General features: G+C 73.9%; 55 protein-coding genes (2 of these 55 running past the window's edge). 31 read left to right on the top strand and 24 right to left on the bottom strand.

All coding sequences use genetic code 11. The features are described 5' to 3' along the window. The 4 genes from LQ327_RS24490 to LQ327_RS24475 form a co-directional block, all read left to right on the top strand. On the top strand, positions 1-1,164 hold the 3' portion of the coding sequence (locus LQ327_RS24490) for a glutamine synthetase family protein (RefSeq protein ID WP_230738393.1). Its footprint begins 180 nt before the window's first position; the window shows 1,164 of its 1,344 coding nt (coding positions 181-1,344); its start codon lies off the left edge, out of view; the stop codon is at positions 1,162-1,164. A 55-nt stretch (positions 1,165-1,219) separates the two neighbouring features. After that, positions 1,220-4,267: a bifunctional [glutamine synthetase] adenylyltransferase/[glutamine synthetase]-adenylyl-L-tyrosine phosphorylase gene (locus tag LQ327_RS24485; RefSeq protein WP_230738392.1), complete on the top strand. Its 3,048-nt coding sequence runs from the start codon at positions 1,220-1,222 to the stop codon at positions 4,265-4,267. Positions 4,268-4,368: 101 nt separating this feature from the next. After that, positions 4,369-4,518, top strand: coding sequence for a hypothetical protein (locus LQ327_RS24480; protein ID WP_230738391.1), 150 nt, complete (start codon positions 4,369-4,371; stop codon positions 4,516-4,518). 18 nt (positions 4,519-4,536) lie between these two features. Then, positions 4,537-4,857 carry a hypothetical protein gene (locus LQ327_RS24475; RefSeq protein WP_230738390.1) on the top strand — a complete coding sequence of 107 codons (321 nt, stop codon included), beginning with the start codon at positions 4,537-4,539 and terminating at the stop codon, positions 4,855-4,857. Positions 4,858-4,954: 97 nt separating this feature from the next. On the opposite strand, the gene glnA is transcribed toward LQ327_RS24475, so the two are convergent. Then, positions 4,955-6,376: a type I glutamate--ammonia ligase gene (gene glnA, locus LQ327_RS24470; protein ID WP_230738389.1), complete on the bottom strand. Its 1,422-nt coding sequence runs from the start codon at positions 6,374-6,376 to the stop codon at positions 4,955-4,957. A gap of 372 nt (positions 6,377-6,748) precedes the next feature. Here glnA and LQ327_RS24465 point away from each other — a divergent pair, with 372 nt between their 5' ends. Next, positions 6,749-7,204 carry an RDD family protein gene (locus LQ327_RS24465; RefSeq protein WP_230738388.1) on the top strand — a complete coding sequence of 152 codons (456 nt, stop codon included), beginning with the start codon at positions 6,749-6,751 and terminating at the stop codon, positions 7,202-7,204. Positions 7,205-7,311: 107 nt separating this feature from the next. Here LQ327_RS24465 and LQ327_RS24460 read toward each other — a convergent pair whose 3' ends face one another. The 7 genes from LQ327_RS24460 to LQ327_RS24430 all read right to left on the bottom strand — a co-directional run bounded on the left by LQ327_RS24460 (position 7,312) and on the right by LQ327_RS24430 (position 16,083). Continuing rightward, on the bottom strand, positions 7,312-8,055 hold the full coding sequence (locus tag LQ327_RS24460; protein ID WP_230738387.1) for a DUF4191 domain-containing protein: 744 nt from the start codon (positions 8,053-8,055) through the stop codon (positions 7,312-7,314). A gap of 79 nt (positions 8,056-8,134) precedes the next feature. Beyond that, complete coding sequence (gene lipA, locus LQ327_RS24455; protein ID WP_230738386.1) at positions 8,135-9,160, bottom strand: lipoyl synthase; 1,026 nt, start codon at positions 9,158-9,160, stop codon at positions 8,135-8,137. A 58-nt stretch (positions 9,161-9,218) separates the two neighbouring features. Continuing rightward, a complete protein-coding gene (gene lipB, locus LQ327_RS24450) occupies positions 9,219-9,953 on the bottom strand; it encodes a lipoyl(octanoyl) transferase LipB (protein WP_230738385.1) in 735 nt (244 codons plus the stop codon). A gap of 75 nt (positions 9,954-10,028) precedes the next feature. Further along, on the bottom strand, positions 10,029-10,919 hold the full coding sequence (locus LQ327_RS24445; protein WP_230738384.1) for a TIGR01777 family oxidoreductase: 891 nt from the start codon (positions 10,917-10,919) through the stop codon (positions 10,029-10,031). A gap of 114 nt (positions 10,920-11,033) precedes the next feature. Beyond that, positions 11,034-12,962 carry a 2-oxoglutarate dehydrogenase, E2 component, dihydrolipoamide succinyltransferase gene (gene sucB / locus LQ327_RS24440; protein WP_230738383.1) on the bottom strand — a complete coding sequence of 643 codons (1,929 nt, stop codon included), beginning with the start codon at positions 12,960-12,962 and terminating at the stop codon, positions 11,034-11,036. A 45-nt stretch (positions 12,963-13,007) separates the two neighbouring features. Then, a complete protein-coding gene (gene lpdA, locus LQ327_RS24435) occupies positions 13,008-14,390 on the bottom strand; it encodes a dihydrolipoyl dehydrogenase (RefSeq protein ID WP_230738382.1) in 1,383 nt (460 codons plus the stop codon). 163 nt (positions 14,391-14,553) lie between these two features. Beyond that, positions 14,554-16,083 (bottom strand): leucyl aminopeptidase, encoded by a 1,530-nt coding sequence (locus tag LQ327_RS24430; RefSeq protein WP_230738381.1) that lies wholly within the window; start codon positions 16,081-16,083, stop codon positions 14,554-14,556. Positions 16,084-16,191: 108 nt separating this feature from the next. Here LQ327_RS24430 and gcvT point away from each other — a divergent pair, with 108 nt between their 5' ends. The 4 genes from gcvT (at position 16,192) to LQ327_RS24410 (ending at position 21,041) form a co-directional block, all read left to right on the top strand. Next, positions 16,192-17,337, top strand: a complete 1,146-nt coding sequence (gene gcvT / locus LQ327_RS24425; RefSeq protein ID WP_230738380.1) for a glycine cleavage system aminomethyltransferase GcvT — start codon at positions 16,192-16,194, stop codon at positions 17,335-17,337. A gap of 9 nt (positions 17,338-17,346) precedes the next feature. Next, complete coding sequence (locus LQ327_RS24420; RefSeq protein ID WP_230738379.1) at positions 17,347-17,841, top strand: cupin domain-containing protein; 495 nt, start codon at positions 17,347-17,349, stop codon at positions 17,839-17,841. Positions 17,842-17,920: 79 nt separating this feature from the next. Beyond that, positions 17,921-19,927 (top strand): MFS transporter, encoded by a 2,007-nt coding sequence (locus LQ327_RS34980; RefSeq protein ID WP_230738378.1) that lies wholly within the window; start codon positions 17,921-17,923, stop codon positions 19,925-19,927. Positions 19,928-19,937: 10 nt separating this feature from the next. After that, entirely contained in the window at positions 19,938-21,041 is a 1,104-nt protein-coding gene (locus tag LQ327_RS24410; protein ID WP_230738377.1) for a branched-chain amino acid aminotransferase, read from the top strand. A gap of 98 nt (positions 21,042-21,139) precedes the next feature. On the opposite strand, the gene LQ327_RS24405 is transcribed toward LQ327_RS24410, so the two are convergent. Further along, entirely contained in the window at positions 21,140-22,018 is an 879-nt protein-coding gene (locus LQ327_RS24405) for a LysR family transcriptional regulator (RefSeq protein WP_230738376.1), read from the bottom strand. Between the two features lie 101 nt (positions 22,019-22,119). Here LQ327_RS24405 and LQ327_RS24400 point away from each other — a divergent pair, with 101 nt between their 5' ends. Beyond that, complete coding sequence (locus tag LQ327_RS24400; protein ID WP_230738375.1) at positions 22,120-22,863, top strand: SDR family oxidoreductase; 744 nt, start codon at positions 22,120-22,122, stop codon at positions 22,861-22,863. Here the strand turns inward: LQ327_RS24400 and LQ327_RS24395 are convergent, their stop codons facing one another. The 4 genes from LQ327_RS24395 to LQ327_RS24380 are packed head-to-tail and all read right to left on the bottom strand — an operon-like array spanning position 22,864 to position 25,976. Continuing rightward, positions 22,864-23,757 carry an adenosylcobinamide-GDP ribazoletransferase gene (locus LQ327_RS24395; RefSeq protein ID WP_230738374.1) on the bottom strand — a complete coding sequence of 298 codons (894 nt, stop codon included), beginning with the start codon at positions 23,755-23,757 and terminating at the stop codon, positions 22,864-22,866. Beyond that, a complete protein-coding gene (locus LQ327_RS24390) occupies positions 23,754-24,710 on the bottom strand; it encodes a nicotinate-nucleotide--dimethylbenzimidazole phosphoribosyltransferase (RefSeq protein WP_230738373.1) in 957 nt (318 codons plus the stop codon). The genes LQ327_RS24395 and LQ327_RS24390 overlap by 4 nt, the downstream gene beginning before the upstream one ends. A gap of 46 nt (positions 24,711-24,756) precedes the next feature. Further along, on the bottom strand, positions 24,757-25,320 hold the full coding sequence (locus LQ327_RS24385) for a bifunctional adenosylcobinamide kinase/adenosylcobinamide-phosphate guanylyltransferase (protein WP_269070882.1): 564 nt from the start codon (positions 25,318-25,320) through the stop codon (positions 24,757-24,759). Further along, entirely contained in the window at positions 25,317-25,976 is a 660-nt protein-coding gene (locus LQ327_RS24380; protein WP_230738372.1) for a DUF3043 domain-containing protein, read from the bottom strand. The genes LQ327_RS24385 and LQ327_RS24380 overlap by 4 nt, the downstream gene beginning before the upstream one ends. 101 nt (positions 25,977-26,077) lie before the next feature. On the opposite strand from LQ327_RS24380, the gene LQ327_RS24375 reads away from it, so the two are divergent. From LQ327_RS24375 to LQ327_RS24365, 3 genes are all read left to right on the top strand, one after another. Beyond that, complete coding sequence (locus tag LQ327_RS24375) at positions 26,078-26,629, top strand: glycerate kinase (RefSeq protein WP_230738371.1); 552 nt, start codon at positions 26,078-26,080, stop codon at positions 26,627-26,629. A 63-nt stretch (positions 26,630-26,692) separates the two neighbouring features. After that, complete coding sequence (locus tag LQ327_RS24370) at positions 26,693-26,884, top strand: hypothetical protein (RefSeq protein ID WP_230738370.1); 192 nt, start codon at positions 26,693-26,695, stop codon at positions 26,882-26,884. Between the two features lie 196 nt (positions 26,885-27,080). Continuing rightward, on the top strand, positions 27,081-27,455 hold the full coding sequence (locus LQ327_RS24365; protein ID WP_230738369.1) for a HesB/IscA family protein: 375 nt from the start codon (positions 27,081-27,083) through the stop codon (positions 27,453-27,455). A 167-nt stretch (positions 27,456-27,622) separates the two neighbouring features. Here the strand turns inward: LQ327_RS24365 and LQ327_RS24360 are convergent, their stop codons facing one another. Together LQ327_RS24360 and asnB are read right to left on the bottom strand one after the other, a co-directional pair. Continuing rightward, positions 27,623-28,612 (bottom strand): adenosine kinase, encoded by a 990-nt coding sequence (locus tag LQ327_RS24360; RefSeq protein WP_230738368.1) that lies wholly within the window; start codon positions 28,610-28,612, stop codon positions 27,623-27,625. A 113-nt stretch (positions 28,613-28,725) separates the two neighbouring features. Then, on the bottom strand, positions 28,726-30,663 hold the full coding sequence (gene asnB / locus LQ327_RS24355; RefSeq protein ID WP_230738367.1) for an asparagine synthase (glutamine-hydrolyzing): 1,938 nt from the start codon (positions 30,661-30,663) through the stop codon (positions 28,726-28,728). A 327-nt stretch (positions 30,664-30,990) separates the two neighbouring features. On the opposite strand from asnB, the gene ctaC reads away from it, so the two are divergent. The 3 genes from ctaC to LQ327_RS24340 all read left to right on the top strand — a co-directional run bounded on the left by ctaC (position 30,991) and on the right by LQ327_RS24340 (position 33,017). Further along, positions 30,991-31,890: an aa3-type cytochrome oxidase subunit II gene (ctaC, locus tag LQ327_RS24350; protein ID WP_230738366.1), complete on the top strand. Its 900-nt coding sequence runs from the start codon at positions 30,991-30,993 to the stop codon at positions 31,888-31,890. 42 nt (positions 31,891-31,932) lie between these two features. Next, positions 31,933-32,331 (top strand): cytochrome c oxidase subunit 4, encoded by a 399-nt coding sequence (locus LQ327_RS24345; protein WP_230738365.1) that lies wholly within the window; start codon positions 31,933-31,935, stop codon positions 32,329-32,331. 131 nt (positions 32,332-32,462) lie between these two features. Then, complete coding sequence (locus tag LQ327_RS24340; protein WP_230738364.1) at positions 32,463-33,017, top strand: dihydrofolate reductase family protein; 555 nt, start codon at positions 32,463-32,465, stop codon at positions 33,015-33,017. 130 nt (positions 33,018-33,147) lie between these two features. Here LQ327_RS24340 and qcrB read toward each other — a convergent pair whose 3' ends face one another. From qcrB to ctaE, 4 genes are all read right to left on the bottom strand, one after another. Then, positions 33,148-34,827, bottom strand: a complete 1,680-nt coding sequence (qcrB, locus tag LQ327_RS24335; protein ID WP_308286367.1) for a cytochrome bc1 complex cytochrome b subunit — start codon at positions 34,825-34,827, stop codon at positions 33,148-33,150. Continuing rightward, entirely contained in the window at positions 34,824-36,005 is a 1,182-nt protein-coding gene (gene qcrA / locus LQ327_RS24330) for a cytochrome bc1 complex Rieske iron-sulfur subunit (protein WP_372460737.1), read from the bottom strand. The genes qcrB and qcrA overlap by 4 nt, the downstream gene beginning before the upstream one ends. After that, on the bottom strand, positions 36,002-36,829 hold the full coding sequence (qcrC, locus tag LQ327_RS24325; protein ID WP_230738363.1) for a cytochrome bc1 complex diheme cytochrome c subunit: 828 nt from the start codon (positions 36,827-36,829) through the stop codon (positions 36,002-36,004). The genes qcrA and qcrC overlap by 4 nt, the downstream gene beginning before the upstream one ends. Before the next feature lie 63 nt (positions 36,830-36,892). Continuing rightward, the gene (ctaE, locus tag LQ327_RS24320; RefSeq protein ID WP_230738759.1) at positions 36,893-37,516 is read right to left on the bottom strand and encodes an aa3-type cytochrome oxidase subunit III; all 624 of its coding nucleotides are present in this window, start codon (positions 37,514-37,516) and stop codon (positions 36,893-36,895) included. A gap of 209 nt (positions 37,517-37,725) precedes the next feature. Between ctaE and LQ327_RS24315 the strand changes: the two genes are divergently transcribed. Together LQ327_RS24315 and trpD are read left to right on the top strand one after the other, a co-directional pair. Continuing rightward, positions 37,726-38,154 (top strand): response regulator, encoded by a 429-nt coding sequence (locus LQ327_RS24315; RefSeq protein ID WP_230738362.1) that lies wholly within the window; start codon positions 37,726-37,728, stop codon positions 38,152-38,154. After that, positions 38,151-39,266: an anthranilate phosphoribosyltransferase gene (gene trpD / locus LQ327_RS24310; RefSeq protein ID WP_372460736.1), complete on the top strand. Its 1,116-nt coding sequence runs from the start codon at positions 38,151-38,153 to the stop codon at positions 39,264-39,266. Before LQ327_RS24315 ends, trpD begins: the two co-directional genes overlap by 4 nt. Positions 39,267-39,395: 129 nt before the next feature. Here trpD and LQ327_RS24305 read toward each other — a convergent pair whose 3' ends face one another. Together LQ327_RS24305 and LQ327_RS24300 are read right to left on the bottom strand one after the other, a co-directional pair. Then, positions 39,396-39,674, bottom strand: a complete 279-nt coding sequence (locus LQ327_RS24305; protein ID WP_230738361.1) for an Lrp/AsnC family transcriptional regulator — start codon at positions 39,672-39,674, stop codon at positions 39,396-39,398. Then, entirely contained in the window at positions 39,671-41,554 is a 1,884-nt protein-coding gene (locus tag LQ327_RS24300) for a DEDD exonuclease domain-containing protein (RefSeq protein ID WP_230738360.1), read from the bottom strand. Before LQ327_RS24300 ends, LQ327_RS24305 begins: the two co-directional genes overlap by 4 nt. Before the next feature lie 73 nt (positions 41,555-41,627). Here LQ327_RS24300 and LQ327_RS24295 point away from each other — a divergent pair, with 73 nt between their 5' ends. The 4 genes from LQ327_RS24295 to LQ327_RS24280 all read left to right on the top strand — a co-directional run bounded on the left by LQ327_RS24295 (position 41,628) and on the right by LQ327_RS24280 (position 45,832). Next, positions 41,628-42,989 (top strand): NYN domain-containing protein, encoded by a 1,362-nt coding sequence (locus tag LQ327_RS24295; RefSeq protein WP_230738359.1) that lies wholly within the window; start codon positions 41,628-41,630, stop codon positions 42,987-42,989. A 107-nt stretch (positions 42,990-43,096) separates the two neighbouring features. Next, positions 43,097-43,414, top strand: a complete 318-nt coding sequence (locus LQ327_RS24290; RefSeq protein ID WP_230738358.1) for a hypothetical protein — start codon at positions 43,097-43,099, stop codon at positions 43,412-43,414. Between the two features lie 165 nt (positions 43,415-43,579). Then, the gene (locus tag LQ327_RS24285; protein WP_230738357.1) at positions 43,580-44,638 is read left to right on the top strand and encodes a C40 family peptidase; all 1,059 of its coding nucleotides are present in this window, start codon (positions 43,580-43,582) and stop codon (positions 44,636-44,638) included. 15 nt (positions 44,639-44,653) lie between these two features. Further along, positions 44,654-45,832 (top strand): glycosyltransferase family 4 protein, encoded by a 1,179-nt coding sequence (locus LQ327_RS24280; RefSeq protein WP_230738356.1) that lies wholly within the window; start codon positions 44,654-44,656, stop codon positions 45,830-45,832. A 104-nt stretch (positions 45,833-45,936) separates the two neighbouring features. On the opposite strand, the gene LQ327_RS24275 is transcribed toward LQ327_RS24280, so the two are convergent. After that, a complete protein-coding gene (locus LQ327_RS24275; RefSeq protein ID WP_230738757.1) occupies positions 45,937-47,730 on the bottom strand; it encodes an AMP-dependent synthetase/ligase in 1,794 nt (597 codons plus the stop codon). Positions 47,731-47,906: 176 nt separating this feature from the next. Here LQ327_RS24275 and LQ327_RS24270 point away from each other — a divergent pair, with 176 nt between their 5' ends. The 6 genes from LQ327_RS24270 (at position 47,907) to LQ327_RS24245 (ending at position 52,784) form a co-directional block, all read left to right on the top strand. Continuing rightward, complete coding sequence (locus LQ327_RS24270) at positions 47,907-48,353, top strand: polyketide cyclase / dehydrase and lipid transport (RefSeq protein WP_230738355.1); 447 nt, start codon at positions 47,907-47,909, stop codon at positions 48,351-48,353. Positions 48,354-48,367: 14 nt separating this feature from the next. Then, positions 48,368-49,168, top strand: coding sequence for a metallophosphoesterase family protein (locus LQ327_RS24265; RefSeq protein WP_230738354.1), 801 nt, complete (start codon positions 48,368-48,370; stop codon positions 49,166-49,168). Positions 49,169-49,287: 119 nt separating this feature from the next. Then, positions 49,288-49,716 (top strand): SRPBCC family protein, encoded by a 429-nt coding sequence (locus LQ327_RS24260; RefSeq protein ID WP_230738353.1) that lies wholly within the window; start codon positions 49,288-49,290, stop codon positions 49,714-49,716. Next, complete coding sequence (locus tag LQ327_RS24255; RefSeq protein ID WP_230738352.1) at positions 49,716-50,951, top strand: ArsA family ATPase; 1,236 nt, start codon at positions 49,716-49,718, stop codon at positions 50,949-50,951. The genes LQ327_RS24260 and LQ327_RS24255 overlap by 1 nt, the downstream gene beginning before the upstream one ends. Before the next feature lies 1 nt (position 50,952). After that, positions 50,953-51,828 (top strand): hypothetical protein, encoded by an 876-nt coding sequence (locus tag LQ327_RS24250; protein ID WP_230738351.1) that lies wholly within the window; start codon positions 50,953-50,955, stop codon positions 51,826-51,828. After that, positions 51,822-52,784, top strand: a complete 963-nt coding sequence (locus tag LQ327_RS24245; RefSeq protein ID WP_230738350.1) for an ROK family protein — start codon at positions 51,822-51,824, stop codon at positions 52,782-52,784. The genes LQ327_RS24250 and LQ327_RS24245 overlap by 7 nt, the downstream gene beginning before the upstream one ends. Positions 52,785-52,835: 51 nt before the next feature. On the opposite strand, the gene LQ327_RS24240 is transcribed toward LQ327_RS24245, so the two are convergent. Further along, entirely contained in the window at positions 52,836-53,489 is a 654-nt protein-coding gene (locus LQ327_RS24240; RefSeq protein WP_230738349.1) for a hypothetical protein, read from the bottom strand. Beyond that, positions 53,486-54,298 carry an alpha/beta hydrolase gene (locus LQ327_RS24235; protein WP_230738348.1) on the bottom strand — a complete coding sequence of 271 codons (813 nt, stop codon included), beginning with the start codon at positions 54,296-54,298 and terminating at the stop codon, positions 53,486-53,488. The genes LQ327_RS24240 and LQ327_RS24235 overlap by 4 nt, the downstream gene beginning before the upstream one ends. A 217-nt stretch (positions 54,299-54,515) precedes the next feature. Between LQ327_RS24235 and LQ327_RS24230 the strand changes: the two genes are divergently transcribed. The 3 genes in view from LQ327_RS24230 to LQ327_RS24220 are tightly spaced (at most 49 nt apart) and all read left to right on the top strand, a layout consistent with a single transcriptional unit that may run on beyond the window. Then, positions 54,516-55,211: a lysophospholipid acyltransferase family protein gene (locus LQ327_RS24230; RefSeq protein ID WP_230738347.1), complete on the top strand. Its 696-nt coding sequence runs from the start codon at positions 54,516-54,518 to the stop codon at positions 55,209-55,211. 45 nt (positions 55,212-55,256) lie between these two features. Continuing rightward, positions 55,257-55,784: a polyadenylate-specific 3'-exoribonuclease AS gene (locus tag LQ327_RS24225; protein ID WP_230738346.1), complete on the top strand. Its 528-nt coding sequence runs from the start codon at positions 55,257-55,259 to the stop codon at positions 55,782-55,784. Positions 55,785-55,833: 49 nt separating this feature from the next. Then, positions 55,834-56,160, top strand: partial view of an NAD(P)-dependent oxidoreductase gene (locus tag LQ327_RS24220; protein WP_230738345.1) — the 5' end (the start) only. Its footprint extends 630 nt past the window's final position; 327 of the gene's 957 nt are visible here — the first part of the coding sequence; it begins with the start codon at positions 55,834-55,836; its stop codon lies off the right edge, out of view.

Below are 56,160 nucleotides of genomic sequence, written 5' to 3'. Positions count from 1 at the left end.
CGCGTCTACGAGTCGGACATGGTCGCGAAGCCGGACCCGTCGACGTTCCAGGTGCTGCCGTGGGAGGACACCGACGGCGACCACTACTCGGCGCGGATGCTGTGCGACATCACGATGCCGGACGGCTCGCCGTCGTGGGCCGACCCGCGGCACGTGCTGCGCCGCGCGCTCTCCCGCGCCGCCGAGGCGGGCTTCACCTGCTACGTCCACCCGGAGATCGAGTTCTACCTGCTCCGCGGACTTCCCGACGACGGGTCGCCGCCGCTCCCGGCCGACACCGGCGGCTACTTCGACCAGGCGTCGCACGACGTCGCGCCGCACTTCCGGCGCCGCTCCATCGAGGCGCTCGAGGCGATGGGGATCTCCGTCGAGTTCTCCCACCACGAGGGCGGGCCCGGCCAGCAGGAGATCGACCTGCGCTACGCCGACGCGCTGACCATGGCGGACAACATCATGACGTTCCGCTACCTCGTGAAGGAGGTGGCGATCACCCAGGGCGTGCGCGCCTCGTTCATGCCGAAGCCGTTCACGAACCACCCCGGTTCGGCGATGCACACCCACGTCAGCCTCTTCGAGGGCGACCAGAACGCCTTCCACGACGCCGCCGAGCCGTTCGAGCTCTCCAAGACCGGCAAGGCGTTCGTCGCCGGCGTGCTGCGCCACGCGCGCGAGATGTCGGCGGTGACCAACCAGTTCGTCAACTCCTACAAGCGCCTGGTGGTCGGCGGCGAGGCCCCGACCGCGGTGTGCTGGGGCCACGCGAACCGGTCCGCGCTGGTCCGGGTGCCGATGTACTCGCCGGGCAAGGCGTCGTCGCGGCGGGTGGAGGTCCGGTCGCTGGACTCGGCGGCCAACCCGTACCTGGCCTACGCGGTGATCATCGGGGCCGGCCTCAAGGGCATCTCCGAGGGCTACGAGCTGCCGCCCGCGGCCGAGGACAACGTGTGGTCGCTGACCGAGGGCGAGCGCCGGGCGATGGGGTACCAGACGCTGCCGCAGAACCTCGACGGCGCGCTGCAGTCCTTCGAGCAGTCGGACCTGATGGCCGAGATCCTCGGCGAGCACGTGTTCGACTTCTTCCTGCGCAACAAGCGGACCGAGTGGGACAACTACCGCCGCAACGTCACGCCGTACGAGCTGTCGACGTACCTGCCGATCTTGTAGATGTGAGTGGATTTGGTCGTCTGGACGACCAAATCCACTCACATACGCTGGCGTCATGAACGCTCCCCGAACGGCGCGGGACCGCCGTCCCGCGCGCGCCCCCGCGCGGTTGGGACTGACCGACCCCGACGCGGGCCGGCGCCTCGCCGACCTCGGCTGGTGGGACGGCGACGACGCGGTCCCGGCCGCGGCCCTCGTCGTGTGGGCGCTCGCTCGGGCGGCCGACCCGGATCTCGCGCTGGTCGCCGTCGAACGGCTCCGGGAGGCCCTCGACGACGAGGCGTGGGACGAGCTGGACCGCGCGCTGCGGACCGACCAGGGCCTGCGGGGCCGGCTGTTCGGCGTGCTGGGCGGGTCGACGGCACTGGGTGAGCACCTGGTCGGCCAGCCCGAGCGCTGGCGGATGCTGCGCACGACGACCGCGCCCGGGCGCGTCTTCGACCCCTCGCGGCTGCCCACCGCCGACGACCGTCGGCGCACCCACCTCGACGCGGTGGGCGCGAAGCCCGACGACGCCGTCCCGGCCGCGACCGTCACCGGGCACGCCGCCGTCGAGCTGCTGCGCCTGGCCTGGCGCGACGACGTGCTGCTGCTGGCCGCCACCGATCTGCAGGCGGTGTGCGAGCCGGAACTGCCGATCCTGCCGGTCGACGTGGTGTGCACCCAGCTCGCGGATCTCGCCGCCGCCGGGCTGGAGGCCTCGCTCGCCGTCGCCCGCGCCGAGGTCGGGCCGGAACGCGCCGGCGACCACCGCCTCGGCGTCATCGGCATGGGCAAGTGCGGCGGCCGCGAGCTCAACTACGTCTCGGACATCGACGTGATCTTCGTGGCGGAGGGGGCGGTCGACTCCGCGACCCGGGTGGCGGCCGCGATGATGCGCGTCGCCACCGAGGCGTTCCTCGAGGTCGACGCGAACCTGCGCCCCGAGGGCCGGTCCGGCCAGCTGGTGCGCACCCTCGAGGGCCACGTCTCCTACTACCGGCGCTGGGCCCGGACCTGGGAGTTCCAGGCGCTGCTCAAGGCCCGCCCGGTCGCGGGGGATCTCGACCTGGGCCGGGAGTACTGCGACGCGCTGGCCCCGATGGTGTGGAGCGCCGCCGACCGGGACGACTTCGTGGCCGACGTGCGCGCCATGCGCCGCCGCGTCGAGGACCACATCCGCCACGAGCACGCCGACCGCGAGCTCAAGCTGGGCCGCGGCGGCCTGCGCGACGTCGAGTTCGCCGTCCAGCTGCTGCAGCTCGTCCACGGGCGCGGCGACGAGTCGTTGCGGGGGCAGAACACCCTCGAGACCCTCGCCGCGCTCGCCGAGGGCGGGTACGTGGGCCGCGACGACGCCGCGAACCTCGCCGCGTCCTACCGCTTCCTGCGGATGCTCGAGCACCGGGTGCAGCTGCAGAAGCTGCGCCGCACCCACCTGTTCCCCTCCGACGACGACACGGCGGGCCTGCGCTGGCTCGCGCGCGCGGCGAAGCTGCGCGCGGACGGGCGCCGGGACGCCGTCGGGGTGCTGCAGGCCGAACGGTCGCGCACCACGGTCCGCGTCCGGCGCCTGCACGAGAAGCTCTTCTACCGCCCGCTGCTGGAGTCGGTGGCCCGCGTGCCGGGCGAGCAGCTGGTGCTCACCGAGGAGTCCGCCACCAAGCGCCTCGCCGCGCTGGGCTGGAGCTCGCCGTCGGGGGCGCTGAAGCACGTGGCGGCGCTGACCTCCGGGACCAGCCGCGCGGCGCGCATCCAGCGGGCGCTCATGCCGGTCCTGCTCGACCGGCTGGGCACCACGGCCGACCCCGACCACGGCCTGCTCGCCTACCGCAAGGTCTCCGAGGCGCTGGCCGACACCCCGTGGTTCCTGGCGCTCCTGCGCGACGAGGGGCTGGCCGCGGACCGGCTGTGCTACGTCCTCGGCACCTCGCGCTGGGTCGCCGAGATGATGCCGCGCTCGCCCGAGGTGCTGCGGATGCTCGGCGGCGACGGGCCGTCGGCCGAGCTCGTGGCGCGCGACCCGGCGGAGGTCGCGAAGTCGCTGCGCGCGGCGGTGGGCCGGCACGCCGACCCGCGCTCGGCGGGCAACGTGGCGCGGTCGTTACGACGGGTCGAGCTGCTGCGGATCGCGTGCGCCGACCTGCTGGGCCTCACCGACGTGCCGCACGTGTGCGCGGCGCTCTCGAGCGTGTGGGTGGCGGTGCTGCAGGCCGCGCTCGACGCCGCGGAGCGCGAGCGGGTCGGGGACGGGCCCCGGCCGGCGAAGATCGCGATCATCGGGATGGGCCGGCTCGGCGGCGCGGAGCTGGGGTACGGCTCGGACGCCGACGTCGTCGCGGTCTGCGAGCCCGCCGAGGGCGTCTCGGACCAGGAGGCGACGACCTACGCCCGGGGCGTCGTCGAGGCGGTCACCACGGCCCTCGGCGAGCCGAGCCCGGACCCGCCGTTGGAGGTCGACACCAAGCTGCGCCCCGAGGGGCGGACCGGCGCGCTGGTGCGCACGCTGTCGTCGTACGCCGACTACCTGCGGCGCTGGGCGGCCACGTGGGAGCGCCAGGCCCTGCTGCGGGCGCGGCCGGTCGCCGGCGACGCGGAGCTGGGGGAGCGGTTCTCGGAGATGATCGCCCCCTACCGGTACCCGTCGGAGGGGCTGCCCGAGGAGCAGGCCATGGAGATCCGCCGGATGAAGGCGCGCGTGGACGCCGAGCGCCTTCCGCGGGGTGCCGACCGGGCGCTGCACACGAAGCTCGGCATCGGCGGGCTGGCCGACGTCGAGTGGACCGTGCAGCTCCTGCAGCTCCAGCACGCCGGGCGGCTGCCCGCGCTGCGGACGACCTCGACGCTCGAGGCGTTGGACGCCCTGCGCGACGCCGAGCTGCTCTCCGCCGACGACACCGACGCGCTGGCCGCCGGGTGGACGGTCGCGACCCGGGTCCGGGGAGTGGCGACGCTCGTGCGCGGCAAGGCCACCGACCAGCTGCCGCGCTCCGGGCGGGAGCTGGCGGCCATCGCGTCGGCGCTGGGCTACCCGGAGGACGACCCGGGGGCGTGCATCGACGAGTACCGGCGGGTCACGCGGCACGCCCGCGCGGTGGTGGACGAGGCGTTCTCCGCGGTCTGAGCGGGCTCTCGTTCCGGCGTTCTGAGCGAAGGGCACCTTCGGTCGACTCTATGGGCGAGGGGCGCCCATCGCCGGTGCTGCTCCTGAGCATGATCGCCAGGATGACGAGGAGCCAGGCGCCGGCCGCCCAGATCCTCGTCATCCCGGTGATCATGGACGGCGTGGCGATCCGGGCACCGTCGTACCGCCCACCGACACTCTCGGGCCCGTCGAGTGACATCGGCGGGCCCGGTGGCGTCCGGACGGGGTGACCCGTCATCATCGAACACGTGTTCGACGAGCGAGGCCCGGCGCAGCGGAGGAACGAGCGCTCGGGCGCGCTCCAGCGCACCGAGGTCCGCCGGGTGTGGGTGGACCTCGCCGTGGCCTACCCGCGACCGTCCGGTCGGCCGCCGCGGGCGGTCCCGGACGGCGTGGACCTGCAGAGTCGCGTCCCGGGCGAGCTGCTCGGATGGCGGCGCACGACGACGGGGGAGTGGGTCGGCTGGGTCTGCGTGCCGATCAGCCAGGGCGAGGAGGTCCGCTACGTCTACCAGTACGTCGCGGCCGCGGCGCTCTCCCCGCGCGAGGACCTGCGCGACCGCCGGTGACCTGCCCACCGGAGGCCGCACCCGCCGTCGTCACCGGCCCTGCACAGCACGACGGCCCGGCCACCCCGAGCGGGGTGACCGGGCCGTCGTGGGTCGATCAGCAGTTGTAGTACAGCTCGTACTCGTACGGGTGCGGCCGCAGACGCAGGCCGGTCACGTCGTCGCGCTTGAGCTCGACCCACTTCTCGATGAGGTCGGAGGTGAACACGCCGCCCTCGAGGAGGTAGTCGTGGTCGGCCTCGAGGTTGTCGACCGCGGCGTCCAGGCTGGCCGGCACCTGCGCGATGTTGGCGGCCTCCTCCGGCGGGAGCTCGTAGAGGTCCTTGTCGACCGGCGTCGGCGGCTCGATCTTGTTCCGGATGCCGTCGAGGCCCGCCATCATCATGGCGGCGAAGGACAGGTACGGGTTGCCCGACGAGTCGGGGCAGCGGAACTCGAGGCGCTTGGCCTTCGGGTTGTTGCCCGTGATCGGGATGCGGACGCAGGCCGAACGGTTGCGGTTCGAGTAGACCAGGTTGATCGGTGCCTCGAAGCCGGGCACCAGGCGGTGGTACGAGTTCGCCGTGGCGTTGGTGAAGGCCACGAGCGACGGCGCGTGGTGCAGGATGCCGCCGATGTAGTGGCGGGCCATGTCCGAGAGGCCGGCGTAGCCGTTCTCGTCGTAGAACAGCGGCTCGCCGCCCTTGAACAGCGACTGGTGGCAGTGCATGCCCGAGCCGTTGTCGCCGGCGATCGGCTTCGGCATGAACGTGACGGTCTTGCCGGCCTGCCAGGCGGTGTTCTTGACGATGTACTTGAACAGCTGCAGGTCGTCCGCGGCGTGCAGCAGCGTGTTGAACTTGTAGTTGATCTCGGCCTGGCCGCCGGTGCCGACCTCGTGGTGCAGCTTCTCCAGCTCGAAGCCGGAGTTCATGAGGTTCGTGCCGATCGCGGCGCGCAGGTCCGAGGTCTGGTCGGTGGGCTCGACCGGGAAGTACCCGCCCTTGGCGGCGATCTTGTAGCCCTTGTTGCCGCCCGGCTCGTCACGGCCGGTGTTCCAGACACCCTCGATCGCGTCGACCTTGTACATCTGGGTGTTCATCGTCGACTCGTACTGCACCGAGTCGAAGATGTAGAACTCCGCCTCCGGCCCGAAGAAACAGGTGTCGGCGACGTCGACCGTCGACAGGAAGTTCTCCGCCTTGCGGGCGACGTTGCGGGGGTCGCGGCTGTAGGCCTCGAGCGTCAGCGGGTCGTGCACGAAGAAGTTCATGTTCAGGGTCTTCTGGGCCCGGAACGGGTCGATGCGCGCGGTCGCCACGTCGGGCAGCAGCGTCATGTCCGACTCGTTGATGGTCTGGAACCCGGTGACCGAGGAGCCGTCGAAGGCGAGGCCGTCGGTGAAGACGCCGCCGCCGAACTCCGAGGCAGGCACGGTGAAGTGCTGCATCTGGCCGGGGAGGTCACAGAACCGGACGTCGACGTACTGCACCCCCTCGTCGGAGATGTACTTGAAGACCTCGTCCTGGTTGTTGAACACCCTCGCTGGCTCCTTCTCTGGCCGGACACTGTGGTGCGGACGAGCGGGTGTCCCCCGCCCGGTCGGGGTTCGCTCACCACATCAGGTGACCCCGGACGCTAAGCGGTTGGCGTTACTCGCTCGTCGCACCGGTGTTTCGCAGCAGTTAACGGGACGGACTCACATTCCGCAGCACGTCCCATTGCCCACTGCCGAGTCGTGGACGAACCGATCGGCGACGTTGCCGTGGCGCATCCCGACGCCGCGGCACCGTAGCCTGTCAGAGTGTCGTGGATTCGTGAATGGCTCGCCGACGAGGGGCCTGATCGGGCGTCGACCGAGCGCCCGGAAGGTCCGGAAGGTCGGGCTCCGGCCTCCGCACCGACACGTCGCGTGCCGGACGCTGAGCCGAACGGGTCCGGCAGGCCGTCGCGGACGGGCGCGGCCGCCGGGCCCGACGCCGAGGGCTACCCGGGTCGTGATCTCGGCCTCCCGGAGGAGGGGCCGGGGTCCGTCGCCGCGCCGCTGCGTCGGGCGGGCCAGTTCCTGCTCGACCTGCTCATCGGCGGCCTGGTGGCCTCCGCGATCAGCTTCCCGGCGCCCGCCTACCTCAGCCTCGCCGTCTGGGCGGTGCTCGTGACGATCCCGGTCGCGGTCATCGGGCAGACCCCCGCGATGGTCCTGACGGGGCTGCGGACGGTCCGGGTGGACGGCGCGGCACGCGTCGGGGGGTGGGCGCTCGTGCGGACGGCGTCGCTCTTCTTCATCGTCCCCGCGCTGATCATGGATCGTGACGGGCGGGGGCTCCACGACCGCGTCAGCCGGACCGTCGTGATCAGGACGCGGTAGGCGGCTTTCTCGGCCTCGTTGTTGATCAGGGGCACGTGGGGCAGGTCGGCGGCGCTCAGCGGCTGCGCAGTGTGCTCATGATCATTGCGCGAGGAACCCGCTGAGGATCACCGGCGCCGGACGGTGCGCTGCATGCCCTTCATGCCCGCGCCCTTGGGCGCCGGCCCCTTGGGCATCGCCGGCCCACCGCGCCCCGCGATCGCCGTGAGGCGCTTCTCGAGCGTCTCCATCTGGTCCTTGTCGATGTTGCGGGGGAGCTTGGTCATGTGCCGCTGCAGCTTCGAGAGCGGGACGTCGCCCTCCTCGTTGCCGACCGTGAACTCGTAGATCGGCACCTGCCCGGCGACCCGGGAGACCTTCTTCTTCTCCTGGGCGAGCAGACCCTTCGTGCGGTGCGAGGCGCCCTCGGCCACGAGCACCACGCCCGGGCGGCCGATCACGCGGTGCACCACGTCGAGCTGCGTCGTCCCGGCGACCGCCTGGGTGACCCGCCACTGCCCGCGCATGTTGTCCAGCGCCCAACCGGCCGCGCCGGGCTGGCCGTCGGCCTTGGTGTAGACGTTGTTCTGCACGCGGCGCCCGAACAGCAGCATCGCCAGCGCCGCGCCGAGCAGCACGCCGATCGGCACCAGGAACCACGACTGGCCGATCAGTAGGCCGACGACCAGGAACACCAGCGCGGTGAGCACGATCGCGCCGACCATCAGCGGAACGAGGAGCTTGTCCTCCTTGCGCTGCATCTGGAAGGCCTGCCAGATCTGCGACCAGCGCTCGCGCCGCTGCGCACGCGAGGCCTGCTTGGCGGCCTTCTTCTCTTCCTTGGTCGCCTTGCCGGCCGAGTCCTTCGCCATGCCACCCATTCTGCCGTACCCGCCCGCAACGCTCCGGACGGAGATGGGGGAAAGACGCGGACGCTTCCCGACGGCGGGCTCAGGCCCGCCGGGCGAGCACCGAGCCGACCTCCTGGCGGGCCTCGCCCTCCTCGGCGAGCTCGGCCATGCCCTCCGGCAGCGCCTCGCCGCGGTGCAGCTTGGCCTGCGCGTAGAGCCGACCCGCGCGGTACGACGAGCGCACCAGCGGCCCGGCCATGACGCCCGCGAAGCCCATCTCGAGGGCGGCGTCGCGGTGCTCCACGAACTCCTCGGGCTTCACCCAGCGCTCCACCGGGTGGTGGCGCAGCGAGGGCCGCAGGTACTGGGTGAGGGTCAGCAGGTCGCACCCGGCGTCGTGCAGGTCCTGCATCGCCGCGGTGACCTCCTCAGGGGTCTCGCCCATGCCGAGGATCAGGTTGGACTTGGTGACCATCCCGGCGGCGCGCGCCTTGCGGATGACGTCGAGGGAGCGCTCGTAGCGGAACGCCGGGCGGATGCGCTTGAAGATGCGCGGCACCGTCTCGAGGTTGTGCGCGAGCACCTCCGGCGCGGCGTCGAACACCGGGCCGAGCTGGTCGTCCCGACCGTCGAAGTCGGGGATGAGCAGCTCCACCCCGGTGCCCGGATTCATCTCGTGCACCTGGCGGACGGTCTCGGCGTAGAGCCAGGACCCGCCGTCGTCGAGGTCGTCGCGCGCGACGCCGGTGATCGTCGAGTACCGCAGACCCATCTGGCGGACCGACTCGGCGACCTTGCGGGGTTCGTCACGGTCCAGCGGGGAGGGCTTGCCGGTGTCGATCTGGCAGAAGTCGCACCGGCGGGTGCACTGCTCGCCGCCGATGAGGAACGTCGCCTCCCGGTCCTCCCAGCACTCGTAGATGTTGGGGCAGCCCGCCTCCTCGCACACCGTCGCGAGGCCCGCCGAGCGCACCATGCCCTTGAGCTCGGAGAAGTTCGGGCCGGTCTGCACGCGGGTGCGGATCCAGTCGGGCTTGCGCTCGATCGGCGTCTGGGAGTTGCGGACCTCGAGGCGGAGCAGCTTGCGTCCCTCGGGAGCGGTCGCGGGTCCGGTCGTCGTGGTCACGTCGTCCAGTTTACGCGTGAGCCCGATCCATGATCGGCGGCGAACCTCACGCCCGGGGTCAGCGCCCGGCGAGCATCTCCACCGCGACGCCGCCGACGGTGGTCGTGTCGGGGCGGGCGATGGTGTGCTCGCTCACCGCCAGCTCGCCCGCGCAGGCGGCCAGGACGGCCTCGCGGACATCGGGCAGGACCTCGTCGACGGTGACCCGACGGCCGAGCTCGGCGGTCAGGCTCGTCACGCCGGCGTCCGCGATCCCGCACGGGACGATGGCGCCGAACGCGGCGAGGTCGGGGTCGGCATTGAGGGCGAACCCGTGCAGCGTCACCCCGCGGGCCACCCGCACCCCGATCGCGGCGATCTTGCGCTCGGGACGCCCGTCGCCGGCGGCCAGCCACACCCCGGAGCGCCCGTCGACCCGCCCGGTCTCCAGGCCGTACCCGGCGCAGACCGCGATGAGGGCCTCCTCGAGGCGGCGCACGTGGGCGACGACGTCGAACGGCTCGGCCAGCTTGAGGATCGGGTAGCCGACGAGCTGACCGGGCCCGTGCCAGGTGATCCGGCCGCCGCGGTCGACGTCGACGACGGGGGTGCCGTCCGCCGGGCGGTCCTCGGGCTGGGTGCGCTTGCCCGCGGTGTAGACGCTGGGGTGCTCGAGCAGCATGAGCACGTCCGGGCCGGTGTCGGCGACCCGCGCGTCGGCGTGGTCCCGCTGCTGCTCCCAGGCCTGCGTGTACTCGACGGTGCCGAGCTCGAGGACCTGCATCGGGTCGCTGCTCGCGCGGTGGGAGCCCATGCGCGCGACGTTACCCCGGTGCGGTGTCACGACGGCGCCGCGTCAGCGATGGTCCGTTGCTGACATCGCGCGGGGTCAGCCGTCCAGGACCGCCGAGAGCGCCGCGGTCACCGACGCGTGCTGGAACGTGTACCCCTCGCGCTCGAGGACGCCGGGCAGCACCCGCTGGCTCACCAGCACGCCCTCGTCGGCGAACTCGCCGAGCACCGCCCGCATCGCGAACCCGGGCACGACCCACGGCGCCGGTCGGTGCAGCGCCGAGGCCAGCGTCTTCGTGAACTCGGTGCAGGTCACGGGGGAGGGGCCGGTGGCGTTGACCGGCCCGACGACGGAGTCGTGCTCCAGCGCATAGGTGATCGCACCGACCTCGTCGTCGAGGCTGACCCAGGGCCAGAACTGCTCGCCGGAGCCCAGCCGTCCGCCGAGGCCGGCCTTCACGATCGGCCGCATGATGCCCAGGAGCCCGCCGGCGGGAGAGAGCACCAGCCCGGTGCGGACGGTCACCACCCGAGCGCCCGCCTCGGTGGCCGGGGCGGTGGCGTTCTCCCAGTCGCGCACGAGGTCGGCGAGGAAACCGCGGCCGCGCGGGCCGGACTCGTCGACGGCGACCGCCCCGGTGTCGCCGTAGAAGCCCACCGCGGACCCGTTGATCATCAGCGGGATGCCCTGGGCGGCGACCGCGCGGGCGAGCACGTCGGTCGGCACGAGGCGGCTGTCGCGCAGTTCCTGCTTGCGGGCCCCGGTCCAGCGCTTGTCGCCGATCCCGGCTCCGGAGAGGTTGATCACCGCGTCCGCGCCGTCGAGGGCGCCGGCGTCGGTGCGTCCCGACGGCGGGTCCCACCCGCGCTCGTCGGGCGCCTGCGGTGTGCGCCGGACGAGGCGGACGACCTCGTGCCCGGCGCTGCGCAGGTGGGGCACCAGGGCGGTACCGATGAGTCCGGACGAACCGGAGATGACGACGCGCATGGCGTGATCGTCGCGGAGACCGCCGCCGCGCGCGACCTGGCGTTCTGAGCGAAGGGGCCCGTCACTCGAACAGATCGAGCGAAGGGGCCCCTCGGTCAGAAGCGCGCGAACCGGCTACAGGCCGAGGTCCGCCTCGAACGCACCCGCCTCGAGCCGGGCCTTCACCGAGCCGAGGAAGCGGGCGGCGTCCGCGCCGTCGACGATCCGGTGGTCGTAGGACAGGCAGAGGTAGGCCATCGAGCGGATCGCGATCGACTCGCCGCCCTCGCTGTCGGTCACCACGACCGGCTTCTTCACGACCGCCCCGGTGCCCAGGATGCCGACCTGCGGCTGGTTGATGATCGGGGTGTCGATCAGCGCGCCGCGCGAGCCGGTGTTGGTGATCGTGAACGTGCCGCCCGAGAGCTCGTCCGGCGCGATCTTGTTGGCCCGCGTCCGGTCGGCCACGTCGGAGATCCGGCGGGCGAGCCCGCCGAGGTTGAGGTCCCCGGCGTCGTGGATCACCGGCACGATCAGCCCGGCGGGCGAGTCCACGGCGATCCCGAGGTGCTCGGCGCCGTGGTAGGTGACCTCGCCCTTCTCGGTGTCGATCGACGCGTTCACGCCCGGGTGGGCCTTCAGCACCTCGACGGTGGCGAGCGCCATGAACGGCAGGAACGAGAGCTTCACGCCCTCGCGGGCCGCGAAGTCGGCCTTCGCCCGGTCGCGCAGCCGCGCGATCCGGGTGACGTCGGCCTCGACCACCGTCGTGAGCTGCGCGGAGGTCTGCAGCGACTCCACCATGCGCTTGGCGATGGTCGCCCGGCGCCGCGAGAGCTTCTGCGTGGTGCCGCGCAGGCCCGACTCGTCGGGCTGCGGGATCGCCGCGCCCGCCCCGGTCGGCTTCTGCACCTCGCCACCATGCACCGCACCCGATCCGGACCCGCCCGACGCGGCCGCGGCCGGCTGGGGGCTCGACGACGGGGCCGACGCGGCCTTCTGCTGGTCCTGCTCGTCGGCGGCGGCGACGACGTCCTGCTTGCGGATGCGCCCGCCGACGCCGGTGCCGCTGATCACCGAGAGGTCGACGCCGCGCTCGGAGGCGAGCTTGCGCACGAGCGGCGTCACGTACGGGGCGCCGCCCTGGCCGCCGCCGTCACCGTTCGACGACGGCGAGGCGCCACCGCCGGCGTCGGCCGGGCTGCTCGAGGCGGCCGGGGCGGCGGTCTCGTGGCTGACCTCGTCGTCGGCGCCGGACGGCGCGGGCTGCGGCTCGGGCTCCGGCGCGCGCTGCGGCTCCGGGGCCGGCTCGGGCGCCGGGGCCGGTGCGGCCGGGGGCTCGGGCTGCGAGGCGCCCTGACCGCCACCCGAGGACGGGCTCCCGCTCCCGACGACGGCGAGCACGCCGCCGACCTCGACGGTGTCGTCCTCGTTCGCCCGGATCTCCAGCAGCGTCCCGGCGACCGGCGAGGGGATCTCGGTGTCGACCTTGTCCGTGGAGACCTCGAGCAGCGGCTCGTCGACCTCGACCGTGTCGCCGACCTGCTTGAGCCAGCGGGTGATCGTGCCCTCGGTGACCGACTCGCCCAGGGCCGGCATCTCGACCGACGTCCCCGACCCGCCGGACGAGCCACCGGAGGACCCGCCCGACGACGAGCCACCCGACGACGAGCCGCCCGACGACGAGCCACCCGACGACGACGCGGCCGGCTCGGGCTCGGCGGCCTGCGGCGCGGGCTCCGGCTCCGGCTCGGGCTCCGGCTCCGGCTCGGCGGCCTGGGACGGCTGGGCGGACCCCCCGCCGGAACCGCCCCCGGAGCCCTCGGACTCGTCGCCGATGACCGCGAGGTCACCGCCGATCTCCACGGTGTCGTCCTCGTTCGCGACGATCCGCTGCAGCACCCCGGCCTGGGGCGAGGGGATCTCGGTGTCGACCTTGTCGGTCGAGACCTCCAGCAGCGGCTCGTCGACGTCGACGTGGTCGCCCTCCTGCTTCAGCCACCGGGTGATGGTGCCCTCGGTGACGCTCTCGCCGAGAGCAGGCATCTGGACGGTAAAGGCCATCGTGCTCGGAACTCCTTCGCGGAACCGTGGGTGAACGGTCAGCCGTCAGCTGTGGCTGTGCAGGGGCTTGCCGGCCAGCGCGAGGTGTGCCTCGCCGAAGGCCTCGTTCTGCGTCGGGTGCGCATGGATGAGGTTCGCGACGTCGGAGGGGAGAGCCTCCCAGTTGTAGACCAGCTGGGCCTCCCCGACGAGCTCACCCACGCGCGCGCCGATCATGTGGACCCCAACGACCGGTGCGTCGTCGGAGGTACCGCCCTTGACCAGCTTGATGGCGCCCGCGGTGCGCAGAATCTGCGACTTGCCGTTGCCCGCGAGGTCGTACGTCGTGGTCTGCACCTCGCCGTAGGTGTCCTTGGCCTGGGCCTCGGTGAGCCCGACCGAGGCCACCTCCGGCTCGCAGTAGGTCACCCGCGGGATGCCCGTCTCGTCGATGACCGGCGGGTTGAGCCCCGCGATCTCCTCGGCGACGAAGATGCCCTGCTGGAACCCGCGGTGGGCCAGCTGCAGGCCGGGCACGATGTCGCCGACCGCGTAGACGTTGCCCACGCCGGTGTGCAGTCGGTCGTTCGTCGTGACGAACCCACGGTCGAGGGTGACGCCCTGCGCCTCGTAGCCCAGGTCGGCGGTGTTCGGCCCGCGGCCCACGGCGACCAGCAGGAGGTCGGCCTCGATCTGCTCGCCGTTCTCCAGGTTCACCGTCACCGCGTCGGCGGTCTGCTCGACGCCGGTGAACTTGGTGCCGATCTTGTAGTTGATCTTCCGCTTGCGGAACTGACGCTCGAGCTGCTTGGAGAGGAACTCGTCCTCGTTGGGCACCAGGTGCGGCAGCGCCTCGACGATCGTCACCTCGGAGCCGAAGCTGCGCCACACGCTGGCGAACTCGACGCCGATGACGCCGCCGCCGAGGACGACGACCCGCTCGGGCACGTAGTCGAGGTTGATCGCCTCGGTGGAGGTGAGCACCCGGCCGCCGAGCTCGAGGCCGGGCAGCGTCTTGGAGTACGAACCGGAGGCGAGCACGACGTTGCGGCCGGTGTAGCGCTGGCCGTCGACCTCGACGGTGTCCGGCCCGACCAGGGTGCCGTGACCGTCGATCATCGTGATCTTGCGGGACTTCACCAGCCCCTGCAGGCCCTTGTAGAGCTTGCCGACGACGCCGTCCTTGTAGGAGTTGACGCCCGACATGTCGATGCCCGAGAGCGAGGTCTTGACCCCGAAGGACTCACCCTCGCGGGCGCTGTCGGCGACCTCGGCGGCGTGCAGCAGCGCCTTGGTGGGGATGCAGCCGCGGTGCAGGCAGGTTCCGCCCAGCTTGTCCTGCTCGACGAGGGCGACGGAGAGCCCCAGCTCGGCCGCGCGCAGTGCGCAGGCGTACCCGCCGGACCCCCCACCCAGGATCAGGACGTCGTAGGTGTCGCTCTCGCTCAACTCTCACTTCTCCCGCGTCGGCGTGTGACGTGCGGTGGACCGGACGGCGACGGTGGTCGCGGGCCGGGGCACTCGTGTCCTGGTCCGCTGATCGGACCAGGGCTCGCTGACCATCCTTCCACCGCGGGCAATCAGGTGCCGGGGCGCTCCCCGGTAGGACCGGTCAGCCCTGCCGGGCGACGTCGGCGAGCACCGCGGCGAGCGTCCGGACGGGCAGTCCGGTGCCGCCCTTCGGCGTGTAGCCGTGCGGCCCGCCGGTGTTGAACGCCGGGCCGGCGATGTCGATGTGCGCCCACGGCACCCCCTCGGCGACGAACTCCCGCAGGAAGATGCCCGCGACGAGCATGCCGCCGAAGCGGTGGCCGGTGACGTTGGCGATGTCCGCGATCCGGGAGTCGAGGTCGGCCCGCAGCTCCTCGGGCAGCGGCATCGCCCAGCCGCCCTCCCCGGTGCCGGCGGCCGCACCCGCGACCCGGTCGCGCCAGGCGTCGCTGCCCATGATCCCGGCGGTGCGCGAGCCGAGGGCCACCGTCTGTGCGCCGGTGAGTGTGGAGGTCTCCACCAGGTAGTCCGGCCCGTCCTCGCAGGCGCGCACGATCGCGTCGCCCAGGATCAGCCGGCCCTCCGCGTCGGTGTTGAGCACCTCGACGGTCTTGCCGCCGTACATCGTGAGCACGTCGCCCGGGCGGTACGCGGTGCCCGAGGGCATGTTCTCGGCCATCGGCACCGTCGCGGTGACGTTCACCGGGAGGTTCTGCTCGGCGGCCAGGCAGGCGGTGGCGACGACGCAGGCGGCCCCGGACATGTCCGAGGTCATGTGGTCCATGTTCGCGGCCGGCTTGATCGAGATGCCGCCGGTGTCGAACGTGATGCCCTTGCCGACGAGCGCGACGTGCTTCGTGGCGTCCGGGTGGACGTGGCGCAGCCGGACCAGCCGGGGCGGGCGCGACGACCCGGTCCCGACGCCGAGGACGCCGCCGTAGCCGGCCGCCGCGAGCTCGGACTCGTCGAGCACCTCGACCTCGAGACCGACCGCCTCGGCCATCTCGACCGCGCGGCGGGCGAACTCGGCCGGGTAGAGGTCGTTCGGCGGGGTGTTGATGAGGTCGCGCGCCGCGCACACCGCCCGCGCGGTGATCGCGGCGTCGGCCAGCCGCTCCTGCTCGGCCGGGCCGCCGTGGAACGTGACGGTGCGCAGCGGCCCGTCGGGTGCGCTGCGGTAGTCGGTGAAGGCGTAGGTGCCCAGGACGGTGCCCTCGACGGCCGCCGGGAGATCGACCGACGACAGCGTGGAGCCGATCCGGGTGGCCGACTTCGGCAGCGCGCGGGCGGCGGCCCCGGAGGCCCGGCGCACCTGCTCGGCGAGGTCCGGGGCGCCCTGCTTGCCCGCGGACGACGACTCCGGCCCGAGGCCCACGGCGAGCAGCAGCGGCGCCGTGATCGCCCCGCGACTGGGGAGCTTCACGACCTCCTCGGCGGCACCCGCGGCCCCGGCGAGCGAGAGCAGCGAGGCGAGCTCCCCGCCGAACGCGGCGTCCACGTCGTCCGCACCCACCAGCAGGGGCGGCACCGGCACCCCGTCGTCGTCACCCTCGTCGGCGGACGCACCCGGACGGGTCCCGATCACGAGGACGTCCACCTCGGCGGCCGCGGCCGCGGCGTCGCTGAGCTCGAGATCGGGCGGGATGCTCACGGGCTGGCCTCCAACGGTGGCGTCGGCGCGACCGGGAGACTCCCGGTGCTGTGATCGGCATGCTAGGACGACCCCCCGACAGCGCGCGTGCCGTACGGTCCCCGACCCGTGAGCGATGCTGACGCGAATGACCTGAGAAGGAGCCCCCTGCACGCCCGCCACGAGGCGCTGGGCGCGACCTTCGCCCCGTTCGGCGGATGGGAGATGCCCGTCCAGTACGCGGGCGGGGAGGGCGACAAGGGCGGGGTCGTCGCGGAGCACACGGCCACCCGTGAGGCGGCCGGGCTCTTCGACGTCAGCCATCTCGGGAAGGTCCGCATCAGCGGCCCGGGCGCGGCGGCGTTCGTCGACGGGTGCCTGACCAACGACCTGCGCCGCATCGTGCCGGGCAAGGCGCAGTACACGCTGTGCTGCGCGGACGACGGCGGCGTCGTCGACGACCTGATCCTCTACCTCGTCGGCGACGACGAGGTCTTCGCCGTGCCCAACGCCGCGAACTCGGCCGGCGTCGGGAAGCGCCTCGCGCAGGTCGCCCCGGACGGGATCACCGTGGCCGACGAGCACGACGCCCACGTCGTCCTCGCCGTCCAGGGGCCGGCGTCGGGCCGGGTGCTCGCCGAGGCGGGAATCCTCCCCGAGACCGGCGACGACGATCTGGACTACATGGCCTTCGTCGACGTCACCTGGGACGACACCCCGATCCGGCTCTGCCGCACCGGCTACACCGGCGAGCACGGCTACGAGCTCATCGCGCCCGCCGAGGGCGCCGAGGTGCTGTGGGACGCGCTGCTCGCCCTGGTCACCGAGGTCGGCGGCCGGGCCGCGGGGCTCGGCGCCCGCGACACGCTGCGCACCGAGGCCGGCCTGCCGCTGCACGGCCAGGACCTCGGCCCGGAGATCACGCCGCTGCAGGCCCGGTGCGGGTTCGCGGTGGGCTGGAGGAAGGACGCGTTCTGGGGCCGCGACGCGCTGGTCGCCGAGCGCGAGGCCGGGCCGCGCCGCCGCTCCTGGGGACTGAAGGCGACCGGCCGCGGCGTCCCGCGGGGGCACATGCCGGTGACGGTCGACGGCGCGACGGTGGGGGAGACGACGTCGGGCACGTTCTCGCCGACGCTCAAGACCGGCATCGCGCTCGCCCTGCTGGACACCGCCGCGGGCCTGACGGAGGGTGACCTGGTGTCCGTCGACGTGCGCGGGCGTCCCCTGGAGTGCGAGGTCGTCAGCCCGCCGTTCGTCGAGTCCCACGTGCGCTGAGGTCACCGGATGAGCTTCCCGACGGAGATCCCGGACTCCGAGCCGGGGCTCTACCGCTACCGCGCCGACGCCGAGCAGGCCGGACCCGCGATCTTCACCGCCCCCGGCGACGTCCTCGGGGGCGGGTTCGGGCTGTTCGAGAGCGCCGCCGACCCGGGCCGGATCGGCGCGGTGCCGCACTACCACCAGGGGTTCTCGGAGTCGTTCTGGGTGATCTCCGGGCGGCTCGCGGTGATGAGCGATTCGACCTGGCAGGTCCTCGGCAGCGGGGACTTCGCCCACGTCCCCGTCAACGGGGTGCACGCGTTCCAGGCCGTCGGCGACGAGCTCGCCCGTTTCCTCATCCTGTTCGTGCCGGGCGCGCCGCGCGAGGAGTACTTCCGTCGCCTCGCGGAGTGCCTCGAGCGCGGGGCGAGCGCCGCGGAGATCGACGCGATGGCGCTCGAGTGCGACCAGGTCAACCTGCGCGACTGGCCGGCCTTCGAGGACCGTTTGGAACTGTGACGCCCGAGTCATCGACGAACCTTTACTTAGCTCGGTACAACTAAGTGGGTCGGGATTCGTCGCGTCGGTGGAGGTCGTCGTGCAAGCCGCGGGAGCAAGTCCGTTCCGGCAACCCAAGGCGGTCTGGGCGGTCGCCTTCGCCTGCGTCATCTCGTTCATGGGCATCGGGCTGGTCGACCCGATCCTGCCCGCGCTCGCCCAGCAGCTCTCCGCGACGCCCGCGCAGGTCTCGCTGCTGTTCACCAGCTACCTGCTGATCACCGCGGTCGCAATGCTCGTGACCGGCTGGGTCTCGAGCCGCATCGGCGCGAAGGCGACCCTGATCGGCGGTCTGACGATCATCGTCGTCTTCGCGGCGCTGGCCGGACTGTCCGGCTCGATCGGCGAGATCGTCGGCTTCCGGGCAGGCTGGGGACTCGGGAACGCGCTGTTCATCGCGACCTCGCTGGCGGTGATCGTCGCGAGCGCCAGCGGCGGGTTCGCCGGCGCGATCATCCTCTACGAAACCGCCCTCGGCGTCGGGATCGCGCTCGGTCCGCTGGTCGGCGGGCTGCTCGGCTCGGTGAGCTGGCGGGCGCCGTTCTTCGGCGTCGCCGTGCTCATGGCGATCGCGCTGGTCGCGACGCTCGTGCTCCTGGACAGGACGCCGAAGCCGGCCGAGAAGATCGGCCTGCTCGACCCGATCAAGGCGCTGCGCCACCGCAGCCTCGCGACGATCGCCGTCACGGCCTTCGCCTACAACTGGGGCTTCTTCACCCTGCTCGCGTACTCGCCCTACTCGATGGGCGATCTCGGGCCGCTCGGCCTCGGCGGGGTGTTCACCGCCTGGGGCGTGCTCGTCGCGCTGTTCGCGGTGTTCGGCGCGCCGGCCCTGGAGCGCCGTTTCGGCACCGTCCGGGTCCTCTACTTCGTGCTCGGGCTGCTGGCGCTCGACCTGCTGGTGATCGCGATCTGGCAGACGACGCCGGCCGTCGTGATCGGGGCGGTGATCGTCGCCGGCGCCATGATCGGGCTCAACAACACCCTGGTCACCCAGGCGGTCATGTCGGTCGCGCCGGTGCCGCGGCCGGTCGCGTCCGCCTCCTACAGCTTCGTGCGCTTTCTCGGCGGTGGTCTCGCGCCGTGGGTCTCCGGGCTGATCGCCGAGGCCTTCCTGCCGAACACGCCGTTCTGGGTCGCGGCGATCGTCGTCGCGCTCGGCGTGCTGGTGCTGTCGACCGCGCACCGGCTGCTGCGTCGGGCCGAGACGTCCTCGGAGTCCGGTGATGATGTTCCCGACGAGGTTCCCGGGGTCCTCGAGCGGCCGGTCCTCGTGGCGGTCGACGACGCGCCCCACACCGACGAGGTCGTCGCGGCCGCCGCGCGCCTCGCCCGCACCGTGGACGCGCCGCTGCTGCTGGTCCACGTGCCCGAGGACGCCGTCGCCGGGGACGCACTGCCGGTCGGCGACGACCGCGGGGTGCTGACCGGCCGCGTCGCCGAGCTCACCGCCGCGGGGCTGACGGCGGTGGCCGAGTCGCTGCCCCCGGTCGGCTCGCACGACGCCGTCGGGATCGCCCTGGCCGACCTGGCCCGCCGTCGCGACGCCCGCGCCGTGGTGGTCGGCAGCCCGCACGGTGGTCCGCTCGCCGCGCTCGCCCGGCCCAGCGCCGACCGCGGCCTCTGGGAGCGCGCCGACCGGCCCGTGATCGTGATCCCGGCGGGGATGTCGGCTCGGTCCGGCGTCAGCGATGGCACAACGCTGCCATCTGACGAGCGGACGGAGCCACCCACGCCGGAGCTGACCGGCCACGTCGTCGACCACACCGGACGGCCCGTCGACGCCGTCCTCACCCTCGTCGACGGCGGCGGCCACCAGGTCGCCCGCACGACGACGGGTCCCGACGGCGCCTACCGGATCGCGGCGGGCCCGGACGCCGGGTCGGGCCTGCTCGTGGTCCGCGGCCGGGACGGGGGCTCCGCACCCGCCGTCGTGTCGGTGGTCCTGGGCGTTCCGGCCACCCACGACGTCGAGCTCGACACCGACGGCGCCCGACGCCCCGGGGCGACCCGGCGGACGGTGCCCGTGAACGGGAAGGCGGTCTAGGGTGGCGACCATGTCGAGCACGGCCTTCGCGCGTCTCCCGCACCCCGGTCCGGCGACCGAGGAGCGGGTCGCGGAGGTACTCGCCGCGCCGAGCTTCGGCAAGTACTTCACCGACCACATGGTCACGGTGTCCTGGGACGCCGCGCGCGGCTGGCACGACGCCACCGTCGGCCCGTACCAGCCGCTGTCGATCGACCCGGCCTCGGTGGTGCTGCACTACAGCCAGACGATCTTCGAGGGGCTCAAGGCCTACCGGCAGCCCGACGGGTCGATCGCCTCCTTCCGCCCCTGGGCCAACGCCGAGCGGATGGCCCTGTCCGCGGAGCGCCTGGCCATGCCGCCGCTGCCGCAGGACCTCTTCCTCGACTCGATCCGCGAGCTGCTCACGGTCGACGCCCGATGGGTGCCCGCGGCGGGCGGCGAGGAGTCGCTGTACCTGCGGCCGTTCATGTTCGGGTCGTCGTCCGGGCTGGGGGTGCGCCCGAGCGAGGAGTACCTCTACCTGCTCATCGCGTCCCCGGCCGGCGCCTACTTCCCGCGCGGACTCGCCCCGGTGAGCGTCTGGCTCTCGACCGACTACGTGCGCGCCGCCCCCGGTGGCACCGGCGAGGCGAAGTGCGGCGGCAACTACGCCGCGTCGCTCGCCGCGCAGGCCCAGGCCTCCGCGCAGGGGTGCGACCAGGTGGTGTGGCTCGACGCGCTCGAGCACCGCTGGGTGGAGGAGATGGGCGGGATGAACCTGTTCTTCGTCTTCACCGACGCGGACGGGAACACCGAGATCGTCACCCCGGAGCTGTCCGGGTCGCTGCTGCCCGGCATCACGCGCCGCTCGCTGCTCGAGCTCGCCCGGGAGGACGGCGCGAAGGTCACCGAGCGCCGAATCTCGACCGACGAGTGGGAGAAGGAGGTCGCGTCCGGGGCCCTCACCGAGGTGTTCGCCTGCGGGACGGCGGCCGTGATCACCCCGGTCGGGTCGGTCAAGTACGACGGCGGGTCCTTCGAGATCGGCGACGGCACGCCCGGCCCGGTCACCGCGCGGCTGCGCGAGCGCCTCACCGCGATCCAGCGCGGCGCGGCGCCCGACCCGCACGGGTGGATGGAGCGCCTGGCCTGATCCGCGGGGTCGGCGTCGCGCTCACGGCGCCGCCTTCGGTGATCATCAGCACGTGAGGCATGCCGAAGGGCGCTCGACCATGCGTGGTGTGCCCTTCGTCAGCCCGGACCCAGGCACGCCGCCGCGATCCGGACGAACTCGGTGACCAGGGCGCGCCGGTCACCCGCCCGGGTGGCGAGCACGACCGACACCGGCTCGACGTCCTCGACGGGGATCGCCACCAGGTCGGGCCGGAGCGCCCCGTCGAGGACCGCACCCGTGGCCAGTGCGACGGCCTCGCCACCGGCCACCACCTCGAGGCGGTCCTCCGGGGTCCCGACGACGGGTCCCGCTGGTGCGGGTCCGCCGTCGGGGCGCGGCTCCACCCGCCAGAACGCGGCGAACGCGGGATCGGGGTCGGCGAGCCGGGCGAGCGGCTCCTCGGCGAAGTCCGCGAGGCGCACCGCGTCCCGGCCGGCCAGGCGGTGCTCGCGCGGGACCAGCAGCACCCGGGACTCGTCGCGGACGCGGACGACCTCCAGGCCGTCGGTCGGGAACGGCAGTCGGGCGAGCACCACGTCGACCCGATGGCCGAGCAGCGCCGCACGCGGCTCGTGCCATTCCAGGTGCAGCGTCCGCACCTCCACCTCCGGACGGGCCTCCCGCAGCGCCCGCACCCCGGCCGTCACGAGCAGGGCCGAGACGTGCCCGACGACGAGCCGGTCCGGGCCGTCCGCGGCCCGCGCGGCCGCGACGGCGGACCGGGACGCCGACAGGGCCTCCCGCGCCGCCGGGAGGAACGCCTCCCCGGCCGCCGTCAGGCGGGTCCCGCGGGTGTCCCGGTCGAACAGCCGCGCGCCGACCTGGTCCTCGAGCCGGCGGATCTGGCGGCTCAGCGCCGGCTGCGCGATGTGCAGGGCCTCGGCCGCCCGACCGAAGTGCCGGTGCTCGGCGACGACGACGAACGCGTGCACGAGCCGGAGATCGAGGTCGTCCACGAGGCCAGCGTAGGCCGCTGTGCTGGGGTGATGCCGGTCAGGCATGAGTCGGCGGTGATCGGTCTTGGACGCCGGCCCCACGACGGGGCGAGCGTGGCGGCATGGGACGCCACGACGGAGCGACGGTGCTGATCACCGGGGGGACGAGCGGGATCGGGCTGGCCACGGCCCGCCTGCTGCACGACGACGGGGCCCGCGTGACGGTCACGGGGCGCAGCCCGGACTCGCTGGAGGCCGCGCGAAAGGAGCTGGGGCCCGAGGTCACCGTCCTCGCGAGCGACATCGCCGACCCGGATGCGACGGACGCGCTGGCCGCCGAGGTCCGCGACACCCTCGGGGAGATCGACCTGCTCGTCGTCAACGCGGGGGTCACGGCGTTCGCCGCGTTCGACGAGGTCACCGAGGACGACTACGACCGTCTGTTCGCGATCAATGCCCGGGGCCCGTTCTTCCTCGTCCAGCGGCTCGCCCCGCTGCTGCGCGCGGGCGGCGCCGTCGTCGTCACCACCTCCGTCGCGAACGTCAGGGGCCTGCCCGGCTCGAGCGTCTACGCCGCGACCAAGGCCGCCGCGCGCTCGATGGTGCGCTCGCTGGCCCGCGAGCTGCTGTCGCGCGGCGTGCGCGTGAACGCGGTGAGTCCCGGACCGATCGACACCGGGATCCTGGAACGGACCCTGCCGGCGGCCGCGGCCGAGACCACCCGCGAGCAGATGCGGTCGGTCAACCCGATGCAACGGTTCGGGCGCCCCGAGGAGGTCGCGGCCGCGGTGGCGTTCCTCGGGTTCGACGCCACGTTCACCACCGGCGCCGAGCTCGTCGTCGACGGCGGCGCCTCCCAGCTGTGATCAGCCCAGCGCGAGGACGGCGACGGCGGCGGTGACGGTGACCTCGCAGACCCCGCCGAACACGTCGCCGTTCACCCCGCCGAGGCGTCGGATCGCGTGCCATGACAGCCCGACGGCGGCGAGCGCGGCCACGACGATCGCCACCGGTCCCTGCCAGAGCCGTCCGGGCACGACGAGGACGGCCACCCCGGCGAGGACGACTCCCCAGCCGAGGGGCACCGCCGGCGGCTGGCTCCCGGCGACGAGGGCCCCGAGCCCACCCGGGGCGGCCGCCGGGACGCTGCGGCGCGCGCACCACGTGAACGACGCCCGCCCCGCGGCCCACGCGAGCGCCACGGCCGGCACCCCGAGCGGCCCGCGCCCGACGATCTCGGGCAGCGCCACCGCCTGCGCACCCAAAGCCACGATGAGGGTGATCACGCCGAACGCGCCGGTCGACGGGTCCTTCATCACCGCGAGCATCCGCTCGGGTCCGCCGTAGCTGCCGAGGCCGTCGGCGAGGTCGGCGAGCCCGTCGAGGTGCAGCCCGCGCGTCAGGCCGGCCGCCACCGCCACGCCCGCGATGCCCGCGAGCAGCGGCGGCGCGCCGAGTGCGAGCACCCCGGTCACCACCCCGGCGACGATCCCTCCGACCAGCAGCCCGACGACGGGTGCGAGGACCAGCGCCCGGGCCGCCGCCAACCGCCCGGTGCTCCGGGCGCGCACGGGGACGACGGTGAACAGCGACAGGGCGAGGGTCGCCGCGTCGAGCCACGAGCCGCGGTCGGCGGACGCGGGGAGTCGCGGGTCGGAGCCGGCCGCCCCGCGATCAGAGCCCGACCCACCGTCGCGCCCGGACCCGGCGTCGGGACCGGACCCGCCGTCGCGCCCGGACCCGCCGTCGGGACCCGTCACGACCCGGCGGCGACCCGCGCGGCCATCGTCACCAGCGGGACCGCCGCGAGCGCGCCCGTCGCGGCGCCGGCGCGCAGGTCGAGCAGGAGCAGGGGGTCGAGGCCGAGCACCTCGAGGGCGAGGGCCTGGGCGGGCTCGGTGTCGCGGGTCGCGGCCTGCCACCAGGCGCGGGAGCCCGGGGCCCACGCGTCGGCGAGCAGCGCGGCGACGCACACCGCGGCGCCGTCGAGCAGCACCGGCGTGCGGCGGCGGGCGGCCTGGGCGAGGAACCCGACGAGCGCGGCGAGGTCGGCGCCGCCGGCGATGCGCAGCAGATCCTCCGGGTCGCGCCCCGCGGCCCGGCTGCGGCGCAGTCCGTCGCGGACGGCGGCGGCCTTGCGCATCCAGGCGTTGTCGTCGATGCCGCTCCCGCGTCCGACGACGGCGACCGGCTCGCGGGCGGTCATCGCCGCGGCGAGAACCGCGGTCGGGGTGGAGACGCCGACGGCGAGCTCGCCGGGGACGAGCAGGTCGGCGCCCTCGTCGACGGCGGAGTCGGCGGCGGTGCGCCCGGCGTCCAGGGCGGCACGCACCCCGTCGTCGCTCAGCGCGTCCTCACGGTCGATCCGGCCGCTGGGACCGTCGCCGACCTCGACGACGCGGACGTCGGCGCCGGCCACGGTTGCGAGCGCGTTGGTGGGCGCGCTGCCCTCACGGACCGCCTCGAGCCGGGCCGCCGTCTCCTCGGGCCCGAACGCCGAGACCCCGGCGGCCGCGATCCCGTGCTCGGCCGCGAAGAGCACCACCCGCGGCGACGACGGCGGACGCGCGGGGGAGCGGGCCTGGCAGGCGGCCAGCCACACGGCGACGTCCTCGAGGCGCCCGAGCGCGTGCGCCGCGAGCGGCAGGCGCGTCAGGTGGGCACGGGCATCGGCCCGCGAGGTCTCGTCCGGGGGTGCCACCGACGACGGCACGGGATGCTCCCTTCTCCTCGCCCGTGAGCACCGGCTTCAGCAGGACCTAGTGCTCACGAGGCGCCGCCACCTTAAGGGCCACCGGCAGGCCGGCCACCAGCAGGCGCACGTCGTCGCACACGGCCGCGAGCTCGGAGTTCAGCAGCCCGAGCTCGTCGCGGAAGCGCCGCCCCGCCGACGTCGAGGGCACCACCCCCAGCCCGACCTCCGCCGAGACCAGTACGAGCGGGCCGGAACGACGGGCCACCGCCTCGACCAGCGCCGCCCGCGCGGCCGCGACCGACGGCGCATCCCGCACCCATCCGGCGTCGTCGAGCAGCCCGGTCACCCAGGTTCCGAGGTCGTCGACGAGCACCGCGACGTCGGTCCGTTCCTGCACCACGGATGCCGTGACGGTCCCGTCCGGGTCCACGACGGTGTCCCACCGGGACGAGCGCCGCGCGCGGTGCACGGCGATCCGGTCGGCCCACTCGGGGTCGGAGGTGGGGTCGACGGCGCGCGCCGTCGCCACGTACAGCGCGGGGGAGTCCTCGTCGAGCAGGGACTCCGCCCAGGCCGACTTGCCGGAGCGGGTCCCGCCGAGGACGAGGGAGCGGACGGCCCGGGTCAGGAGACCGGCTCGCCGACGGTGACCCGCGGCGCGGGCATGCGCAGCTTGCGGATCTGGGTGGCGCGGGTGAAGGCGTACCAGCCGACCGAGAAGCCCTTGACCTCCTCGTTCGGGAACTTCGCGCGCACCCGGGCGAGGATCTGGCGGCCGAGCAGCGTTCCCTCGACGACCATCGCGGCGAGCATGCACAGGCACAGCAGGCTGCCGATGTTCTGGATGCCCTTGATCGGCACGACCACGGTCACGAAGATCAGCACCGCGAGCGGCATGAACAGGCCCATGAGGTGGCGCCGCGAGTCCACGAGGTCCCGGACGAAGGCCTTGACCGCCCCGCGGTCGCGCACCGGGAGCACCCGGTCGTCTCCCGCCGCCATCCGCTGCCGGCGCTCGGCGGCCGCCTCACGGCGCTGCTTCTTGTCGCCGCGCAGCGTCTTCGCGCGCTTCATCGCCTCGCGCTGCGTCTTCGGGGCCGGGGCCACCGGGCCACGACGACGGCCCTCGGCCTCGCGTCGCGAGCGGGTCGGGCGGCCCTTGCCGGTGCTCTGGCCGCGCTGCCCGCCGACGGAGACGACCTCCTGCTCCTCGGCGGCGTCGGTCTCACCGTCGGAGGGGGCGGGCGCGGAGGTGGCGCTGGAGCCGCGGCGCAGGAAGTTCACCCGCCCAGGATAGGGCACCCGGCGCACCACCCGGTCACCTCACAGCGTGCTTCTCTCCGAGCCCTCACCAGCGGAGCGTGCGCCCGCTACCGTGGCCGCCCATGCGCGTGCTCATCGCGCCGGACGCCTTCCGGGGCACGCTGTCCGGCGACCAGGCCGCGGCTGCCGTCGCGGACGGCTGGGCCCGCGGCGCAGCGGGCGACGAGCTGACCCGCTCCCCGATCGGCGAGGCCGCGGCCACGCTCGAGACGGCCGCTGACGACGCCCTGCCCGACCTCGTCGTCACCGGCGAGGGCAGCCTCGAGTTCCGGTCGCTGCGCGACTCCGCGCTGGCCGCGGTCTCGGCGGCCGCGATGGCCCGGGGCGTGCCGTGCATCGTGCTCGCCGGGCAGGTCCACGTCGGGCCGCGGATGGCGTTCGAGTCCGGGATCCACGGCGCCTACGCGACGGCGGCCGACGCCGGCTCGGTGGAGGCGTCGATGGCCGACCCGGCGGGAACGCTCACGACCCTCGCCGAGGGGATCGCGGTGCACTGGGGAGGCCGGCGGGGACGCACGGACCTGCGCCCGGAGCTGCTGCCCGACGCCCGGCCGAATCCCACGGTCCCCGGGCCGCGCGACCCCGGCGGCCAGGGCGCCGGACCCGGACTCTGACGCGGACCTCACACGGATCCGGCACCCCGCGGCGCAGCGTGGGCGCGCAGGAGGGTGAGGGTGATGGACGATCGGGACGACGCCCTGTCGGTGCTGATCATGGTCACCGGGCCGGTGGCGCTGGTGGTCTCGACCGGCTGGCAGGTCGCGTGGCTGGTGCTCCTCGCGGTGTTCGCCGTGCTGCGCCGCAGCGGGACGAGGTGGCGGGGGACACCCGCCCCGACGGCCCCGCCGCCGGATCCCGCCGGGGCGTGAGGCGTGGCGCGCGTCGCGTCCGTGCGCGTGATGGCGCGCCGACGATGTGACACCATGGAGATCGCAGGCGAGCCGCGCCGTGCCCGCCGGGATCCCGATCCGGGTGACCGACGGAGCGCGCCGCGCCGGGCGGGAACATCCCGCCGCCCGGCGGGGTTGCACGGCGAGGACCGCACCGGGAGCTCCAGGGAGAACCATGACCGTCGAGAACCCCACCGCCCCCGCCACCGAGGCGGCGCCGGGCGAGCACGGCGTCGAGCTGAGCGAGGCCGCGTCGAGCAAGGCGAAGGCCCTGCTCGACCAGGAGGGCCGCGACGACATGCACCTGCGCATCGCCGTCCAGCCGGGCGGCTGCGCCGGTCTGCGCTACCAGCTCTTCTTCGACGACCGCAGCCTCGACGGCGACCTCCTCCGTGACTTCAACGGCCTCAAGGTGGCCGTGGACCGGATGAGTGCGCCGTACGTGATGGGCGCCACCATCGATTTCGTCGACACCATCGACAAGCAGGGCTTCACGATCGACAACCCCAACGCGACGGGGTCCTGCGCCTGCGGCGACAGCTTCAACTGAGTCGCCCCTGGCACGACGAGAGCCCCGGACCCTGGGTGGGTCCGGGGCTCTCGTGTGTCTCCGGTCGGTCCGGCCCCGCCCCGCCCCGGAACGGACGAACGGCTCGTTCGTCACCTGTGAAGGTGACGAACGAGCCGTTCGTCCGAAAACGGGAGTGGAGATCAGCCTCAGCGGAACTCGGGCACGTCCGCGGCGACCTTGGCCTTGAGGTCCTCCGGGGGCTGCGCGCCCAGCTGGGCGACCACGTGCGAGGCGGCGACCGAGCCGATCCGGCCCGCGACCTGCAGCGGCAGCCCGTGGGTCAGGCCGTAGAGGAAGCCCCCGGCGTAGGCGTCGCCCGCGCCGGTGGTGTCCACCAGCTGGTCGGCCGGACGGGTGTCGATCTGGTACGTCGCGCCGCCGACCCCGTAGATCGTGGAGCCCTCGGCCCCGTGGGTCACGACGACGATCTCGCAGTTGCCGCCGTTGTCGCGCAGCAGCGAGGGGATGCCGTCGTCGCCGACCAGCGCGGCGACCTCGTCCTCGTCGGCGATGATGATCTCGACGTTCGCCGCGGCGAGCTCACGGAAGTACTCCCGGTGCCGCTCGACGCACCCGGCGTCGGAGAGCGTGAGGGCCACCTTGGCCTCGCTCTTCGCGGTCGCGTCGACGATCTTGCCGATCGTCTCGCGGGCGTGCTCGGTGTCGGCCAGGTAGCCCTCGATGAGGGTCACCGCCGAGCCGGCGACGTCGTCCTGCTCGATGTCGTCCGGGCCGAGCGCGGTGCAGGCGCCGAGGTAGGTGCCCATGGTGCGCTCGCCGTCGGGGGTCACGAGGACCAGGCAGCGGGCGGTCGAGGGCCCCGCCGTCGAGGCCGGGGTGGTGAAGGTCACGCCGTGGCTGCGGATCGACCGCGTGAACGACGCGCCGAGCTGATCGTCGTGGACCTTCCCGACGTAGCCGGAGTCCGCACCGAGCGCCGCGGCGATGGCGATCGAGTTGGCCACGCTGCCACCCGAGCGCTCCGTCGTCTCACCGGCCTTCGCGTACAGCGTCTCGGCCTGCTCCTGGTCGACGAGCGTCATGCCCCCCTTCGGCAGGTCGAAGGCGGTGATGGTGTCGTCGTCGGTCTGCGTGAGCACGTCGACGATCGCGTTGCCGATACCCAGTACGTCCATCGGGCTGGGCGCTCCTCTCCGTAGCGGTTACTCGTTTCGGATCAACGGACCACCGTAGGTGATGGGACCGGCCCGGACAGCCCGATCGTTGCGTCGGGCACTATCGCCGGGGATCACGCATAGACCGGGTACTGCGGCTCCGGGATGGCCGGGGTGATCCGGCCCTCGACGAAGATGCCGTGCCAGAGCATGAACACCAGCAGCGTCCAGATGCGCCGCGAGTGGTCGACGCCGCCGGCGCGGTGCTCGTCGATCATGCGCAGCACCGCGGCCTTGTCGAGGATCGCGTCGGTCTGGGAGTCCCGGACGATGCCGCGCGCCCAGTCGAGCATGTCGGTGGCCAGCCAGTGGCGGATCGGGACCGGGAAGCCGAGCTTGCGACGGTGCAGCACGTGCGGCGGCACGATCCCCTCGATCGCGCGGCGCAGCGCGTACTTGGTCGTGCCGTGCGCGATCTTCTGGTCCGTCGGCAGCGCCGAGGCCACGCGGAACACCTCGGGGTCGAGGAACGGCACCCGCAGCTCGAGCGAGTTCGCCATCGTCATCTTGTCGGCCTTGACCAGGATGTCCCCACGCAGCCACGTGAACAGGTCGACGTGCTGCATCCGGGCGACCGGGTCCCACGAGCCGGAGTCCGCGTAGATCGGCGCGGTGACGTCGGAGTGGGAGAGCTCGTCGTCGTACCCGCGCAGCACGGCGTCGAGCTGGGCCGGGAAGAAGTTGCGGGCGTTGCCGTAGTAGCGCTGCTCCAGCGGGAGCGCGCCGCGACGCAGCAGGTCCTTGCCGCGCACCCCCGTCGGCAGCCGGTCGGAGAGCGCCCCGGCGAGCTTGCGGACCGCGCCGGGCAGCCGGTCGAACGGCGCGAGCGAGAGCGGCTCCTTGTAGATGGTGTAGCCGCCGAACAGCTCGTCGGCGCCCTCGCCGGAGAGCACGACCTTGACGTGCTTGCGGGCCTCGCGCGCCACGAAGTACAGCGGGACGAGGGCCGGATCGGCCACCGGGTCGTCGAGATACCAGACGATGAGCGGCAGGACGTCCATCATCTCCTGCGCCGTGACGGTGCGGACGACGTGGCGGACCCCGATCGCCTCGGCGGACTCGGCCGCGACGTCGACCTCCGAGTAGCCGGCGCGCTCGAACCCCGTCGTGAAGGTGATCAGGTCCGGGTTGTGCTCGCGGGCGAGCGCCGCGATGGCCGTGGAGTCGATGCCCCCGGACAGGAACGCGCCCACGGTGACGTCGGCGCGCATGTGCTTGGCCACCGAGTCGCGCAGGACCTCGGTGATCTCCTCGTGGCGCCGGGTCTCCTCGGCCAGGTCGCCGCGGGCGATGGGGCGCTCGTCGAACCGCGGCGTGAAGTAGCGCTGCACGCTGACCGGCTCGCCGGGGACGACGGTGAACGAGCAGCCCGACTCGAGGCGCCGGATCGCGCGGTGCAGCGTCGCCGGCTCGGGCACGTACTGCAGCGTCAGGTAGTGCTGCAGGGCCGCCGGGTCCGGTGCCGCCGACGAGGCCCCCAGCGGCCCGAGCACCTCGAGCAGGCACTTCTTCTCGCTGGAGAACGCCACCCCGTGCGCGCCCGCGGCGAAGAACAGCGGCTTGATGCCGAACGGGTCCCGCGCGCCGAAGAGCACCCGGTCCCGGGTGTCCCAGATGAGGAAGGTGAACATGCCCCGCAGCCGCGGCACCGCGTCGGCGCCCCAGACGGAGTACGCGGCGACGATGGCCTCGGTGTCCCCGCCGGTGGCGAACCGGATGCCGTGGTCGCGGCCGAGCTCCTCGCGCAGCTCGAGGTAGTTGTAGATCTCGCCGTTGAAGACGATGCGGTAGCGGCCCGCGTCCGCGCCGTCGGCGGGGAACACGAGCGGCTGGTGGGAGTTCTCCACGTCGATGATGGAGAGCCGGTTGAAGCCGAGCGCGACGTCGTCGTCGTTCCAGACGCCCGATTCGTCCGGCCCCCGATGGCGCATGCAGGGCAACGCGGCATCGACGTCCGCCGCGTGCCGTACCGCCGTGCCCTCCGCCGTGATCCAACCCATCAGACCGCACACGCGGCCCAGTATGGCGAGGACGCCCGACGGTCCGAGGAGCGCCCACCCCGCCCCGGCCGCGTCGTCGACGGGCGTGCTCCCATCGGAGCGCAGGCCGAGGCGTGCTCCGGACGCGCATCCGGGGGACGCGCCCGGCCCCTCCGACAGCGCGTAGTGGTTGGCTCGGCTAGTCTCCCCGTGTCCGGACCGAGGGTGCCGTTGCCCGAGGTCGCACGGCCTCGAGGAGGGCAGCCAGCAGTGCGCCGAGCAGCGAGCGTTGCGCAGGCCGGGGAGGTGCCGTCCCGGCAGGACCAGCGGGGCCGGGGGTCGCAGCGTCGGACTCGACGGGTGACCCGCGCGCTCCAGCTCGCGGTCCTGGCGGGCGCCGTCGCGATCTTCTCCACGGGGTGCTCGGTCCAGGACGTGATCCGCTTCGGCTGGCCGGTGGGCGTCACGCCCGAGGCCACCATGATGCGGACGCTGTGGACCTGGTCGGCGATCGCGGCGCTGGCCGTCGGCGTCATCGTCTGGGGCCTCACCGCCTGGACCGTCGCGTTCCACCGTCGCAAGGCGGGTGACTCGGAGCTGCCGCGTCAGTTCCAGTACAACCTGCCGCTCGAGCTCGTGCTCACGGTGGTGCCGCTGATCATCGTCGCGGTCCTCTTCTACTTCACGGTCGTCGTGCAGAACGTCGTCGACCGGCAGCCGGCGGGCAACGAGCTCAAGGTCGACGTCATCGCCTTCCAGTGGAACTGGGACTTCGAGTACCCCGGGACCCGCCAGCCCACCGGGCAGCCGGTCTCCACGGTCGGCACGACGGCCGAGGTCCCGCTGCTGGTGCTGCCGACCGACCGGCCGATCTCCTTCACCCAGCGCTCCGAGGACGTCATCCACTCGTTCTGGATCCCGGAGTTCCTGTTCAAGCGCGACGTGCTGCCGGACCCGGAGAAGAACGACCAGAAGAACGTCTGGGTCATCGACAAGATCGAGCAGCCCGGGTCCTTCGTCGGGCGGTGCGCGGAGTACTGCGGCTCGTACCACTCGATGATGAACTTCGAGGTGCGGGCGCTGCCGGGCAACCTGTTCGACCAGTACATGCAGCTGCGGCAGAGCACCAACGCCGCCACGGGTCAGCCGTACACCGCGGCCGAGGCGCTCGCCCGGATGAACTGCGGACCGCTGTGCTCGCCGACCGCGGTGACCACGCACCCGTTCAACCCGGACCCGACCACCCGCCTGGCGTTCTGACATGGCCGCCACCACGACCACCGCTGAGAGGAGCGCGCGGCGATGAAGGTCGAGTCCCGCATCTTCGAGATCCTGACCGTGTTCTGCTTCGTCTGCGCGCTGGTGTACGGCCTGCTGTCGAAGGAGGCGGTCGGCATCGTCGGGCTGACGCTCACCGGCGGCCTGTGCCTGATCGTCGGCACCTACTTCCGGTTCGTCTCCCGGCGCCTCGAGGAGCGCCCGGAGGACAACCCGGAGGCGGAGGTCTCCGACGGTGCCGGCGACGTCGGGTTCTTCAGTCCCGGCAGCTACTGGCCCATCACCGTCGCGGGCGCCGTGGCCTTCACCGGTCTCGGGCTGGCGTTCTTCCAGTGGTGGCTGATCGTGCTCGCGGGCATCGGTCTGATCATCGCGGTCTGCGGGCTGGTGTTCGAGTACCACGCGGGACCCGAGGCCCACTGAGGCCCGCTACCTGCGCTCCGACCTGACGGGCGTCGTCGGCTCCGGCCGGCGGCGCCCGTCGTCGTCTCCGAGGTCTCCCGTCTCGTTGGACAACGGGACCATCAGGTACTTCTCCGATACCGTCTGCCGGTATGCGGGAGCTGACGGTGGACCTGTTCATCACGGTCGACGGCTGGGCGAGGGGGACCTCGTCGCCCGCCTACTTCGGCTACGGCGGCCCTGAGCTCGACGCCTGGATCGACGACCAGACCGGTCGGCCGCACGTCATGCTCCTGGGCGCCACGACCTACCGGACGCTGAGCGGGATCGCGGTGGGCGCCGAGGACACGGGGTCGCTCCGGATGACCGAGCTGCCCAAGGTCGTGTTCTCCCGGTCGCTCACGGAGCCGCTGACGTGGCCGAACACGACGCTGGTGGCCGAGGGTGCCGAGGGGTGGGTCGCCGCGGCGAAGGGGGAGGAGGGCGATCCGCTACGGGTGGTCGGCAGCCTGTCGCTGACCCGGAGCCTGCTGCGCGCCGGTCTGGTGGACCGGTACCGCGTCGTCGTGTTCCCCCAGATCCTCGGTGCCACGGGGGCGGAGTCGCCCTACGTCGGCCTGCCCGACCTGGACCTCGAGCTGACCGGCACGTCGGTGCTCGACGGCCGGCTCGTGGTGCTGGAGTACGCGCCCGTCGCCGCGGGCTGACCCGTCGGCGGGCCGTCTCGCCGGCGGACTGTCTCGTCGGCGGGCTCGGGTCCGGACGCGGAACGACGACGGGGCGGGGAGCGTGTGCTCCCCGCCCCGTCGGCGGTCGTGCGGTGTGGTGCGGTGAGGGTCAGTCCCGCGGGTCGCGGGGGCGCCCGGCGTCGGGCCGGCCCGCGAGCTCGCGATCGCTGCTCGGCTCGACCTGCAGCGGGTCGGTGCCGGTACCGCGGTGGATACCGTCCTCCTGCTCCTCGGCCGGGTCGGGGCGGAACCAGCCGCCCTTCATCGGGTGCCCCGCGGTGCCCAGGTCGTTCATGCGCTTCGGGACCTTGGCGCCCTGGTAGTCCAGCGGGATGGCGTGGCCGTGATCGTCCACGCCACCGAGGGGCTGGTGCACCTCGATGAACTCACCGTGGGGCAGGCGCTTGATGACGCCGGTCTCGATGCCGTGGTCGAGCACCTCGCGGTCGCCGCGCTGCAGCCCGAGACAGATCCGGTAGGTCGCGAAGTAGAACAGCGGCGGGAGCACCAGCAGGCCGATGCGCCCGATCCACGTCATCACGTTCAGGGAGATGTCGAACGTGTAGCCGATGATGTCGTTGCCGCAGGCCACGACCAGCCAGAAGTAGAACGCCAGCGCCATCATCCCGGTGGCGGTGCGCACCGGGACGTCACGCGGACGCTGCAGCAGGTTGTGGTGCGCCTCGTCCCCGGTCAGCTTCCGCTCGATGATCGGGTAGGCGATCAGCAGGTTCACCAGGAGCCCGAAGCCGATGACGGCGGGGAAGAAGATCGCCGGGACGGTGTACCGCCCGAACAGGTACATCTCCCACGACGGCCACAGGCGGACCGCGCCGTCGAACACCGCCATGTAGAAGTCGGGCTGGGAACCGGCGGAGACCTGCGTCGGGTCGTAGGGGCCGAGCTTCCAGATCGGGTTGATCTGGAACACGCCGGACATGATCGACATGACGCCGACCGCGACGACCATGAAGCCGCCGCCCTTGGTGGCGAACGTCGGCAGGATGCGGACCCCGACGACGTTGCGCTCGGTGCGGCCGGGCCCGGGGAACTGCGTGTGCTTCTGGAACCACACGAGGGCCACGTGCACGCCGATCACCGCGAGGATGATCCCGGGCAGCAGGAAGACGTGGACGATGTAGAGCCGGGGGATGATGATCGTCCCCGGATACTCGCCGCCCATGATCGCCCACTGCAGCCACGTGCCGACCACGGGGATCGACATGATGATCGCCGAGAGGCCGGTGCGGATACCGGTGCCGGAGAGCAGGTCGTCGGGCAGCGAGTAGCCGAGGAAGCCCTCGATCATGCCGGTGAGCAGCAGCACGACGCCGAGCACCCAGTTGGTCTCGCGCGGCCGGCGGAACGCTCCGGTGAAGAACGTCCGCATCATGTGCGCGATCATCGCGGCGACGAAGAGCAGCGCGGCCCAGTGGTGCAGCTGGCGGATGAACAGCCCGCCCCGCACGTCCATCGAGATGTTGACCGCGGACTCGTACGCCTTCGACATGATGACGCCGCGCAGACCGGCGTAGGAGCCCTCGTACGTCGTCTCGGCCATCGACGGGTCGAAGAAGATCGCGAGCCAGGTGCCCGTGAGCAGCAGCACGATGAAGCTGTAGAGCGCGATCTCGCCCAGCATGAACGACCAGTGCGTGGGGAAGACCTTGTTGATCTGCCGTCGGATCGGCCCCGCCGGGTGGACCCGGCTGTCGACCTCGTCCGCAGCCGTCCCGAGGAGCTTCATCGCAGCGCTCCCGCTGCGCTTCGGCGTGGTGATGGCACTCATGGTCTGCGCTCCCAGAAGCCGGGCCCCACCGGCTCGATGAAGTCACTGCGGGCGTACAGGTAGCCCTGATCGTCCACGGCGATGGGCAATTGCGCCAACGGGCGGGCCGCCGGTCCGAAGACCGGGCGGGCGTACTCGTTGGCCTGGAACTGCGACTGGTGGCACGGGCAGAGGATGCGCATCGTCTGGTCCTCGTAGAGGGACGTCGGGCACCCCATGTGGCTGCAAATCTTCGAGTAGGCGAAGAGCGAGCCGTAGTTGAAGTCCTCCTGGCCGGCCCGCTTGATGACCGACACGTTGGAGCGCAGCCGGATCAGCATGACCGGGGAGTCCGCGGAACGGACCGTCTCGGCGAGCTTCTCGGGGTTGTTGCGGTCGGACTCCTTGAACGGGAAGACCGTCTCCATCGAGCCGGGCTCGAGATCGCCGGCGCGCACGAGGACCACGTCCTCGGGATTGCCGTCGAACTTGCGGACGTACACCCGCTCGCCGTTGTCGGAACGCCACTCGGTGACGAGGAGGGGCGACTCGTCGCCCTCCTTCCACGGGTTCTTCACCAGGCCGCCGAAGGCCGCGACCGCGACACCGACGCCGAGGACGCCGCCCGCGGCACCCAGCGAACGGACGATCAGCTTGCGACGCCCGAGGCCGCTCTGCTCGCCGGCCTGGACCAGGCGGGCGGCGGCGGTGCGGCGTTCGAGCTCGTTCGACCGGCCGTCGTGGCGCTGCTGGATCGTCAGGTCCTCGGGCAGCAGCTTCTTCGAGTACGCGATGACGCCCATCCCGGTCGCGAGGACCGCGATGCCGAGCGTGACACCGATGATCGGCGTGTAGAGCACGTACTCGACGGAGCCGGGCTCGCCCGGGGCGACCCAGTCGTGCGGCCACGCGATGAAGAAGACGATGAACGCCAGGCCCATGATCGCGGCGAGGATGAACCAGCCCGCGACCTGGCGCTCGGCCCGCTTCTCGGCCCGGGTGCCGGGCACCGGGAAGCGGGGGCGTCCCGAGACGACCTCGATGTCGTCGATGCGGTTGCCGAGACGGACCAGGTCGTCGGTGCTCATCTCGGCGAGCTCGGCATCACTGGGGATGCGCAGCTCGTCGGAGCCGTGGTCTCCGGACTGCGTGCCGGAACCGTGGTTCCGGCCGGACGGGGATTCGGGTGGTGCACTCACTGGCGGGATCCGATCCAGAGGGAGATTCCGATCAGGGCGGCGAGACCGACGAAGAAGGCGACGAGGCCCTCCGGCACCGGGCCGAATCCGCCGAGGCCGTTGCCGCCGGGGTTCGCGCCGGTGCTGTCCGAGCTCACCGACTTGATGTAGCCGATGATGTCCCGCTTCTCCTCGGGGGAGAGCTGCGAGTCGGCGAAGGTCGGCATGTTGCCGGGGCCCGAGAGCATGGCCGCGTAGATCTGGTGCGGGGTCGCCGGGTCGAGCACCGGGGCGAACTTGCCGGACGACAGGGCGCCGCCGCGGCCGGTGAAGTTGTGGCACTGGGCGCAGTTCAGGCGGAACAGCTCGCCGCCGCGGCCGAGGTCGGAGCCGACGACGGCGTCCTCCGGGCCGGCCGGGACCGTCGGGCCGCCGCCGTTGGCCTCGATGTAGGCGCCCAGGGCGTCCGTCTGCGCCGCGTCGAACGCGGGCTTCTTGCGGTCCGCCTGGGCGCCCTGGACCTTCAGCGGCATGCGGCCGGTGGAGACCTGGAAGTACACCGAGGCCTGACCGACGCCGATGAGGCTCGGGCCGCGACCCTGCACGCCCTGCAGGTTCGAGCCGTGGCAGGTGATGCAGGAGTTGTCGAACAGCGACTGGCCCTCACGGACGAGGGCGGCGTCCTGCCCGGCCGCGGTCTGGGGCGCCGGCTGCACGGCCGCGTAGATCCCGCCGACGGCCAGCAGCGCCACGCCGAGCGCGAGGAACCCACTGACGCGACGACGCGTCCTGGTGCCCGCTCGCGCCCACGGCCTCCTGCGCGAGGGCGGCGTCCGGTCGCTCATCTCCTGCCCAACCCCTGACTCTCGTGGTGGAAAAGTCACCGCGGCGGTGCCGGTTCCTGCCGTTTATCGGATGAAGTAGATGACCGCGAACAGGCCGATCCAGACCACGTCCACGAAGTGCCAGTAGTACGAGACGACGATCGCGGCGGTCGCCTGGGCCGGGGTGAACCGACTGAGGAACGTCCGACTGATCAGCAGGACGAACGCGACCAGCCCGCCGGTGACGTGCAGCGCGTGGAACCCGGTCGTGATGTAGAAGACCGAGCCGTAGGCGCCCGAGGCCATCGTCGTGCCGTGCTCGGTGACGAGCGTGTGGTACTCGTTCACCTGGCCGAGGACGAAGATCAGGCCCATCACGAACGTCACCGCGTACCAGCGCCGCAGTCCGAACACGTCACCGCGTTCGGCCGCGAACACGCCGTACTGACACGTGAACGACGACGCCACCAGGATGATCGTGTTCACGAGGGCGTACGGCACGTCGAGCTCGGTCGGCGGGGGCGGCCACTCGCCGACGTTCTGGGCCCGCGCCACGAAGTACATGGCGAAGAGACCGGCGAAGAACATCAGCTCACTGGAGAGCCAGATGATCGTCCCGACACTGACCACGTTGGGTCGGTTGAGGGAGTGGATCCGCGCGCTGAAAGAGGGCGCCGGCGCACTCGGGGCGGTCGTCACGGGCGACATCATGTCACCTCGTCCCGACATCAGCCGGTCGGGGCGACGGGTGGTGATCAGCCCGCCGACCTGCACCGCCGTTCACCTGCGGATTCTCCTACTGACCGTCGTACGTCGTGTCGTAGTCGAGACGTCGGACCGCCGTGTCCCACCCCTCGGCGCCCCTCCCGACTAGGCTGCGGCGCACCGTTCGTGACGCGCCGGGGAGGGCCCGCGAGATGACCGCCGACAGTGGTGCCGGACAGCCGCTCGACGTCGTGGTGATGAGCCACCGACCGGAGGTCCGCGAGGCCGTGATGTCCGCGGTCGGCCGGCGCCCGGCCCGGGACCTGCCGCGGTTGACCTTCACCGAGGCCGACGGGATCGCCGACGTGCTCGGCGCCGCGGACTCGGGGCGGCTCGACCTGGCGGTGCTCGACGCCGAGGCACAGCCGACCGGCGGCATGGGCGTGTGCCGCCAGCTCAAGAACGAGCGTGCCGACCCGGCGCCGGTGATCGTCGTCGTCCGGCGCGAGGACGACCGCTGGCTCGCGACGTGGTCCCAGGCCGACGCGGTGCTCGTGCAGCCGCTCGACCCGGTGACCGCCGCCCGGACGGTGGCCGACGTGCTGCGCGCCGGGCAGCCGGTCCCGGCCACCCGCGGGTGACCGCGGAGACGTCCGCGACCGCCGCCGGGGTGGCCCCCGATCCGGCCGCCGTGGACGCTCCGACCTGGCCGTCGCTGCTCGGGCGGCTGCTGCGCGGCGAGGACCTCGCCGGGCCCGAGGCGGCGTGGGCGATGGACCGGATGATGTCCGGCGAGGCGTCACCCGCCCAGGTGGCCGCGTTCGCCGTGGCGCTGCGCGGCAAGGGGGAGACCGCCGAGGAGATCGGCGGGCTGGCCGAGGTCATGCGCGCGCACGCGCGGGTGGTCACGGTCGACCCGTCGCTGGGGCCGGTCGTCGACATCGTCGGCACCGGCGGCGACCAGGCGCACACCGTCAACATCTCGACGATGGCCGCGGTGGTCATGGCGGCCGCGGGCGCCCGCGTGGTGAAGCACGGCGGGCGCGCGGCGTCGTCGGCGTGCGGATCGGTCGACCTGCTCGAGGAGCTCGGGGTGCCGGTCGACCTCGGTCCGGAGGCGGTCGCCGCGAGCCTGGACCAGGTCGGCATCGGGTTCTGCTTCGCCCAGACGTTCCACCCGGCGATGCGCCACGTCGGCGGGGTGCGCCGCGAGATCGGCGTGCCGACGGCGTTCAACCTGCTCGGGCCGTTGACCAACCCGGCGCGCCCGGCGGCCGCGCTCATCGGCTGCGCGGACGTGCGGTTCGCGCCGGTCCTCGCCTCGGTGCTGGCCGGCCGGGGCGACACCGCGCTGGTGGTGCGCGGCGACGACGGGCTCGACGAGATCACGACGACGACGACCACCACGGTGTGGCGGGCGCGCCCCGCCGGGGTGAGCGTCGAGACGCTCGACCCGACCCGGATCGGGGTGCCGGTCTCGGCGCCGGGGGATCTGCGCGGCGGGGACGCGAGCGTGAACGCGCGGGTGGCGCGCTCGGTGTTCGACGGCGACCCGGGGCCGGTCCGCGAGGCGGTGCTCCTCAACGCCGGGGCGGCACTGGCGGCGCACGCGGAGGCGGAGTCGGGCGTGACCGAGGACCTGCACGAGGCCGTGGCGCGGGGGCGGGAGCGGGCCGCGGCCGCGGTGGATGCGGGTTCGGCGGCGGAGTTGCTGGAGCGCTGGACCGAGGTCGCGACGCGTTTGCGGGGTTAGCGGCGCGGATCGCTGGGCCTGCCGCGGCACGAGGGGCGCAGGGCGCAGCCCTCAGCGCTGGTGCGGGTGCCTGGTGTGCTGTTGATCAGCCGAGGGCCGAGGACCGGCCCACCCCCGCCGCGACGAGCGTCAGTCCAGCCCCACCGCGAACGCGGCATCGGTGTCGCCCGCCGAGTACGAGCGGAACGCGATGTGCGTGGACGTGGAGCTCACCCCGGGCACCCGGCTGAGGCTGCCGGCGATGACGTCGGCGAGCTCCTCGTGCACGCGCACCCGCACGACCGCGATGAGGTCGACGTCGCCCGCGCAGGAGTAGACCTCCGCGACCCCGTCGAGGTCGGCGATCGCCTGCGCGGTCTCGGGGATCCGGTCGGCGTTCGCGTGGATCATGACGATGGCCGTGATCACGGGGGCTCCCTGGGTCGGCGCCGTGGGCGGCGGTCGGCGTCCCCGGCGGACGTCCTCACCGGTGCGCCGGGTCCGGCGGGAACTCTAGGCCCCGCCGACTCGTGCGGCCCCGACACCGGGCCGGATGGCGAGCGCCCGGCCTCGCGCGCCCGCGACACCCAGTCCGACCAGGACCCGGCACCCCGGGCCGCGACCGCCCACGGCGTCGTCGTGCGCACCATCCGGGTGCCGGGCCGCTCCAACCAGCGGGTGATCACTGCGACCTCCTCCGGCGGAGCCCCGCGCAACGGGCCGGCCCCGGGGCGCACCGTCTCCGCCGAGCTGACCAGCGAGTCGACCACCGGCATCGGCGGCACCCCGCGCCGCGCGGTGCCCGCCGCGGCCAACCGGCCGTGCCGCACCACCGCGAGGTCCCAGCCGCCCCCGCCGTCCGGGCGCGCCGCGATCAGCTCCTCGGCACACGCCAGCGCCGACAGCCGCTGGACCCGGGCCAGCGCGCCCGCCAGCTCGGCGAGCCGGTCGCGGTGGGCGGCGGCGTCGTCGAACCGCTCACTGACCGCCAGGGCCGTGACCTTGTCCCGGAGAGCCACCAGCCCGTCGTCGGACCCCCCGTGGATCAGGGCGAGCGCCCCGGCGACGACCGGGGAGTAGTCCTCGGCGCTCTGCAGGCCCGCGCACGGCGCCCCGCAGCGGCCCATCCCGTGCAGCGCGCATGGACTGCCGCGACCGCCCCGCGCCGGGATCCGCTGGGTGCAGGGACGCAGCCGGGACGCGTCCGCGAGCGCCTCCACGGCCCGCACCGCGTCGGGGCGCCGGCCGAACGGACCGACCGCGTCCTCCCGGGGCGTGCGCACCACCGACCAGCGCGGGAACGGCTCGTCGGTGAGCGCCACCCACCAGCCCCGGTGCGGGTACCGGGATCGCCGGTTGTAGCGCGGCGCGTGCCCCGCGAGCAGGCGCAGCTCCCGGACCTCGGCCTCCAGGCCGTGGGCGCACTCCACCCAGTCGACCCGCTCCGCGAGCCCGACCATCTCCTTGACGCGGGCCCGTTTCTCCGAGCCGGTGAAGTACGAGCGCACCCGGCGACGCAGGTCGGTCGACGTGCCCACGTAGAGCACCTCGTCGGCCGGCCCGCGGAAGAGGTAGACGCCCGGCGCGTGCGGCACCGCCTCGGCGAGGTGGCGTCTGCCCCGCTGCGCGGGGGTGGTCTCGATCTGCAGCGCCAGCAGGTCCTCCAGCGAGGAGACCCCGTGCCCGCCGACCCGCTCGAGGAGGCCGTGCAGGACGTCGACGGTGGCCCGGGCGTCGTCGAGCGCGCGGTGGATCGGCCGCGTCCGCGTCCGGAAGAGGGCCGAGAGCGCCGAGAGCCGGCAGGAGGGCGCCTCGTCGCGCGTGAGCACCTTGCGGGCCAGCCGCGCGGTGCACACCACCGGCGGGCGCGGCCACGGCGCCCCGTGACGGCGGCACGCGGCCCGCAGGTGCCCGACGTCGAACGGCGCGTTGTGCGCCACCACCACCGCGCCCGCGCAGAACTCGAGGAACCCGGGCAGCACCACGTCCAGGTGCGGCGCGTCGCGGACCATCGCCGTGGTGATCCCGGTGAGCGCCACGATCTGCGGCGGCACCGCCATCCCCGGGTCGACCAGCGTGGCGTACTCGCCCACGACCTCCCCGCCGCGCACCTTCACCGCGCCGATCTCGGTGATGGCGTCCGGACGGGGCGCCGCCAGCGGCTCGGTGTCGGCCGGATCCGGGCCCGCGGGCGGCCCTCCGGTGGTCTCGAGGTCGAGCACGACGAACGTCGCCGCGTGCAGCGGCGTGCCCAGCTCCTCGAACGTGAGCTGCGGGTCGGGTCCCGTCACCGGGCGTGGCGCGTCCATCACGGCGGACGCTAGGACGGACCCCCGACACTCACCCCCCGCGAGCACGTTCGGTGGCCGCTAACCTGGGCGAATGGTCGACGGGGAGGTGGAGGCGCCCGACTCCGACGACTCCTCACCGGCCGCCCCACCCGCCGTCCGGGCCGCCCTGCTGGAGGCGGCCCCGGAGGCCGTCCGGGGCCGCGTCGCCGACCTCGTGTCCCAGGCCGTCGGTCAGATACCCGCCGCCGACCTGCCGGCCCCGGTGCGTCCCGTCGCCCGGTTCGCACCGGCCAAGCGCGCCAAGGTCGGGGCCGGGCCGATGCTCGCCGCGCTGGGCACCGCGGAGGGGTTCGCGGACGAGGTCGTGGCGTGGTGGCGCGAGCACCGCCCCGACGAGTGGGCGCCGCCGGTCGCGGAGCCGGTGCACGCCGCCGCCGTCGCGGTCCTGACCGGCGACGAGGACGCCGCCCGCGAGCTGCTGCGCGACGCCGGGGAACGGGCCGACGTCGGGAAGCTGCGGGCCGAGCGCGACGCCGCCCTGGCGCGGGCGGACAAGCTCGCCGCGGACCTCGAGCGCGTCACCGCGGAGCGCGACGAGGCGCGAGCGGCCTCGAAGGTGGTCACCCCCGACCTGTCCGACGAGGTCGCCAAGCTGCGGTCCCGGCTGCGCGAGCAGGGGGTCCGCGTCCGGAAGGCCGAGGACGCCGCGGCCGAGGCCGCCGCCCGCCTCCGCGACGACCGCGGCGACCTGCAGCGCGAGGTCGAGGACCTGCGCCGCGAGCGCACCCGCGACCAGGAGGCGGTCGCCGCCGCCGACGCGCGGGCGCGACGGGCGACCGCGGAGCTGGAGTCGGCCCGCCGGGCGGCCCACGAGGCCCGCCACGCCGACGACGCCCGGCTCGCGCTGCTGGTGGACACCGTCGCGGGCGCCGCGTCGGGCCTGCGCCACGAGCTGGGCCTGCGCGCCGACGACCACCGGGTGGGGCCCCGGCCCGCCGAGCTGGTCGGTTCGTCCGCGCGCGCCCCGATGGCGCGCGTCACCGACCCCGCGACGCTCGACCGCCTCCTGGCCCTGCCCGAGGTGCACCTCCTCGTCGACGGCTACAACGTCACCAAGACCGGCTGGCCGAGCCTCTCGCTGGCCGCGCAGCGCGACCGCCTGGTCGCCTCGGTCGCGCCGCTGGCGGCCCGCACGCACGCCGAGACCACGCTGGTGTTCGACGGTGCCGGCATCACCGGCGTGCCGACCGCGTCCGTGCGCGGGGTGCGGGTGCTCTTCTCCGAGGCCGGGGTCATCGCCGACGACCTCATCCGCCTGCTGGTCGACGCCGAGCCGGAGGGGCGGCCCCTCGTCGTGGTCACCTCCGACCGCGCGGTCGTCGACTCCGTGCGCCGCCGCGGCGCGCACCCGGTGCCCTCGAGCGTGCTGCTCGACCGCCTCGCCCGGATCTGAGACCTGGGTCACACCAGGGGCGCTGGACGCCCGAGGCTGTCGGACCCCCCTCCTACCGTCCGCCGCGACACCCCGGAGAACCCGGGGCCGGACCGGCGGAGGCCGAGATGATCATCGACTGCGACACGTGCGTGGTGCGCCACCAGGCCTGTGACGACTGCGTCGTCGGGGTCCTGCTCGGCATGCCGGAGGTCCCGGGGCACGCCGGTCCGGAGGCGGACGACGCCGAGGCGCCGCGCGAGCCCGCCGCCCCCGGCGCGCCGCTGCCGGTCGAGTTCGGCCCGGTGGAGCGCCGGGCCCTCGAGGTCCTCGCCGACCACGGGCTCATCCCGCACCTCCGGCTCGTGACGGCGGAGCCGGAGACGGCCGTCGACGAGCGGGTCCCTGCCCCACGCGGCCCCGGACGGCGGCGCGACGCCGGCTGACGGGCGCCGGGAAGCGGCCGTCCGGCGCACACCGGGGGCGGCTGGTGGCACCACACGGTCGGGCACGCGGGGTGGTCCGTTACCGTCCTGACACCTCTCGCGGACGTGCTCCCCGAACCGCGGCCGTCGAGCAGGCGGTCACTGTTCGAGAAAGGCTCCCCGCCCGTGATCCCCGGACCGTCTCCCCGTTGTGCGCGGCTGATCACCGCGTCCGCGGTCCTCGTGCTCCTCGCCCTGGCCGGGCTGGTGGCTCCGGCCGCCGCGTCGGCCGACCCGATCGTCCCGCCCGGCGCGAGCGACGTGGTCCGCCGCCTCGCCGACGCCAACGCCCGCGCCGAGGCCGCGAACGAGCAGGCCATGGGCGCGAAGGAGCAGCTCCCGGTCAAGAAGGCGGAGGCGGCCCGCACGACGACGGCCGCCGCGGACGCACGCGCCGCCGTCGGCGCCGCCCACGCCCGGCTCGACAAGGCCTACACGGCCGTCGACCAGTTCACCCGCAGCACGTTCCAGGGCGGGGACCTCAACCAGCTCGGCGCGCTGCTGTCCAGCCCGTCGCCGCAGTCCTACCTGGACAAGGTCAGCCTGCTCGACACCGTCTCGCAGTCCGACCGGGCGGCGCTGCAGAGCTACCTGGACGCCTCGTCCGCCGCGGACGCCGCCCAGCGTGACGCCGACGCCCGCGCGCTCGACGCCAACCGGGCCGCCGACGACGCCCAGCAGGCCGTCACCGACGCCGCCCGCACCAAGGCCGACGCCGACAAGGACGTCGCCGCGGCGAACGCCGCCCTGGCGCGGCTCTCGTCGTCCGACCGGGCGCAGCTACGCAGCGGCGGCATCACGAACTTCCCGGCGAACATCGCGGGCAACACGCTCGGCATCGCCGCGCTCCGGGCCGCCCTGACCCGGCAGGGGCTGCCGTACGTGTGGGGCGCCACCGGACCGAGCACGTTCGACTGCTCTGGGCTCGTGCAGTGGGCCTTCCGCCAGATCGGGATCGGGATGCCCCGGGTGGCGGCCGCCCAGCAACAGGTCGGGCAGCCGGTCACCGCGGACCAGGCCCAGCCCGGCGACCTCGTCTTCTTCGGCGACCCGGCCTACCACGTGGGCTTCTACGTCGGCGGTGGCCAGTTCCTCGAGGCGCCGCAGTCGGGCGACGTCGTCAAGGTCGCGCCGCTGCGGGGCAACGTGTCGTCGATCCGGCGCATCGCGCCGCCGCCGGCGTAGGGCACCGCGCCGACGGTGGCCCGGCCCGACGCCGCGAGGACCCTCCTCGTCACCAACGACTTCCCCCCGCGCCCGGGCGGCATCCAGTCCTACCTGCACGAGCTCGCGGTGCGGCTACCCGACGGCGCCCTGACCGTGCTCGCCTCGACCTGGCCGGACACTCACGACACCGACGGCCGCTGCGCCCGCTTCGACGCCGAGCAGCCGTTCGCGGTCCATCGGCTCCCGACGACGATGATGCTCCCGACCTTCGCCGCCCTCCGGCGCGCGACGGAGCTCGCCCGGTCGGAGGGCTGCGACACCGTGTGGTTCGGGGCCGCGGCGCCGCTCGGGCTCATGGCGCCGGCGCTGCGCCGCCGGGCGGGGGTGTCGCGCATCCTCGCGAGCACCCACGGCCACGAGGTCGGCTGGTCCATGCTGCCGGGGTCACGGCAGGCGCTCGGGCGTATCGGCCGCGACGCCGACGTCGTCACCACCGTCAGCCGCTACACGCGCGGGCGCATCGCGTCCGCGCTCGGCGCGGACGCCGCGCTCGAGCCGCTGCCGCCGGGCATCGACACCCGCCGCTTCGCGCCCGACCCGGCTGCGAGGGACGCCATCCGCGCCCGCCACGGCCTCGGGGACCGCCCCGTGGTCGGGTGCGTCTCGCGGCTCGTCCGGCGCAAGGGCCAGGACGTGCTGATCCGCGCCCTGCCCGCCCTGCGACGGCGGGTGCCCGGGACCGCGCTGCTCATCGCGGGCGACGGGCCCGACCGCGACCGGCTGCACCGCCTCGCCCGCGACCACGGCGTCGCCGAGCACGTGGTGTTCACCGGCCCCGTCGCGCAGGAGGAGATCCCCGCCCACCACGCGGCCCTCGACGTGTTCGCCCTGCCGTGTCGCACCCTGGGCGGCGGCCTCGACGTCGAGGGGCTGGGGATCGTGCTGCTCGAGGCGTCGGCGTGCGGGGTGCCGGTGGTCGCGGGGCGCTCCGGCGGCGCCCCGGAGACCGTGCTCGGCGGCCCGCCCGGGACCAGGACCGGCCGGCTCACCGACGGCCGCGACCCGGCCGACGTCGCCGAGGTCGTGGGGGACCTGCTCGCCGACCCGGACGCGGCGGCGACGGCGGGCGCCGCGGGCCGACGGTGGATGCAGGCCGCGTGGACGTGGTCCTCGCGCGCCCGTCGTCTTGCCGCGCTGGCCCGTCCGGAGTAAGCGGCGAAACCACGAACGGCACGCTCGTCACTCATGAAGGTGACGAACGCGCCGTTCGTGCCGGAAGGGAGCGAGCGCGTCGGAACGGGCGGGCGCCGACCGCCTCAGTGCTGGGCGTAGACCTGCTCGATGTCGCCCGCCCGCTGGTCGGCGATCACGTTGCGCTTGAGCTTCATCGTGGGGGTGAGCTCGCCGGAGTCCTCGGTGAAGTCCGAGGTCAGGATGCGGAACTGGCGCACCGACTCGGCCTTCGAGACCGCGGCGTTCCCGTCGTCGACCGCGGACTGGATCTCCGCGCGCAGGTCGGGGTCGTTCGCCAGGTCCTCGGCGGTGGAACCCGACTTGCCGTGCTCGGCCGCCCAGTCCGGGAGCGCCTCGGCGTCGAGGGTGATCAGCGCGGCCACGTAGGGACGGTCGTCGCCGACGACGAGGGCCTGGCTGACCAGCCGGTGGGCGCGGATGCGGTCCTCGATCACCGCCGGGGCGACGTTCTTGCCGCCCGCGGTGACGATCAGCTCCTTCTTGCGCCCGGTGATCGAGAGGAAGCCGTCGTCGAGGGCGCCGATGTCGCCGGTGTGGAACCAGCCGTCCTGCACGGTCTCCGCGGTCGCGTCCGGGTTGCGCCAGTACCCCCCGAACACCACGTCGCCCTTCGCGAGCACCTCGCCGTCCTCGGCGATCGCGACGGTGATGCCGGGCAGCGGCCGCCCGACGGTGCCGACCCGCAGCCCGTGCTCGCCGTTGGCGGTGATCGCCGCGGAGGTCTCGGTGAGGCCGTAGCCCTCGTAGATCGGGACGCCGACACCGCGGAAGAAGTGCCCGATCCGCGCGCCGAGGGCCGAGCCGCCGGACACCGCGCCGCTGCACTGCCCGCCGAGGGCCTCGCGCAGCTTGCCGTAGACCAGCACGTCGAACAGCGCGTGCTTGGCGCGCAGCAGCAGGCCGGGCCCGGAGCCGTCCAGCGCCGTCGAGTACTCCACCGCCGTCTGCTCGGCGAGGTCGAAGATCCGGCCCTTGCCGCCCTGGTAGGCCTTCTGCTTGGCCGAGTTGTAGACCTTCTCGAACACCCGGGGCACCGAGAGGATGAAGTCCGGCTTGAAGCGGGGGAGCTCGGCGGAGAGCTTCGAGGTGTCGGCGAAGTGGCCGATCACGTAGCGGTGCTCCTGGGCGGCGATCTGCACCACGCGCGCGAAGATGTGCGCGAGCGGCAGGAACAGCAGCGTGGAGTTCCCCGCCTGCATCAGCGAGCCGAACACCTCGCCCGCGGCGCGCACCTCGAAGAGCAGGTTGCGGTGGGTGATCTCGCAGCCCTTGGGGCGCCCGGTGGTGCCCGAGGTGTAGATCAGCGTGGCGAGGTCGTCGGCGTGGACCCCGGTGCGGCGCGCCTCGATGTCGGCGTCGGACACGTCGGCGCCGGCCGCCTTCAGCGACTCGACCGCCGCCGAGGCGCCGTCGATCTGCCACACGTGCGCGAGGTCGGGCAGCGACCCGATCACCTGGTCCAGCGTGGCGCGGTGCTCGTCGGTCTCGACGACCACGCCGCGCGCGCCGGAGTTCGACAGGCACCACTCGTACTGCGAGGCCGAGGACGTCTCGTAGATCGGCAGGCCGGCGCAGCCCGCCGTCCAGAGCGCGTAGTCCAGCAGCGTCCACTCGTAGCGGGTCCGCGCGACGATCCCGACGCGGTCACCCGGCTGCAGGCCCGCCGCGACGAAGCCCTTGGCGACGGCGACGACGTCGTCGCGGAACTCCCGGAAGGTCACCGGCGTCCACCGGCCCCCGACGGCGCGGCGGTAGGCGATCTCGTCCGGGTGCTCGTCCGCGTTGGCCCACACCGCATCGGTGAGCCGGTCGTCGTCCGCCACCTTCGCCGCGGCCGGCACGCTGTACTCCTGCACCCCGCACACACCCTCTCGCACCTCGCCGGTGGTCCTCGGCGACAACCGGTGCGCGCAGCCTAGGGCGACGACGACGGTCCGTCACTACCCCGTGGTAACCGGATGAAACAGTCGAATGCGACGAATCGGTGGGTACCCCCGGTGCGGAGCCGCTGATCGTCGGGCAGGCTGGGGCCGTGGCCGCCCTGGACGTGATCGACGAGACGTTCGTGCTCGCCGCGCGGGCGGAGGTCGCGGGAGCGTTCGCGGACCCCGACGAGTGGCCGCGGCTGTGGCCGGACCTCGAGCTCACGGTGTTCGCCGACCGCGGCCCGGCCGGCATCCGCTGGTCGGTCACCGGCGGCTGGATCGGGAGTGCCGAGGTGTGGTGCGAGCCGGTCGCGCTGGGACCCGGCCCGGAGGCGGGCGGCGAGGAGGGCACCCTGCTGCACTGGTTCCTGCGCGTCGACCCCGCTCCCGGCCCCGAGGGCGCGCGGGCGCGGCGCCTGCTGCGCGGACGGTCCGGCCCGGCGCGGGAGGGGCTGCGGCGGCAGCGCGCGGCCAAGGAGATCGCCTTCGGTCTCAAGGCCCGGCTGGAGCGCGGCCGCCGTCCGGGCGAGCCCGCGATCCCGGTGAAAGCCTGACGAGTGCCCGGCTCGTGTTAGTTCATGTCGTCTCCGACGTCCACGGCAACGCCGCCGACCTCGCCCGGGCCGCCGACGGGGCCGAGGCGCTGGTGGTGCTGGGCGACCTCCTGGACTTCGTCGACTACGACGACCCGGCCCACGGCATCCTCGCCGAGATCCTCGGCCCGCAGGCCACCGTGGAGTTCGCCCGGCTGCGCTCCGAGGGTGGGCCGGGCGCGCTGCGGGAGTACACCCGGCGGTTGTGGGCGGACGTCGAGGACCCGGCGACCCTCGTCGACGCGGCGGTGCGGCGCCGCTACGAGGAGATGTTCGCCGTGCTCGGCGCCATCGACGTGCCCGTGTACCTGATCCCCGGCAACGTCGACGTCCCCGCGATGTGGCCGGAGTTCCTCGCGAAGTACCCGCACCTGCGCGCCGTCGACGGTGACGTGGTCGACATCGGCGACACCCGTGTGGGGTTCGTCGGCGGGGTCCCGTTGCCGCCCGGGTTCGAGCCGCGCGCCGGGGTGTTCCGGGCCAACATGCGCGAGGCGGGGGAGTACGCCGCCGCGGTGGAGGCGCTCGGGGCGGTCGACGTGCTCTGCAGCCACGCGCCGCCCGCGATCGCCGAGCTCGCCTACGACGTCGTCGCCCGCACCCACGAGCTGACCTCGCCCACCCTCGTCGAGCACGTGCGGACGTACCGGCCGCGGCTGGCGCTCTACGGGCACGTGCACGCCCCGCTCACCGGGCGTGTCCGGATCGGGCCGACGGAGTGCCTCAACGTCGGGCACTTCCGCCGCCGGGGGACCCCCGCGGCGGTGCGATGGTGACCCGCGCGACAGCTTCCCGACGTCGGGGTGGGTACCGTGAGATGGATCGCGTCCCGGGCGGGGTGGCCTGGACGACGGCGGGGACGAACGCGTGAGCCGACGACGGTAGCCTCCGCGCCATGGCGGACGAGTCCACGCAGTCCATCACCATCGCGGCCGCTCCGGCGACCGTGCTCGACGTGATCGCCGACTTCCCCGCCTACCCGGAGTGGGCGGATTCCATCACCTCGGCGAAGGTCCTCACGCACGACGACGAGGGCCGGCCAGAACAGGTCCGCTTCACCCTGGACGCGGGTCCGATCAAGGACACCTACGTCCTCGCCTACGACTGGGTCGACGACGGCGTCACCTGGGACCTCGTGTCCGGTCAGATGCAGCGCGGACAGCGCGGCCGCTACCGGCTCGAGGGCACCGAGGAGGAGACCACCGTGACCTACACGCTGGCCGTCGACCTGGCGGTCCCGATGCCCGGGATGATCAAGCGCCGGGCCGAGAAGAAGATCATGGACACCGCGCTCACCGGCCTCAAGCGCCGCGTGGAGGCCTGATGCGGGTCCTGCTCTTCACGGGCAAGGGCGGGGTGGGCAAGACGACGACCGCCGCCGCGACCGCGGTGGCCCTCGCGCGCTCGGGCCGCAAGGTCCTGGTGCTCTCGACCGACCCGGCGCACTCCCTGGGCGACACGTTCGCCGCCGACCTGGGCAGCGAACCCACCGAGGTCGCCGCGAGCCTCCCGGGCCTGTTCGCGGCGCACGTCGACACCCGGGCGCTCGTCGACGAGGCGTGGGAGCCGCTGCGCTCCCAGCTGCGGACGCTGCTGGCCGGGGCCGGGGTCGAGGAGATCGTCGCGGACGAGCTGACCGTGCTCCCGGGCGTCGAGGAGCTGCTGGCTCTCGAGCAGGTCCGGCGGGCGACCGAGGACGGGCCGTGGGAGGTCGTCGTCGTCGACTGCGGTCCCACCGCCGAGACGTTGCGCCTGCTCAGCCTGCCCGAGGCCTTCGGCGGCTACCTCGAGCGGCTGTTCCCGGCCCATCGCCGTGCGGTCCGCGGGGTGCTGGCCGGCCTGGCCGGGAGCGGTGCGCAGGTCGCGAAGTGGGACGCCGCGGCCGGGGCGCTCTCGCGGCTCGCGGAGCAGCTCTCCGGCCTGCGCGACCTGCTCGCCGACCGGGAGACCACCACCATCCGGCTCGTCCTCACCCCGGAGCGGGTGGTCGCGGCGGAGACCCGGCGCACCCTGACCGCCCTCGCCCTGCACGAGCTGCACGTCGACGGCGTCGTCGCGAACCGTCTCGTCCCGGACCCCGGGTCCGGCCGCGGGGCCGCCGCGGCCTGGATGCGGGAGCGGCGCCGTGACCAGGAGGCGGTGCTCGCGGAGCTGAACGAGCTCACGACGGGGGTCGGGGTCCCGGTCCGCTCGGCCGGGTACCGCTCGGGGGAACCGGTCGGGACCGACGAGCTCGTCGGTCTCGCCGAGGACCTCTACGGCGACGACGACCCGCTCGAGGGCGGATTCGGCCGTCCCCTGCTGGACCTGCGCCGCACCGCCGGGGAGGGCACGTCCACGGAGAGCGAGTACGTGCTGGACCTCCAGGTGCCGGGCATCGGCGACGGTGAGGTCGACCTCGCCCGGATCGGTGACGAGCTCGCGGTGACCGTCGGGGGCCGGCGTCGGACGGTCGCGCTGCCGCCGGTCCTGCGCCGCTGCGACGTCGTCTCCGCCGACCTCGACGACGACGTGCTCTCCGTCGCCTTCCGCCCCGACCCCGCCGTCTGGATGCGGTGACGTGACGGGACCGGGGGGAACCGAGGCCGATCGCGCGGCGCGCGAGCGGCTGGCGCGCGAGGCGCGGGAGACGGCGACGGCGCTGCTGGACTGGGTCGGGACCCGCGTCGACGGGGTGGCCACCGCGCGCGCCGACGGCGCCTCCGGGCGGCCGCGGCAGAGTCCGGGGCCGTGCACGTGGTGCCCGGTGTGTGCGCTGGTCGCGGCCCTGCGCGGGGAGCAGCCGGAGCTCACGGCGACGCTCGCGGAGCAGGCGTCCGGGCTGCTCGTGATCCTGCGCCTGCTGGTCCAGGCGCATGCGACGGGTGCGCACGAGCACGCGCCGCACGGGTACGCACCGCACGAGCATCCGGCTCACGGGTACGCCACGCATCCGGCTCCCGAGCCTCCGCCCGCCGCGCAGCCCGGGGCGGGCGCGGCCCCCGCCGGAGGCGCCGCGCCGTCCGGTGACGCGATGGCCGAGGACCCGGCGTCCGGGGACGCGTCGTCGGAGGTGCCCTGGGACGTCGCGCCACACGCGCTGTTCGACCCGGAACCGCGGCCGACGCCCGCCTATCCCGGACCCGACGACTCGCCGCGCTCCGCCCCCGAACGGCCCACCGGCAAGCGCGGCCCCCGTCCGAGCCCACGCCGGCAGACCGCGGGCGAGTCGGACGGACCAGCCGCGGCCGCCGCCGAGCCCCGGCCGTTCCCGCAGCCCGCGCCGCAACCGCAGCCGGCGCCCGCTGCGCCCACCGCCCCGGCGGCCTCGTCAACAGCGGCCCCGTCCTCACCGGCCGGTCCCGCTCCGGCAGCCCCCGTCACGACGCCGACCACCGACCGCTCCGGTCGCGGCGTGCAGCGCATCCCGGTCCGCCGGCGGACCCGCCCGTGCTGACCGTCGGCGTCGACGTCGGTGGCACCTCCGCGAAGGCCGGCCTCGTCGACTCCGCGGGCACCCTCGTCGCGACCCGCGTCGCGCCCACCCCACGCAGCGCCGACGAGCTGGACGACACCGTCGCGGGCCTCGTCGACCACCTCGCCGGGCACGCCCGCGCGGAGGGCACCGAGGTGGCCGCCGTCGGACTGGCCGTCGCCGGGTTCGTCGCCCCGGAGCGCCGCTCGGTGTCCTTCGGCGCCCACCTGCCCTGGCGCGACGAGCCCGTCGTCGCCCGCATGACCGAGCGCCTCGGACTGCCGGTGACCCTCGAGCACGACGCGAACGCTGCGGGCCTCGCCGAGCACCGGGTCGGGGCCGCCGCGGGCGCCCGCGTCGCGGTGCTCGTCGCGCTCGGGACCGGGATCGGCGCCGCGCTGCTCGTCGACGGCACCGTCTTCCGCGGGGCGTACGGCGTCGCGCCCGAGCTCGGCCACCTCGTCGTCGTCCCGGGCGGGCGGCCGTGCCCGTGCGGGAAGCGGGGCTGCCTCGAGCGCTACTGCAGCGGGACCGCCCTGGGGACCGGCGCCGACGAGGCGGTGACGGCCAGCGAGGACTTCTCGACGCTGCGGGCGAGCTGGGAGCGCGGGCTGCCGCTGTCCGGACGTGAGGTCGCCGACGCGGCCGCGGCCGGGGACGGCCTCGCGCGCCGGGTGATGGCCGACTTCGCGAGCTGGCTCGGCCGGGGCCTCGCCCTGGTCGCGGACGTCTTCGACCCCGACGTCGTCGTGATCGGCGGCGAGGTGTCCGCCTCGGCGCCGCTGTTCCTCGACGAGGCGGTGCGCACCTACGGCGAGCAGGTCACCGGCGCGGGCCACCGCCACCTCGCGGACGTACGGCCCGCGGTGCTGGGCGGGGACGCCGGCATGATCGGCGCGGCGCTCGATGCCCAGGAGAGGTGCGCTCCGCACTTGTGAGCACTAATCGTCGCTACAACGACGATTAGTGCTCACGAGCGCGCAGCGCACCTACACGGTGCCGTGCTCGTCCGGACCCGCGTCGTGGTCGTCCTCCGAGGAGCGCCGCATCCCGACGACGAGCCACCCGAGACCCGCGGCCATGGCCAGCAGACCCGGGACGATGCCCAACCCGGCGAGCTCCCCGCCGACCAGCGCGGGCAGCGCGAGCAGCACGACCCCCGCCACCAGCAGGAGCAGGCCCAACAGGCTCGACATCCCGATCCGCGGGAGCGGCGGGGGGTCCGGCGGGACGAAGTGGTCGTCCGCGGCGTCGCGGCGGACCGGGGGCGGCTCCTGAGCGGCCGGCCCGGTGGGGCGGGCCCCGGCGGGCGGGGTGGGCGGTGCGCCCGGCGAGTGCGGGCCCGGGGCCATCGGACCGGTGGTGAACAGGTCGTCGTCCCGGCGTTCCGGATGCGCCTCGGGCTGGCCCTGCGGCGGCGTGGCCAGCCCGATCCCGGACGAGGGGCCGTCCTCGGTCGGGTCCTGCGGCCAGCGCGGGGCGTCGGTCCCCGCCCAGTCCGCGACGATCGCCGCGAACGCCGCGTCCACGTCCTCGGGCATCTCGAAGCGCCGCGCGTCGTTCGAGCCCGGCGACAGGCCGGCGTCGTCGGAGCGGCGGGGGGTCTCCGGCCGGGGGGTCTCCTCGGGGTCGGGCGAGCTCATGCGGGGTTCCCTGCGGTCGAGCCGGTCGGGGCGGGGGACGAGGCTGCACTGCAGGCCGCGTCGACCCGCCGCACGAAGGCGGTGCTGCCCTCGAAGATCGTCGGGGCGTCGTTGTCGAGCGTCGCCACGTGGTAGCTGTCGGGCAGGACGACCTCGGTGGTGTCGGTCGAGGCGATCCCGTCGAGCACCAGGCGCGCGTTCACCGGCTCCACGACGTGATCGTTCGCGGACCGGTAGAGCAACGTCGGCTGGTGGATCCGCCCCAGGTCGCCCCGCACCAGATCCCACAGTTCGCGCAGCGACACGAACGCCTTCAGCGGCACCCGGTCGTACGCCAGCTCGGTCACCCCGGGCTTGGCGACGTCGTTCGCGACGGCGCTCGCCCACGGCCACACGCGGGCCAGGTAGGGGGCGATCGCGGCGTCCCGCCGCAGCGTCGTCACGGAGGGGTTGACGAGGCAGATCCCGGCGATCGCGTCCCCGTACTCCTCGGCGAGGCGCAGCGTCAGCGTGCCGCCCATCGAGAGCCCGAAGACGAACACCGACCGGCAGTGGCCCGCGAGGTCGTCGACCGCCCGCGCCAGCTCGCCGTACCAGTCCGGCCAGCGGGTGGCCTGCATGTCCTGCCACCGGGTGCCGTGCCCGGGCAGGCGCGGGCCGCGGACCGCGAAGCCCTCGGCGGCCAGGTGCTCACCCCACGGCCGCATGCTCTGCGGGGTGCCGGTGAAGCCGTGCGAGAGCACGATCCCGATCCCGGGCTCGCCCACGGGATCGGCGGAGAAGGGCTCCGCCCCGGGCATCACGGGCACGCGCGCCTCCAGCACCAGGGTCTCGGGCGCCGCACGGCCGGCCGCCCGCGTTCATCGTGGCACGTCCCACACGCCCGCGATACGCCCAGGTGCCCCAACAGGTGGTGGAGTCGACACTCGGTCCGGGGACCCTTACGACGCCGCGTCGTTGTCCCCGGGTGGACCCGCTGCCTACGCTGCGACATCCGGGGTCCCGAGTCCGTCAGGAGGGAGAACGGTGCTCTACTGGCTGATGAAGTGGGTGTTCCTCGGACCGCTGATGCGCGCCGCGTTCCGCCCCGAGGTGCGGGGCGCCGAGAACCTCCCGCGCACGGGCGGCGCCCTGGTGGCGTCGAACCACCTCGCGGTCCTCGACTCCTTCGTGCTGCCGCTGATGGTCCCCCGTCGGATGGCCTTCCCGGCCAAGTCCGAGTACTTCACGACGCCGGGTCTGGTCGGCACCCTGCAGCGCTGGTTCTTCTCCGGCATGGGGCAGGTGCCGATCGAGCGCGGCAACGGCCGCGCCGCCCGGGCGGCCCTCGACACCGGCATCGGCGTGCTCCGCGAGGGCAGGCTGTTCGGGATCTACCCCGAGGGCACCCGGTCGCCCGACGGCCGGCTCTACAAGGGCCGCACCGGCGTCGCCCGGATGGCGCTGGAGGCGAAGGTCCCCGTCGTGCCGGTCGCCATGGTCGGCACCGACCGCGCCAACCCCGTCGGGTCCCGCTTCTGGCGCCCCGTGAAGATCCGGATCGTGATCGGCGAGCCGCTGGACTTCTCGCGGTACTTCGACATCTCCGACGACCGCCAGGTGGAGCGCGCGATCACCGACGAGGTGATGTACGCGCTCATGGATCTCTCCGGGCAGGAGTACGTCGACGTGTACGCGTCGAAGGCCAAGGAGGAGTCGGGGAGCTCGGACCAGGCCGCCTGACCGGCGCCCCCGGACCCCGCCTACCGGGTGGGAGAATCCCCGCCCGTGGCACGGATCTTCTACGACTGCGAGTTCATCGAGGACGGCACGACGATCGAGCTCGTCTCGCTGGGCGCGGTCGACGAGGCGGGCCGCGAGTTCTACGCGGTCTCCCGCCAGTTCGACGCGATGCGGGCCGGACCGTGGGTGCGCAAGAACGTGCTGGACAAGCTCCCGTCGTCGTCGGACCCGGTCTGGCGCAGCCGCCTCCAGATCCGCGAGGACTTCTTCGCGTTCGTGACGGCGGGCGACGGCGAGGTCGAGCTGTGGGCCTGGAACGCGCCGTACGACCACGTCGTCATCGCCCAGCTCTGGGGCGCCATGCCCGACCTGCCCCGGGCCCTGCCCCGGTTCACCCGGGACCTGCGCCAGCGCTGGGACGACGTCGGGCGCCCCGCCCTGCCGGCCGCGCCCGACGACGCCCACGACGCGCTCGCGGACGCCCGCCACAACCTGCGCAAGTGGGAGGTCATCGACGCCCGCTGGCACGAGCTCGGGATGGCCGACGTCGAGGGGCGTGCCGGCCGCCACTGAGCCGGCACTGGGCGGCCGCACGACGCCGGCGCGTGGCATCGTGATCGTCATGCGCATCGGACTGGTGGGCGGCGGGTTCCCCGAGGTGCGTCGGTGCCTCACGGCGGCGCTCGACGAGCTCGCGATCCCGGAACTGGCCGGGGCCGAACTGGTGGACGTGCCCCATTCCGCCCCGCAGCCGGTGGACGTGCTGTCCCCGCTGGGCAGCACCATCGACGGGCCGCTGATGGACGCCTGCGGCGCGCGGTTCGTCCAGCAGTTCGGGGTCGGGGTCTCGGGCGTCGACCTCGACGCCGCCCGGGAGCGGGCCATCCCCGTCGCCAACGTCCCCGGTGGCGACTCCGGCAACGCCACCGCGGTCGCCGAGCTCGCCGTA

The organism is Actinomycetospora endophytica, assembly GCF_021026375.1.
GTDB lineage: Bacteria > Actinomycetota > Actinomycetes > Mycobacteriales > Pseudonocardiaceae > Actinomycetospora > Actinomycetospora endophytica.
This window is presented reverse-complemented; position numbering and strand designations above follow the sequence as displayed.

What these genes read in the sequence shown, in the direction of transcription:
- LQ327_RS24485 (WP_230738392.1), top strand. Translation starts at nt 1,220, where the DNA reads ATGAACGCTCCCCGAACGGCGCGGGACCGCCGTCCCGCGCGCGCCCCC.
- LQ327_RS24480 (WP_230738391.1), top strand. Translation starts at nt 4,369, where the DNA reads ATGACGAGGAGCCAGGCGCCGGCCGCCCAGATCCTCGTCATCCCGGTG.
- LQ327_RS24460 (WP_230738387.1), bottom strand. Translation starts at nt 8,055, where the DNA reads ATGGCGAAGGACTCGGCCGGCAAGGCGACCAAGGAAGAGAAGAAGGCC.
- lipB (WP_230738385.1), bottom strand. Translation starts at nt 9,953, where the DNA reads ATGGGCTCCCACCGCGCGAGCAGCGACCCGATGCAGGTCCTCGAGCTC.
- LQ327_RS24445 (WP_230738384.1), bottom strand. Translation starts at nt 10,919, where the DNA reads ATGCGCGTCGTCATCTCCGGTTCGTCCGGACTCATCGGTACCGCCCTG.
- sucB (WP_230738383.1), bottom strand. Translation starts at nt 12,962, where the DNA reads ATGGCCTTTACCGTCCAGATGCCTGCTCTCGGCGAGAGCGTCACCGAG.
- LQ327_RS24420 (WP_230738379.1), top strand. Translation starts at nt 17,347, where the DNA reads ATGAGCTTCCCGACGGAGATCCCGGACTCCGAGCCGGGGCTCTACCGC.
- LQ327_RS24410 (WP_230738377.1), top strand. Translation starts at nt 19,938, where the DNA reads ATGTCGAGCACGGCCTTCGCGCGTCTCCCGCACCCCGGTCCGGCGACC.
- LQ327_RS24400 (WP_230738375.1), top strand. Translation starts at nt 22,120, where the DNA reads ATGGGACGCCACGACGGAGCGACGGTGCTGATCACCGGGGGGACGAGC.
- LQ327_RS24375 (WP_230738371.1), top strand. Translation starts at nt 26,078, where the DNA reads ATGCGCGTGCTCATCGCGCCGGACGCCTTCCGGGGCACGCTGTCCGGC.
- LQ327_RS24370 (WP_230738370.1), top strand. Translation starts at nt 26,693, where the DNA reads ATGGACGATCGGGACGACGCCCTGTCGGTGCTGATCATGGTCACCGGG.
- LQ327_RS24365 (WP_230738369.1), top strand. Translation starts at nt 27,081, where the DNA reads ATGACCGTCGAGAACCCCACCGCCCCCGCCACCGAGGCGGCGCCGGGC.
- LQ327_RS24360 (WP_230738368.1), bottom strand. Translation starts at nt 28,612, where the DNA reads ATGGACGTACTGGGTATCGGCAACGCGATCGTCGACGTGCTCACGCAG.
- LQ327_RS24345 (WP_230738365.1), top strand. Translation starts at nt 31,933, where the DNA reads ATGAAGGTCGAGTCCCGCATCTTCGAGATCCTGACCGTGTTCTGCTTC.
- LQ327_RS24340 (WP_230738364.1), top strand. Translation starts at nt 32,463, where the DNA reads ATGCGGGAGCTGACGGTGGACCTGTTCATCACGGTCGACGGCTGGGCG.
- qcrB (WP_308286367.1), bottom strand. Translation starts at nt 34,827, where the DNA reads ATGAGTGCCATCACCACGCCGAAGCGCAGCGGGAGCGCTGCGATGAAG.
- qcrC (WP_230738363.1), bottom strand. Translation starts at nt 36,829, where the DNA reads ATGAGCGACCGGACGCCGCCCTCGCGCAGGAGGCCGTGGGCGCGAGCG.
- ctaE (WP_230738759.1), bottom strand. Translation starts at nt 37,516, where the DNA reads ATGTCGCCCGTGACGACCGCCCCGAGTGCGCCGGCGCCCTCTTTCAGC.
- LQ327_RS24315 (WP_230738362.1), top strand. Translation starts at nt 37,726, where the DNA reads ATGACCGCCGACAGTGGTGCCGGACAGCCGCTCGACGTCGTGGTGATG.
- LQ327_RS24300 (WP_230738360.1), bottom strand. Translation starts at nt 41,554, where the DNA reads ATGGACGCGCCACGCCCGGTGACGGGACCCGACCCGCAGCTCACGTTC.
- LQ327_RS24295 (WP_230738359.1), top strand. Translation starts at nt 41,628, where the DNA reads ATGGTCGACGGGGAGGTGGAGGCGCCCGACTCCGACGACTCCTCACCG.
- LQ327_RS24290 (WP_230738358.1), top strand. Translation starts at nt 43,097, where the DNA reads ATGATCATCGACTGCGACACGTGCGTGGTGCGCCACCAGGCCTGTGAC.
- LQ327_RS24260 (WP_230738353.1), top strand. Translation starts at nt 49,288, where the DNA reads ATGGCGGACGAGTCCACGCAGTCCATCACCATCGCGGCCGCTCCGGCG.
- LQ327_RS24255 (WP_230738352.1), top strand. Translation starts at nt 49,716, where the DNA reads ATGCGGGTCCTGCTCTTCACGGGCAAGGGCGGGGTGGGCAAGACGACG.
- LQ327_RS24240 (WP_230738349.1), bottom strand. Translation starts at nt 53,489, where the DNA reads ATGAGCTCGCCCGACCCCGAGGAGACCCCCCGGCCGGAGACCCCCCGC.